Annotated in this window: 41 protein-coding genes and 1 tRNA gene; 24 read left to right on the top strand and 18 right to left on the bottom strand. The window is 35.2% G+C overall.

What is annotated here, in order from left to right; translation table 11 throughout:
• Positions 1-258: 258 nt before the first annotated feature.
• The 3 genes from D5R40_RS06605 (at position 259) to D5R40_RS06585 (ending at position 6,003) form a co-directional block, all read left to right on the top strand.
• The gene (locus D5R40_RS06605; RefSeq protein ID WP_124145094.1) at positions 259-1,056 is read left to right on the top strand and encodes a peptidoglycan-binding domain-containing protein; all 798 of its coding nucleotides are present in this window, start codon (positions 259-261) and stop codon (positions 1,054-1,056) included.
• A gap of 1,010 nt (positions 1,057-2,066) precedes the next feature.
• On the top strand, positions 2,067-5,717 hold the full coding sequence (gene amt, locus D5R40_RS37490; protein ID WP_205127614.1) for an ammonium transporter: 3,651 nt from the start codon (positions 2,067-2,069) through the stop codon (positions 5,715-5,717).
• Between the two features lie 204 nt (positions 5,718-5,921).
• Positions 5,922-6,003: transfer RNA gene (locus D5R40_RS06585), tRNA-Leu, on the top strand.
• Positions 6,004-6,556: 553 nt separating this feature from the next.
• On the opposite strand, the gene D5R40_RS06580 is transcribed toward D5R40_RS06585, so the two are convergent.
• Positions 6,557-7,246 (bottom strand): SDR family oxidoreductase, encoded by a 690-nt coding sequence (locus D5R40_RS06580; protein WP_124154400.1) that lies wholly within the window; start codon positions 7,244-7,246, stop codon positions 6,557-6,559.
• 196 nt (positions 7,247-7,442) lie between these two features.
• On the opposite strand from D5R40_RS06580, the gene D5R40_RS06575 reads away from it, so the two are divergent.
• Together D5R40_RS06575 and D5R40_RS34735 are read left to right on the top strand one after the other, a co-directional pair.
• Complete coding sequence (locus D5R40_RS06575; RefSeq protein ID WP_124154399.1) at positions 7,443-8,348, top strand: glutaminase; 906 nt, start codon at positions 7,443-7,445, stop codon at positions 8,346-8,348.
• A gap of 463 nt (positions 8,349-8,811) precedes the next feature.
• Complete coding sequence (locus D5R40_RS34735; RefSeq protein WP_161564534.1) at positions 8,812-8,976, top strand: hypothetical protein; 165 nt, start codon at positions 8,812-8,814, stop codon at positions 8,974-8,976.
• 517 nt (positions 8,977-9,493) lie between these two features.
• On the opposite strand, the gene D5R40_RS06570 is transcribed toward D5R40_RS34735, so the two are convergent.
• Positions 9,494-9,976 carry a response regulator gene (locus D5R40_RS06570; protein ID WP_124145090.1) on the bottom strand — a complete coding sequence of 161 codons (483 nt, stop codon included), beginning with the start codon at positions 9,974-9,976 and terminating at the stop codon, positions 9,494-9,496.
• An 813-nt stretch (positions 9,977-10,789) separates the two neighbouring features.
• Positions 10,790-12,547, bottom strand: coding sequence for an arginine--tRNA ligase (gene argS / locus D5R40_RS06565; RefSeq protein ID WP_124145101.1), 1,758 nt, complete (start codon positions 12,545-12,547; stop codon positions 10,790-10,792).
• A gap of 521 nt (positions 12,548-13,068) precedes the next feature.
• Between argS and D5R40_RS06560 the strand changes: the two genes are divergently transcribed.
• Positions 13,069-13,491 (top strand): hypothetical protein, encoded by a 423-nt coding sequence (locus tag D5R40_RS06560; RefSeq protein WP_124145089.1) that lies wholly within the window; start codon positions 13,069-13,071, stop codon positions 13,489-13,491.
• A 30-nt stretch (positions 13,492-13,521) separates the two neighbouring features.
• Here the strand turns inward: D5R40_RS06560 and D5R40_RS06555 are convergent, their stop codons facing one another.
• On the bottom strand, positions 13,522-14,739 hold the full coding sequence (locus tag D5R40_RS06555) for a DUF2330 domain-containing protein (protein WP_124145088.1): 1,218 nt from the start codon (positions 14,737-14,739) through the stop codon (positions 13,522-13,524).
• A gap of 943 nt (positions 14,740-15,682) precedes the next feature.
• Between D5R40_RS06555 and D5R40_RS06550 the strand changes: the two genes are divergently transcribed.
• From D5R40_RS06550 to D5R40_RS06520, 8 genes are all read left to right on the top strand, one after another.
• Positions 15,683-17,071, top strand: a complete 1,389-nt coding sequence (locus D5R40_RS06550; RefSeq protein WP_124145087.1) for a malic enzyme-like NAD(P)-binding protein — start codon at positions 15,683-15,685, stop codon at positions 17,069-17,071.
• 544 nt (positions 17,072-17,615) lie between these two features.
• On the top strand, positions 17,616-19,064 hold the full coding sequence (locus D5R40_RS06545) for a hypothetical protein (protein WP_192901125.1): 1,449 nt from the start codon (positions 17,616-17,618) through the stop codon (positions 19,062-19,064).
• Positions 19,065-19,545: 481 nt separating this feature from the next.
• Positions 19,546-20,007, top strand: a complete 462-nt coding sequence (gene rimP, locus D5R40_RS06540) for a ribosome maturation factor RimP (RefSeq protein ID WP_124145086.1) — start codon at positions 19,546-19,548, stop codon at positions 20,005-20,007.
• A gap of 7 nt (positions 20,008-20,014) precedes the next feature.
• Positions 20,015-20,173, top strand: a complete 159-nt coding sequence (locus D5R40_RS34730) for a hypothetical protein (protein WP_161564945.1) — start codon at positions 20,015-20,017, stop codon at positions 20,171-20,173.
• A 215-nt stretch (positions 20,174-20,388) separates the two neighbouring features.
• Positions 20,389-21,717, top strand: a complete 1,329-nt coding sequence (nusA, locus tag D5R40_RS06535) for a transcription termination factor NusA (protein WP_124145085.1) — start codon at positions 20,389-20,391, stop codon at positions 21,715-21,717.
• Positions 21,718-22,859: 1,142 nt separating this feature from the next.
• Entirely contained in the window at positions 22,860-23,123 is a 264-nt protein-coding gene (locus tag D5R40_RS06530) for a YlxR family protein (protein WP_124145084.1), read from the top strand.
• Positions 23,124-23,963: 840 nt separating this feature from the next.
• Positions 23,964-27,086, top strand: coding sequence for a translation initiation factor IF-2 (gene infB / locus D5R40_RS06525; RefSeq protein ID WP_124145083.1), 3,123 nt, complete (start codon positions 23,964-23,966; stop codon positions 27,084-27,086).
• Between the two features lie 816 nt (positions 27,087-27,902).
• Positions 27,903-28,133 carry a hypothetical protein gene (locus D5R40_RS06520; protein ID WP_192901126.1) on the top strand — a complete coding sequence of 77 codons (231 nt, stop codon included), beginning with the start codon at positions 27,903-27,905 and terminating at the stop codon, positions 28,131-28,133.
• A gap of 509 nt (positions 28,134-28,642) precedes the next feature.
• Here D5R40_RS06520 and D5R40_RS06515 read toward each other — a convergent pair.
• The 4 genes from D5R40_RS06515 to D5R40_RS06500 all read right to left on the bottom strand — a co-directional run bounded on the left by D5R40_RS06515 (position 28,643) and on the right by D5R40_RS06500 (position 32,340).
• Entirely contained in the window at positions 28,643-28,939 is a 297-nt protein-coding gene (locus tag D5R40_RS06515) for a DUF3493 domain-containing protein (RefSeq protein WP_124145082.1), read from the bottom strand.
• A gap of 260 nt (positions 28,940-29,199) precedes the next feature.
• Positions 29,200-30,426 (bottom strand): DUF445 domain-containing protein, encoded by a 1,227-nt coding sequence (locus tag D5R40_RS06510; protein ID WP_124145081.1) that lies wholly within the window; start codon positions 30,424-30,426, stop codon positions 29,200-29,202.
• A 68-nt stretch (positions 30,427-30,494) separates the two neighbouring features.
• Positions 30,495-31,211 carry a bifunctional demethylmenaquinone methyltransferase/2-methoxy-6-polyprenyl-1,4-benzoquinol methylase UbiE gene (gene ubiE / locus D5R40_RS06505; protein ID WP_124154398.1) on the bottom strand — a complete coding sequence of 239 codons (717 nt, stop codon included), beginning with the start codon at positions 31,209-31,211 and terminating at the stop codon, positions 30,495-30,497.
• Between the two features lie 190 nt (positions 31,212-31,401).
• Entirely contained in the window at positions 31,402-32,340 is a 939-nt protein-coding gene (locus tag D5R40_RS06500; RefSeq protein ID WP_124145079.1) for a response regulator, read from the bottom strand.
• 706 nt (positions 32,341-33,046) lie between these two features.
• On the opposite strand from D5R40_RS06500, the gene D5R40_RS06495 reads away from it, so the two are divergent.
• The 4 genes from D5R40_RS06495 to D5R40_RS06480 all read left to right on the top strand — a co-directional run bounded on the left by D5R40_RS06495 (position 33,047) and on the right by D5R40_RS06480 (position 37,667).
• Positions 33,047-34,165 carry a RuBisCO accumulation factor 1 gene (locus D5R40_RS06495; RefSeq protein WP_124145078.1) on the top strand — a complete coding sequence of 373 codons (1,119 nt, stop codon included), beginning with the start codon at positions 33,047-33,049 and terminating at the stop codon, positions 34,163-34,165.
• A gap of 724 nt (positions 34,166-34,889) precedes the next feature.
• A complete protein-coding gene (locus D5R40_RS06490; protein WP_124154397.1) occupies positions 34,890-35,084 on the top strand; it encodes a hypothetical protein in 195 nt (64 codons plus the stop codon).
• 98 nt (positions 35,085-35,182) lie between these two features.
• On the top strand, positions 35,183-36,142 hold the full coding sequence (locus D5R40_RS06485) for a transposase (protein ID WP_124154396.1): 960 nt from the start codon (positions 35,183-35,185) through the stop codon (positions 36,140-36,142).
• 349 nt (positions 36,143-36,491) lie between these two features.
• Positions 36,492-37,667 carry a phytanoyl-CoA dioxygenase family protein gene (locus tag D5R40_RS06480; protein ID WP_240041553.1) on the top strand — a complete coding sequence of 392 codons (1,176 nt, stop codon included), beginning with the start codon at positions 36,492-36,494 and terminating at the stop codon, positions 37,665-37,667.
• A 795-nt stretch (positions 37,668-38,462) separates the two neighbouring features.
• On the opposite strand, the gene cysC is transcribed toward D5R40_RS06480, so the two are convergent.
• A complete protein-coding gene (gene cysC, locus D5R40_RS06475; protein WP_192901270.1) occupies positions 38,463-39,044 on the bottom strand; it encodes an adenylyl-sulfate kinase in 582 nt (193 codons plus the stop codon).
• Between the two features lie 247 nt (positions 39,045-39,291).
• On the opposite strand from cysC, the gene D5R40_RS06470 reads away from it, so the two are divergent.
• The 4 genes from D5R40_RS06470 to D5R40_RS41885 all read left to right on the top strand — a co-directional run bounded on the left by D5R40_RS06470 (position 39,292) and on the right by D5R40_RS41885 (position 42,237).
• Complete coding sequence (locus D5R40_RS06470) at positions 39,292-40,719, top strand: SLC13 family permease (protein WP_124145076.1); 1,428 nt, start codon at positions 39,292-39,294, stop codon at positions 40,717-40,719.
• A gap of 3 nt (positions 40,720-40,722) precedes the next feature.
• Positions 40,723-41,157, top strand: a complete 435-nt coding sequence (locus D5R40_RS06465) for a hypothetical protein (RefSeq protein WP_124145075.1) — start codon at positions 40,723-40,725, stop codon at positions 41,155-41,157.
• 614 nt (positions 41,158-41,771) lie between these two features.
• Positions 41,772-41,999, top strand: a complete 228-nt coding sequence (locus D5R40_RS41890; RefSeq protein ID WP_338043186.1) for a hypothetical protein — start codon at positions 41,772-41,774, stop codon at positions 41,997-41,999.
• Positions 41,974-42,237 carry a Uma2 family endonuclease gene (locus tag D5R40_RS41885; protein WP_338043185.1) on the top strand — a complete coding sequence of 88 codons (264 nt, stop codon included), beginning with the start codon at positions 41,974-41,976 and terminating at the stop codon, positions 42,235-42,237. The genes D5R40_RS41890 and D5R40_RS41885 overlap by 26 nt, the downstream gene beginning before the upstream one ends.
• Before the next feature lie 541 nt (positions 42,238-42,778).
• Here the strand turns inward: D5R40_RS41885 and D5R40_RS34725 are convergent.
• From D5R40_RS34725 to D5R40_RS06440, 6 genes are all read right to left on the bottom strand, one after another.
• Complete coding sequence (locus D5R40_RS34725; RefSeq protein ID WP_124145074.1) at positions 42,779-42,967, bottom strand: hypothetical protein; 189 nt, start codon at positions 42,965-42,967, stop codon at positions 42,779-42,781.
• 30 nt (positions 42,968-42,997) lie between these two features.
• Positions 42,998-43,786, bottom strand: coding sequence for an ABC transporter permease (locus tag D5R40_RS06450; RefSeq protein WP_124145073.1), 789 nt, complete (start codon positions 43,784-43,786; stop codon positions 42,998-43,000).
• 41 nt (positions 43,787-43,827) lie between these two features.
• Entirely contained in the window at positions 43,828-44,196 is a 369-nt protein-coding gene (locus D5R40_RS37485; RefSeq protein ID WP_205127375.1) for a DUF1963 domain-containing protein, read from the bottom strand.
• Between the two features lie 6 nt (positions 44,197-44,202).
• Complete coding sequence (locus D5R40_RS37480) at positions 44,203-44,556, bottom strand: DUF1963 domain-containing protein (RefSeq protein WP_205127372.1); 354 nt, start codon at positions 44,554-44,556, stop codon at positions 44,203-44,205.
• Positions 44,525-44,650 (bottom strand): hypothetical protein, encoded by a 126-nt coding sequence (locus tag D5R40_RS40820; RefSeq protein ID WP_275670379.1) that lies wholly within the window; start codon positions 44,648-44,650, stop codon positions 44,525-44,527. The genes D5R40_RS37480 and D5R40_RS40820 overlap by 32 nt, the downstream gene beginning before the upstream one ends.
• Positions 44,651-45,267: 617 nt before the next feature.
• On the bottom strand, positions 45,268-46,266 hold the full coding sequence (locus D5R40_RS06440; protein ID WP_124145072.1) for an ABC transporter ATP-binding protein: 999 nt from the start codon (positions 46,264-46,266) through the stop codon (positions 45,268-45,270).
• Positions 46,267-46,356: 90 nt separating this feature from the next.
• Between D5R40_RS06440 and D5R40_RS06435 the strand changes: the two genes are divergently transcribed.
• On the top strand, positions 46,357-47,160 hold the full coding sequence (locus D5R40_RS06435) for a calcium-binding protein (RefSeq protein ID WP_124145071.1): 804 nt from the start codon (positions 46,357-46,359) through the stop codon (positions 47,158-47,160).
• 229 nt (positions 47,161-47,389) lie between these two features.
• Here the strand turns inward: D5R40_RS06435 and D5R40_RS06430 are convergent, their stop codons facing one another.
• From D5R40_RS06430 to D5R40_RS06420, 3 genes are all read right to left on the bottom strand, one after another.
• The gene (locus D5R40_RS06430) at positions 47,390-48,178 is read right to left on the bottom strand and encodes a nucleoside phosphorylase-I family protein (RefSeq protein ID WP_124145070.1); all 789 of its coding nucleotides are present in this window, start codon (positions 48,176-48,178) and stop codon (positions 47,390-47,392) included.
• A 372-nt stretch (positions 48,179-48,550) separates the two neighbouring features.
• Positions 48,551-52,243, bottom strand: coding sequence for a DUF4912 domain-containing protein (locus D5R40_RS06425; protein WP_124154395.1), 3,693 nt, complete (start codon positions 52,241-52,243; stop codon positions 48,551-48,553).
• A 313-nt stretch (positions 52,244-52,556) separates the two neighbouring features.
• Positions 52,557-52,952 carry a hypothetical protein gene (locus D5R40_RS06420; protein WP_124145067.1) on the bottom strand — a complete coding sequence of 132 codons (396 nt, stop codon included), beginning with the start codon at positions 52,950-52,952 and terminating at the stop codon, positions 52,557-52,559.
• Between the two features lie 1,146 nt (positions 52,953-54,098).
• Here D5R40_RS06420 and D5R40_RS43655 point away from each other — a divergent pair.
• Positions 54,099-54,222 (top strand): CAB/ELIP/HLIP family chlorophyll-binding protein (locus D5R40_RS43655; RefSeq protein WP_240041554.1); only part of this gene is annotated, 124 nt, incomplete at its 3' end.

Genomic DNA, 54,222 nt, shown 5'->3' with positions numbered 1-54,222 from the left:
TTTTAGGCGCATAGTTGGGCAGAAAAATCAAGGGACAAAACTTAGCTCCTACTTCTTCTAAATTCCCATTTCTCCTGTCTCCTGTCTCCTACCCCACCAAAAAGACTTTATTCAGCAAACCCTAATTATAGAGTTATGATTAAATTTTTAGTCCCGCTCAATTTCAGCTAAAACTAGAACCGCAAACATCAGCAAAGTTATTGAAGAGAGACCAGGATTTTCAAACCAAAACTAAGTAATCATCACAATAATATTATTATGCGTATCCCTACTATTACTGCTCTATTAAGTTTAGTAGCTCTGTTTACTTTTACTCAAGGCAAAGCTGTTGCTTCCAAGAAAACAGAATCTTTAGTAACAGAAAAAGAAGAAGATTTAACTAGCAAGTCTAATTTAGAGACTTCCACTTCTGGTGAAAAAAATACTAACAAAAATAAACTGTGGCAAAGACAGAAAAATCACAACTTTCGGATACCCTTTATTGGTGGAAATATCAGATTTTTAGGTAAACCTGCTCAACCTGAATTATTCTCTAAACCATTCTATTCAGGTGCACCTAAAAAACAGAATAATCAAAAGAATATATCACAGGGTTCTCGAGGCGCAGAAGTCTGGGCAGTACAAAGACGTTTGCAAGCTAGAGGTTTCGACCCTGGAGCTGTAGATAGTGTGTTTGGTACTCGCACCAAAGAAGCAGTAAAAGCTTTTCAAAAGTCTGTAGGCTTAAGTGTAACAGGTATAGTTAATGAAGCTACTTGGACAGCTCTGGCTAAACCTTCATTTGCCTCTCGTCCACAAACTCAAAGAGAAAAACCATCAATTTCAAGGCAAAACCCACCCATCCAAATAGAAAAGATATTAGCAAAAGGAGACAAGGGGTCTAAAGTTAAAACCTTACAAATTCGTTTAGAAACAATGGGTTTTAATCCGGGTCCAATTGATGGTTTTTTTGGAAGAAAAACCACAGGGGCAGTTAAAAAATTTCAAAAATATAAAGGAATTAAGGTTAGTGGTATAGTGGATCGAAAGACTTGGGAAGCTTTCAGCGAGAAGTAAAATACTCAAACTTTTACTGTCTTGCAATAGACTGCTTATCTAACCATAATTTTATCAAAAATATGCCCACTTTATATAAAGCAATCAGCGAAAAACTAAAAATTGCTGATTGCTTTGTTTTATGTATGAATTTATTAAGTAGGTAGGTAAAATGATTTTTCTATTTACAACTAATACCAAATCGTATTTACTAAAGCAACATTTTAAAAAATTAAGGTCTTTGCCTAGAGAGGATTTGAGTATTGAAATAATTAGTAGCTAATAACTGAATTTTACATCAAAAATACAATATATTGCAGGTTTATGATGTACAGATTATCCAATTATGATTTTAATAAATGAATATTATTATTCTACCGTTAGACATTACTTACTTGAAAAGTACTGTATTTGATTTTCTGTTCCCTACTTACAAATATTAAATGAATTTTGCACAGGTACTTACTTTTTCTGTTCTAAATTAGTGGTAAACAATTAATAATTCGCAATTAACAATTACCTTACATGAAAACTATAGAATTGAATAAAATGATTTTTTTCTGTTCTCTTAGTCGATTGGATATGGCGAGGAGACCCGAAGAGTGTAGAGCAGCTCCGCTTTTTCCTAGGTCATGCTAGCCAAATATGTCGGCGATCGCTTTAGCTACTGGGACTTTAGCAAAAAATCAATTAAAAATAGCCTTGAATCCTTACTGTGTAATTCTTTAACGTCAAAATAGCCTATTTATTGATATATCTAAGTTTTCCTGCGGAATGCTACGCAAAGAGCCATTTTGAACCTGTTGATGTATTTTCCTTGCTAATGTTGAATTTGAAGCCATTTTCACCGTCAAAAATATCAAAGTCCCGCTACTCTGTAAGAGCTGATTTGTAAACTTAGCTAAAACCCTTATTTCATCTAACTCTCAGGGATTTAGGTATGATTGGGCTATAACTCCAAAAACCTTTGTATTGCCATAAATTCAGCCTCTTAATATTTACTTGATAAATCAGCTCTAAGATCCGAAGCCATGCATGGAAAATCCATTTTAGGGATTATTTTATTCTTGCTGACCCTGGCATTAACTATTTTACATGGGTCACTAACAGATAAATATATACAAAATCATCAATTATCAAATCAGATAAAAAAAGGTACAATACAGCAAATTTCTAATTTAGACTTAGAAAATTCTTACTTTTATCAATCCCCAGAATTACAGTTTATAGAACCCCAAAATTTTCATAATACTCAAACTGTTATTCCTAGAAAAAATCAATCCAGACTGAAAAATATATCAACTTCCCCATCTCAACCTACCTACGAAGCAATTGATATTTTGTGGATATTACTTTGTTCTGGGTTAGTATTTATCATGCAACCTGGATTTATGTGTTTAGAGTCAGGACTCACCAGGTCAAAAAATAGCATTAATGTTGCTATTAAAAACTTCACTGATTTTGGTATTTCAGTTGCCTGCTTTTGGAGTTTTGGATTTGCCTTCATGTTTGGGTCTTCATCTTCTGGAATAATTGGCCATAGTAAATTTTTCCTGGCAACCGATCTACAAGCTTTTGATGCGGCCTTCTTTTTATTTCAATTAATGTTCTGTGGTACAGCTACGACGATCGTTTCTGGTGCAGTAGCTGAACGTATGAAATATTCCTCCTATCTATTTGTCGCCTCTCTAGTTTCAGGTTTGGTCTATCCCATATTTGGTCATTGGGTTTGGAATGGAGCTGATATTGGTATATTAACAGGTTGGCTTGGAGATAATGGTTTTGTTGACTTCGCAGGTTCAAGTGTTGTCCATAGTATTGGTGGGTGGGTATCTCTGGCAACTTTATTAGTTATTGGTCCTCGAACAGGTAGATTTCCTCCTGGTCGTCCACCAGAAAAAATTCATGGTTCTAATTTACCCCTATCAGTTTTGGGGGCAATGCTGATTTGGTTTGGTTGGTTTGGGTTTAATGGTGGAAGTACCTTGGAATTAAACGAACAAGTGGCAGGCATTATTGTTAATACTATTCTTGCTAGTGCAGCAGGAATGATTACTACTCTTGGTATTACTTGGTATATCAGAGGAATACCCAGTGTTGAGGGACTAATTAATGGTACTCTTTCTGGTTTAGTTGGCATTACAGCAGCTTGTCATGCTGTTACAGCTTTTTCTGCTATTTTGATTGGTATTATTGCTGCCATAGTCACTATGTTGGTAGAGCAAGCTTTAGAAAAAATTCGAGTCGATGATGCTGTTGGAGCTATTCCAGTTCACCTTGGTGGAGGTATTTGGGGAACATTAGCAGTAGCTTTTTTTGGGAAGGCGGAGGTTTTAGATACTGGTCTTAGTTTTAGCCAACAATTGACTGTTCAGTTATTAGGAATTTTTGCGGCTTTTCTATTAGGATTTTGTTTGGTATATCCAATTTTATTCATTACAAATAAACTTTATTTTTTCCGAGTTTCACAAGCAGATGAACATATCGGTTTAAATGTTTCGGAGCATCGGGCTAAAACAGAAATATTAGATTTATTTAGAGTAATGGATTCTCAAGCTCGTACACAAGATTTAAGTTTGCGAGTGCCTGTAGAACCTTTTACAGAAGTAGGTCAAATTGCAAATCGTTACAATCAGGTAATGGATATTTTGGAGGAAGTTACTGCGAGAAATGATGCCATTATCAAAGTAGCAACAGATGCAATTATTACTTTTACTAACCCAGAGCTTGAGATTATTAGTATAAATCCTAGTGCCTCGGAAATTTTTGGCTATGAAAATCAAGACTTAATAGGGAGGTCTATTTATCAAATATTTGACTTTACTATTAATCCATTGACTATGGAAAAAATGGATACCAAACATTTATTAACTGAAGTAGAAGAATTAACTGTAGAAACATTAAAACTATGGATTAATCCAGATTTGATATTTTATCAAAGTTTAGAAATTAAAAATTATTGTTATGTGTTTGATTTGCAAGATATTCAACCGGAAAATTGGCAATCTTTTTTCCCTAGCTTTTTGCATTTACTAGAGGAAAATTTAGTAGATATTCAAACAGAGTCGGAGCTACAAAAAAAAAGCGATCAACAACATTATTATATAGAACAACTGATATCTAAAATTGCTGACAGTGGAAACCTTTACGAATTAGTTGGTATCCGTGCAGATGGTTCCCTATTTCCCATGGAAATTGCACTCAGAGAAGTAAAATTTAATCAAAAAACTTTCTACACAGGAACTTTTAGAGATATTACAGATAGAAAGGAATCAGAAATAAAGCTCAAGGAAAATGAGCAAAGATTTCGGAGTTTATCTAGAGCTACCTTTGAAGGGATTATGATTCATGAACAAGGAAAAATTGTAGAAATAAATATCGCTGCTGCCCAAATGTTTAGATATGAATTATCAGAAATGATTGGAATGAATACCTTTGATTTAATAACCCCAGAATATCAGGATTTCGTATTAGAAAAAATTGCTTCTGGATATGAAAAACCTTATGAAGTAGTTGGAGTAAGAAAGGATGAGTCTACTTTTCCTTTAGAAATAGAGGCTAAAATATTTTTTTATCGTGGTAATAAAAATAGAGTAGCGGCCTTAAGAGATATTACTGAAAGGAAACTAGCAGAGGCAGCATTGCGGGAAAGTGAGGAAAGATTTAGATCTGTAATGGAACAAGCTGCAGATGCTTTTATTATCTATGAAATGAATGGCAAAATTGTTGATGTTAATCAAAGTACCTGTAAAAGTTTGGGATATAAACGTGAAGAATTATTGAATTTATATATAGAAGATATTGAGGTAAATTTTTTATCAGAAAAGATGTATGAAAAGTGGCAAAATTTAATTCCTGGTACACCAATGACTATAGAGGGAATTCATCGTCGCAAAAATGGTACAACTTTTCCAGTAGAGATACGTTTGGGTTTATTAAAAGCAGGGAATGGTAAATTAATATTGGCTCTTTGTCGTGATATAACTGAGCGTAAAAAAGCAGAAGCAGCTTTGCTCCTAGAACAGGAAAAGTCAGAAAAATTGTTGTTAAATATTCTGCCGAAACCTATTGCTGATAGATTGAAAGAAGGTGATAGTACAATTGCAGAAGGATTCGCAGAAGTTACAGTTTTATTTGCAGATTTAGTAGGGTTTACTGAATTAGCAGGTCGTGCCACTCCTCAAAGATTAGTTTATTGGTTGAATGAGATTTTTTCCAGGTTTGATTTATTGGCAGAAAAATATGGTTTGGAGAAAATTAAAACTATTGGAGATGCTTATATGGTCGTGGGTGGGTTGCCAAACCCAATGGAAAATCATGCTGAGGCGATCGCTCTGATGGCTATAGATATGCTTGAGGAAGTATCCTATTTTGCTGATGAACAGAAACAAGACTTTAATATTCGTATTGGTATAAATACTGGCCCAGTCGTTGCTGGTGTAATTGGACGTAAAAAATTTATATACGATTTATGGGGTGATACTGTGAATATTGCTAGTCGTATGGAGTCTCACGGTATACCAGGTGTTATCCAAGTGACAGAACAGACCTATGAGATTTTACAGCACAAATTTTTATTTGCAGAACGGGGTTTGATTGATATTAAGGGTAAGGGTTACATGAAGGCTTATATTTTGCAGGGGAAAAAAAGTTATATTGAGGAAGTCAAAAGTCAGAATTAAAGTCAAAAGTCAAAAGTCAGAATTAAAGTCAAAAGTCAAAAGTCAGAATTAAAGTCAAACCTCCTTATTGCAAGAGGTACTGATAACTGATAACTGATAACTGATAATTGAAATGACGGTGGGGTATTAAACTTGCAAAAGATAAAGATAAAAAATTGTCAGTCATTGTGAAAATTTCTGATTTGTGTGCTATATTGAAATTATGCGGATGTGGCGGAATTGGTAGACGCGCTAGATTTAGGTTCTAGTTTCTTCGGAAGTGGGGGTTCAAGTCCCTTCATCCGCATTTAATTTAAGAAGGAAGAGGAAAGAAGGAAGAAGGGAGAAGACTTCAAAGTCTGAAAAAAACTTAAATTTCCCCTAGATATTTTCGCTATAGTAAATAAGGGTCAGATTAAATAGTACTTTAGAGAAAGAATATTCAGATCCTGACCTGTTAAAAATGTTTAATCCAATTTAAAAAAAACTAAGCTGCTAAGTAAAGACAATTCTAGGTACACAAATAATTTGTAACTTTCTAGAAATATCAGACTCAAGACACACCTTCTAAAAATCTAGACAATCCTAGACACGCCCTTCATCAGTGACTAAGAGCGATTTTACGGCTCACCTGTCCACAAGTCTACTGGCAAAGAAGGTTAATGTTCCGCTCAAACAGATTACATTGAGTATAGGATTCCCTCTGGGGTTTTTGTCAGACGTGAAAAGTCGAGTGCAAAACACTCCATAATAGTTGCTAAAATCCTCTGGTCTTAGCAGACATAAGTAATAATAACACAAATTAATGGCGCAAAAATATAGACATTTCGTAGATATTTGTCTAGGGTAGTCTATGTTTTTCAGCTCTGGCAAGCAACAGTTAAAGGCATTCCATTATCACTAGGTTTCAACTTCAACAAAAAAGGAACAGCTTTCTTTACCCAAGACTGCACAGGAGTACAAGACTTTGCTGCCTCCCCAAAACAAATATCTAACATATCAGTATGAATAACTCCAGGGTTGAGAGGAATAGCGGCCATTCCTGATGGTAATTCTTGGGCTAAAGTACGAGTCAAACCCTCAATTGCCCATTTTGAAGCACAATAAGGTCCAACTTGTGGAGAAGTGGAACGTCCCCACCCAGAACTAAAATTAACAATTATTCCGCTCTTTCTAGAAATCATAGCGGGGAGAAAATGACGCATCACATTTGCCACACCCTTAATATTAATATCAATTAATTGGGAAAATTCCTCACTATCAACTTCCCAAACAGACCCTGGTTGATTAATTATAGCGGCATTATTTATTAATAAATCTGGCGGTGAATAATGACTTAATGTTTTAGTTACCCACTCTCGCACAGAATTTTCATCTGCTACATTCACAGAAGTAAACTGATGTGGATTACCATATTTAGTAGTTAATTTTTCAACAGCAGATGCAGAACGAGCACAACCGATAATAGTATGACCTAACCTAATAAATTCATCAGTCATAGCTTTACCTAAACCACGGCTGATACCTGTAATAACAATGACCTTTTTCATCAGTTATATATATTTTTTACTTAGCTATTATTATAATTAAAATCTGTTATAAATCACATTGAAGAAGGAAGAAGGAAGAAGGAAAAAGTGGATGGGGACTCAAACCTCAACCCTCAACTAATTGTAGACACCCTGTAGACGGTGGGGAATTAAACCCATAAATAAAAAGATAATAAAACCCGATCATAATTTAATAATGTTAGCCATTGACAAACAACAATTAGCAGCTTGGGTAGAAACAGGATTAACTAAAACCAAACTAGGTAATTTACCTACTTATATTCCTTCACTTGCTGAAGTTAACCCCAAGAATTTTGCCATAGTTTTACAAAGTATTGAAAATCAGATTATCTCATTAGGTCATGTAGACATAAAGTTGCCTCTAATGAGTGCAATTAAACCTTTTTTACTCTTGTACTTATTATGTGAATTTGGCAGTGATTTTGTATTTAAAAGAGTAGGAATAGAATCTTCAGAAAAGCCTTTCAATTCTTTAGAACAACTGGAAGTTGATGGTGGATGGCCAAGAAATCCAATGATTAATAGTGGAGCGATCACTTTATCATCTTTACTACCAGGAAATACTGCTCAAGAGCGCTGTGAAAATTTTTGTTCTTGGCTTAACAAGTATGGAAAATGTCAATTATTTTTAGATACAAATATATTAGCTTCTGTTGGGTCTTTACCTAATCATAATAATCAAGTTATAGCTGCAAAATTGGTAGAAGCTGGTTATATTCAAGACTCGAAAATTGCTCTAGATACTTATAATCAAATCTGTTGTTTATCTGGCACAATTTTTGATTTTGCTAATCTAGGAATGTTGTTAGTAAAATATCCTTACTCTAAGTGGAAAAAACACTGTTGTGCAGTTAAAGCGCTAATGACTACCTGTGGTTTGTATGAAGCATCAAGTTGTTATGCTGTAAAAATAGGAATTCCAATTAAGTCTGGTGTAAGTGGAATTGTTTTGGGAGTAGTTCCTAGTACAGGAATAATTGTTTGCTATAGTCCTCCTCTAGATAAACAAGGAAATTCTGTAGTAGGTTTATTTCTCTTAGAGCTAATTTCTCAAAATTTACATTTAAGTGTCTTTTACTAATAAAAGTGTAATTAACGTCAGTTCGGATTAAGAGCAGTTATTTAACCTGGAATAATCTGAAACTATATAATCATGTTGAGCGGATGGTAGAATTAGCAACTATAGAATCAGGCTTTTAATTTATCCTGAATTCAGGTTAATTAGTTTTTCGTAAATAAAAAAATGAATCTATTTATGACCGAGTACCTTATTAATCTAGTATAATTTGGCTGTTATCTAATTTCAATATATAGATAAAAGACCAAATTATATTCAATCTTAAAGCTTTATTCTATAAGCTTTTTTCGACTAAAATCTCAGTACATTTTTTGACAGTAAGTTTCATCGAAATATATCATGCAGGTAGAGGAGTAAATTTTTATTACCTAAAACTCTAAGTTTTGTCTCTCATTGAACTGAAAAAGACTATATATAGCAATCCTACAGCGGTTTTCATTTCGGTAGACCACAGTAGAGACGTTCCATGGAACATCCCTACAGGGGGCGTGATTATGACGATGTGGTTCATCAATATGAAAAGCGCTGTAAATCATTCTTGTTGAAGAGGCAAGAAGCAAGAAGGAAAAAGGAAAAAGTAGATGGGGACTCAAACTCCAAGCAATTAGAGTTGTTGGGAAATAAAAATTGAACAATGCTCAAAGGCTTATTCTATAAGGTTTTCAGTATCTTAGGACTGAAAAACGCTATAAACTTTGACTAATAAGGGTTTTAGCCATTTTTTTAGCTTAATTCCCAACAACTCTATTATAAACACTGTGTAGAAGGCAGGGTATTAAACCCAAAAGAAAAAAAATAATTTTATTGCTTCGGTGTTTCTCATTCCCTAAAGTCTACAATATCTCACAACTCAAATAAGATTGCTGTATATCAACCAACTCACTCCAACAAGCCCGGTCTAGAAAAGCGAAAAAGCTTATAGTTAAAGTGCTAATTGCTGTATATCAATTAATTTAGAGTTTGAATATTCATCTTGAGACGCTCCCTGTAATCAAATCATTTTTCAACAATAAAAACTCTCCAATTATCTTACTTTGTTTCTTATGTCCTCAAGGATTTAATTCACTGTTAATATTTTAAATCTAAATCCTGAATAAATCTTTGCTTAATTGATTAGCTGTCAATTTTTCGAGCAACTTATTGGCAAATTAAGTTGTACAAAATTCATAACAATTAGACTTAGATTCTATTTCTGGGGATAAAATTCTGATACAACCCTGTTTATAAAGAAACTGGTCACTATATTTAGGATTCACATTGGCAATGATATTAAACCTTGCCATTATTGCCATTAACTCAGATTTTTTTATAGGTTTGCTTATATAGCCATTAGCCCCTTGTTTCATCGCCCAATATACATCAACTTCTTTGTTTTTACTAGAGAAAAAAACTACAGGTATATTCATAATTTTAGGTTCTGATTTAATTTGACGACAAACTGAATAGCCATTCATTTTTGGCATAATAATGTCTAAAAGCACTAAATCAGGATGTTCTAGTTTGATTTTTTCTAGTGCTTCTAAACCATCACTTGCCAGTATAATATTTAATCCCATCTTAGTAAGAAAGTGTGAACCGAGTTTTCTGACAATTTCGCAGTCATCTACGATTAAGACTGTTTTTTTTACCATGATTATATAGTGAAGCTAATGTATAGTTACCAAACTTGATTGAGGTGTAGATTTAGCACCCATGAATTGGGTGATTTAATACTTGCACTCCTGACTGTTTTCCCAATTGCAGAATGTTAAATTAATCGATTCAGTTAATAATGAAATTTTTAACTAAGAGAATATTAATATTATTAACCTAGTTTCATGATTTTTTGGTAGAGCATACAATCGTATCTACCTGTAATTATAATACACCTTTTAGATAGAAAATCAGAAGTTTTAGAACTGATTTATAAAGTAAATATTAAGAGGCTGAATTTCTGATTGTAGGCCAGTAAAGTAGAAATTTATGAGACCTAGATAGCATAAGAGTTTTCCTGCGGAATGCTGCGCAAACAGCTCAGTTAATAAATCAGGTCTTACCGAAGTTTGTGAAGTACAGTAAGCATTCAGCATTCAGTTATTAGAAGTCAGCCATAAAAATGAAAGACGAATTTGGCACATTAGTCAATATAATTCTTGGTGAAAAAATATAGAGGTAGTCCTATAGGTAGTATTTATAGCAATAGCCAGAGCGGTTAAGACATAGACTGATGAATCTTAAACTAGGCAATGTTTTTCCCACTGTTCTCAGATCCGGTTTTCCCTGTTCCCTGTTATAGTTTGATGTATTTTTATCCAGACTTTCAATTATCATTCAGTCTCTGAATACTGATTTAAACTTAATTTCGCCAAAAGCTATCATCAGTTAAGAGTTAATAAATGATAGCTAAATACCGATAAATTACATTCTTTCTAAAACAGAAATAATGATAGCTGAATACTGATAAATCACATTCTTTCTAAAACAGAAATTCCCAGCAAAGATAATCCCAACTTTAGAGTTATAGCTGTCAAGTAACACAACAATAATCTAGAAGTACGCAAAGGTTCTTCTGAAGTTAACACTGGGCAATTCTCAAAAAATTGATTAAACTTTCCACTCAATTCATATAAATATTCACAAAGACGATTAGGCAACAGTTCAACAGCTACCATATTTAACACTTCATTCAACAACAATAGATGTTTTCCTAACACCAACTCTTGCTCATCTTTCAAGATGATTTTGCCATTCTCTCTCAAATTTTCAAACTCAATTTCTCCCTTCCGAGCAATTCCTTGAACCCGCACATAAGCATATAATAAATAAGGAGCAGTATTTCCATTCAAAGCCAACATTTTATCAAAACTAAACACATAATTACTATTCCGATTTTGACTCAAATCTGCATACTTAACCGCACTCAAACCAACAACTTTAGCTATATTTTCAATAAACTCATCACTCTCCGAACGATTCTCCTCTTCCAGCCTCTTTTTCAAATCATTCCGCGCCCGATTTATAGCCTCATCTAATAACTCTTTTAACCTGACAGTTTCCCCAGAACGAGTCTTTAACTTCTTCCCATCTTCTCCTAATACCAAACCAAAAGAAACATGAACAACTTCCACATTTTCTGGAATCCAACCAGCACGTTTTGCCACTTGCCAAACTTGAGCAAAATGATTAGCTTGACCAGCATCCGTAACGTAAATTAATCGCTTTGCACCCTCTTTTTCAATCCGATGACATAAAGCAGCTAAATCAGTAGTTGCATAATTATAACCACCATCAGATTTTTGTACAATTAATGGTAAACGCTCGCCTTCCTTATTAGTAAATCCCTCCAAAAATACACATTGAGCACCATTATTTTCCTCCAATAAACTTAACTTATTTAATTCTTCCACAACCCCAGGCAACATAGAATTATAAAAAGATTCTCCCCGCTCATTTAACTCAATATCAAGTAAGTCATAAATAACTTGAAATTCCCGGCGAGATTGATTACATAAAAGTTGCCAAGCATAACGACTATCCTCTGCACCAGCTTGCAAATTTACTACTTCTTCCCTCGATTTTTCCTTAAAAATTTCATCCTCATCAAACCTTTTTTTTGCCTTCCGATAAAAAGCAACTAAATCTCCTATATCTAAAACATCAGCAGTTTTTAAAGCTTCTGGAAAAGCTTCTCGTAAATAAGTAATTAACATTCCAAACTGAGTACCCCAGTCTCCCACATGATTTAACCTAAGTACATCATGTCCCTGAAATTCTAGAACCCTTGCCAAAGAATCTCCAATAATTGTTGAACGTAAATGTCCAACGTGCATTTCTTTCGCAATATTGGGACTAGAAAAATCAATGACAACTCGCTGTGGATTTTTTGTCGGGGGAATATTAAGTCGTTCATTTTTGATAATCTGTTGTAAATTAACTTCTATATATTCTGGTTTGAGGGTAATATTGATAAATCCTGGTCCAGCAATTTCTGGAGGCTTACATATATCCGTAATATCCAGCTTTTCAATAATTTGAGTAGCGATCGCCCTTGGTTTATCCTTTAATTTCTTAGCTAAAGACATTGCTACGTTACATTGATAATCTCCAAATTTGGGATTACTAGCTGGAACGACCATTGGATCTGTATTGGCTAAATCTTGACCAAAAGCAGCAACTATAGCTTTGTCGAATTTACTTTTGAGTTGTTCAAGAGTAGAGTTAATCATTATGTTTAATGTTGAAGATTTTAAACTTTTATAGATAATAACTTTCTGCTGTGGAAAAAAGTACTGATATCTGATAGACTAATTCTGAATATTTAAGTAGGTAGGTAAAATCATTTGTAGATTTACTACTCATACAAAATATGCCAGACTAGGGTGATTTTCAAAAAAATTGAAATTTAGGTAATTAGGGGATAATAAATAGATTTAGTATTCAGATATATTTTCTGTTCCCAGATTTAGTATTTTATACCTCGATTAAATGTTAAATTAATTTGGCACAGATACTTATCTAATCCAATTAATTTTTCTTGGCTGCTAGTATTTCAAGTGTAGTATAAGTGTAGTTTTTGAATTTATATGGATTCTGGATGTAGAATCTCCAATTTGACTTGAGATATTTAGATTAGCAATAATTATCTTATAGTTTTGTAATTTTAATAATGAATATAAAAAAAATATAAGCGTACCATTTTAAGAAATGTTAAGATGGTAGGTAATAATACTTGAGGACATTAATTATGTTATCTAAGCCGACTTTTGACGATCATTCCCTAAGTGAATCTTTTTATCAAACACTCATTAATCTTTTCTATGAATCTTTAAGTCTTTCCACTCAATCCTTATTAGGTGAATGTAGTTTTGGCTTTGCTCCCGACTCCCTTGGAGTCAAAACTTTTTTTATTATCGCTCCTTCTATATTAGATGCAGATCGACTAATTCAAGATATTGACAGTCTCAAAAATCGAGTAATGTCTTTAATGGGAGGAGTAGGCAAACTTGCTATTTGTGTCAATCCATTGAAAGAAACAGAGGAGATTAATTCTCAGAATCACGAAGAGGAAACATTTGGAGACTGTCTTGATCAAACCCAAGAATTTTTACCACAGTATATGATGTGTAAAATTTTTCCTATAGACTTATCCAATCAAAATCTAGATTAATTTTTCCATCCAGTTAGATACTTTTGATATCTAAAACTTTTCAAATATTTTTTTTAGTTCAACCTCCGAAATAACTTTGCCGGAAGGATTTTTAATTTTAACTTTGTCGTTAAAATCATCGCTACCTTCATTGTATTTAATTGGTAACAATACATATCTTCCTTGATAGAGAGTTTTATCGGAGGTAATCGTAAATTCTAAATCTTGATTATAAGTGTTCTTTGCATACTGTAAATGTAATCTAGTGATAAATGCTTGTTCGTGATTCATACCCAACTCATTCAACTCTTGAGAATCTAACGGTATTGTATTACACGGGTCACAAAAACCTGTATCCCAAGCATATTCTATAACTACAATTTCTTTTCTTGTAGCTTGAATAGTTGAAGTCAACAATTCTCGATAAAATTCGCCAAATTTTGACTCTATATTTAGTGGCACATCAAAGTTACTAGGAATCACCACATTTTCATAATTATTAACTTCAGCACGACCAGTTTTACTCAAAAAATAAACGACGATATTCAGAGTATCCTCTGAGTTAATTTTTCCCAATTGAAAAGGTAACATAATCTGAGGATAATTCTTAACAGTAAACTGAAGAGGTCTTAAATTTTGAAAACCTAGTTTTTCTTGTGCTTCTAAGTTAACCCTTACCACAAAAAAGAAAAGTTTCTTATTAATATAAGGTTTCAGATATTTAGCAGCACCTCTAGGAATTTTATACTGATTTTCCCTTAACCAACTTTCCAAAGAATTAGACTCTGTTGCACTTAAAATAACAATATCATATTCTCCCGCCGTGAAGCTTTCTATAACTCTTACATTTTGACGGGGATATCTACCTATATCTGCCTCATATCTACCTCTATAAGCACCGTCTTCGTCATAACCCTTATAAGAATGATATTCAACTAACCTAGGAGCAGTAAAATCATCTAAGCGTTGAAAAAGTTTTGGTGAAATAACTTTTACATCTTGCTTTTTGAGTACAACTGGTACTGGTAAAATCAGAGCAAACTCTTCAGGTTCCCCCTTATAATCAAAAGCTAAACTGTAAGTTGTTTGATTGTCTTGATGAGCGATCGCCACTTGTGAGCGGTTATTAAACATTTCAGCATCAACTTTTGCCACAAAAAAGCCACAAAAACTTCTAACTTTTTTGACATCTATAGACATAGAAACTAATATTAAGCTTCCTACTATAGATAATTTGATGATTTTTTTTAGCCTTAGTTTTAAAAACATAACATTCAATAATGGATAATGGATAATGGATAATTGATAATTACCTCTCCCTCAAAGAAAGAGGATTGAATCAAAGGAAAATTTTTTATTTTTTCTCCTTTAAAAGAGAGGCTTTAAACCTTAATTATTCGGTAAATAAATATAGGAATTTTCAAATTAAAGATACACGAGTTTCGGATATTAGAGAACAGGGAAAAACTACAAAGATAGAAACTAATATTAGTAAGCATTTAGCCATCAGCTATCAGCTATCAGCTATGAGTTATTAACTCATTATCTTGGAAGAAGGAATTAGTAGTCAAGGACTGAAATATGTTTGCGCAGTATTCCGCAGGAAATGAAATATTTATGTCAGCTAACCTTAGTCTTTGCTTGATTCAAATAAAAGCTGATAGCTGACTGCTAATAGCTGTTTGCGCAGCATTCCGCAGGAAATGCTTACTAATATTCAGCTTCCAACTCTAGAGAATTTAGTGATTTTTTTAAGTGTGACTTAGTAGAATATATCAGTCAGGAAATATTAATCTGACTCCCAGGCGATCAGATGAATTTATATTCATAACTAATAGAAAAAATCTTCTATATTCGTTTTTTTCTTCTTCCCTGTTCCCTGTTCCCTACTCTTGGAGAATAACTATATTTTAGTCAACTTTGTTAGACGATTTTTTTGTGGTTATATCATGTCTGGATAATTAGTGATAAAAACTTTCTCCTTCAACTCCAGTTCTTCTTCTTTCTTCCCTCCTGACTCCTGACTCCTGACTCCTGACTCCTCCATCGTTATTTATTTATCACTGTTCAACCGGACATGATATTAATAGAAAAAACCAGAAATGAAGAAATGAAGAAAATCCTGACTAAACCGAAGAAATGCTAAATCGCAACTTAATATTAACTACGATGACACTAAAATCTAGAACTCAAAACCTAGAACAAACCTAACATGGTAGAACTAACACCTAATCCTTCATTTAGTCTAACAATTCGCCTCGAAACTCCTAACCGCACCGGAATGTTGGCCAGCGTTACCCAAGCTATCGCATCAGAAGGAGGCAATATAGGCCACATTAACTTACTAGAGCAAAGTCGCCGAATTACACTTAGAGAAATTACAGTCGATGCCTATAGTACCGAACATTCGGAGAAAATCGTCCAAGCGGTTAAAGCATTAACAGAAATAAAAGTAGTTGATGTCTACGACCGCACCTTCAATTTACATCGTGGTGGTAAAATAACAGTCCAAGGTAAAATACCACTAAAGTCTCAATCTGACCTATCAATGGCCTATACCCCAGGAGTAGGCAGAATATCTAAAGCAATTGCAGAAGACCCCGAACAAATCTATCAACTTACCATTAAACAAAATACAGTTGCCATTGTTACAGATGGTAGTGCAGTTTTAGGATTAGGTAATTTAGGCCCAGGAGGAGCTTTACCAGTAATGGAAGGTAAGGCAATGCTATTTAAAGAATTTGCTGGAGTAGATGCCTTTCCGGTCTGTCTCGCTACTCAAGACACTGATGCTATTATCGAAACAGTTAAAAATATTGCTCCTGTATTTGGAGGAGTAAACTTAGAAGATATTGCTGCCCCCCGTTGTTTTGAAATAGAAGCCAAACTACGCCAAATATTAGACATTCCAGTATTTCATGATGACCAACACGGTACTGCAATAGTTAGTTTAGCTGCATTGATTAATGCTTTAAAGTTGGTCAAAAAATCTATAGAAGATATTCGTATTGTAATTAATGGAGCTGGTGCTGCAGGAATAGCGATCGCTCGTTTGTTACGCAAAGCAGGGGCCAATAAAATTTATTTATGTGACTCTAAAGGTATAGTATCAAAAGGTCGTACAGGTTTAAACCCAGAAAAACAAGAATTTGCTGTTGAATCTTCAGGTACTCTAGCAGATGCTTTGGTAGACGCTGATGTATTTTTAGGTGTCAGTGCTCCAGGGGTTGTTACCCCAGAAATGGTCCGTTCTATGGCTAAAGACCCTATAGTATTTGCTATGGCTAATCCTATTCCAGAAATACAACCAGAGTTAATTACAGGAGATGTGGCAGTCATGGCCACAGGTCGCAGTGATTACCCAAATCAAATTAATAATGTTTTGGCATTTCCCGGTATATTTCGCGGTGCCTTAGATTGTCGGGCCACTACCCTGACATCTACAATGTATTTAGAAGCTGCTAGAGCGATCGCCTCATTAGTCAAAGCTTCAGATCTAGACAAAGAACATATTATTCCTTCGGTCTTTGATACTAGGGTCGCTACTGCTGTGGCAGGAGCAGTGGCCCATGCTGCTCGCCAAGAAGGAGTAACCATTTAAAAGCTTTTAGATTTTTAAAATATAAATATCTTTAAGAAGTAAACATATCGCTATCTGTACCAAATAGTGAGTAGTGAGACCCCAGGGTCTCATTTTTTCTTGAATTTTTTTTGATTATTTCTTTTCAGAAAGTTACCAATAGTAACAATTTGATCAATATTTGCTGCAAATAACTAGGTTATTTTTTAGGAATCAGTGGTAGGGGAACCGTCGGATTGGCGACGTACAGAATGAATAGCTTTGATACCATTTACTAGGTCAGAATTTATCTTTGTATTCCAAAGGACATCTCCTGTCAAGTCTTTTAACTGCTCTGATTATTCATAACATTCTTTTTCCACCCTTGATATAAAGTGTGATTTATCAAAAAATTAAATATTGTAGAGCAGTTTCAAACCTATCCCAATCTGAAAAAATATAAAATATAACAGGGAACAGTGGGAAAAACATTTCCCCTTATTTCGATTCATCTCATCATCACTCTATGTCCTAACCTACCTGTTTATTGCTTGCTATATATCAAAATAAATAAATCAAATCATCAATGGTAACTACAAAAAAGATTCGTCGGAAAACTCGTAAAGTTCCAATATTTGAAAGAATGATGGCATTTTTAGCCCTAGTAAATTTTATTCTAGTGCTATTTAACATCAGCTATATTACCTTTCGTGATTTTTATTTTGAGCAAATCCCAATGCTCACAAAAAGATACGACCCAATAAAGGGAATTGAATCTAATAGAGATACAGAAAAATACTTAGATCATTTGGAACAACTGGAAACGAAAATACCTCAAGGTGCTGATTCTTTAATAGTACAAGAAGAGTTGGCAGAATTACGAGAACTTAGCATAGAAATGATCGTTCAAAATCCTTTCGCAGTTGCCAACAAAAGCGGCTCTTTAGAAAAAATAAAAAATAGAATAAGGGATAGAATTCCTAATTCAGAAGATTCTGCAAAAGAATCATTTAAAACCTTCTGGAGTCAAGAATACTTAACAAAAAATGGATGGATTGAAGAACTGGAATGGTTTGAAACAGAAATCAAACCATTAATTGCTAAAAACTATTATCGTGGCATCGGTGAAAGTGGAGGACTAGCTGATTATTTTGGCATAATCGACCTACCATTTATAATTATATTTGGTTTAGAATTTTTAGGCAGAACATTTTTAATTAGTCGTCGTTATCCTAGCGTAAATTGGCCAGAAGCGATGCTCTGGCGTTGGTACGATATTTTTCTACTATTACCATTTCTACAGTTTTTACGGATAATTCCTCTAACAATTCGCCTCAATGATGCTCAAATTATAGACCTAGAAACAATTAGGGCACAAGCTAGTCGAGGTTTTCTTGCTTCTATTGCTCAAGAACTAACAGAAGTAGTAATAATGCAAGTAATTAATCAAGTGCAAAAAGATGTCAAAACAGGAGAATTAGCAAAGCAAATATTTTCCTCTCAACAAAAAACTTATATCGATCTAAATAACATTAATGAAATCGAAGCGATCGCTACTAGATTAGTACAAGTAACTGTCTGCAAAGTAATACCTCAATTACAACCAGATATAGAAGCTCTAATCCGTTACAGTGTAGAGAAAATAGTAGAAGAATTACCAGTTTTTCAGAGATTTCAGCAAATACCAGGAGCAGAAAATTTAGCAAACCAACTATCAGAAAGATTAATTAAAGAATTATCCAATATTGCTACCGAAGGACCCCAAAATGCTTATGAAACAATTAAAATAGCAATGGCAGATCCAGTAGGAACAAAATTATCTAACCAGCTAGTTCAAAACTTCGGTAAAGCACTAAGTACAGAATTACAACAAGAACACACATTAGAAGAACTTCAATCCTTAGTATCAGCCTTTCTTGAAGAAGTAAAAATTAACTATGTGATGCGAATGAGCGAGGAAGATGTCGAAAAAATTCTAGAACAAACCAGACAACTACAGCTTAAAGCTAATCAACCCCAAAATAATATAAGCTAATACCGTTTCACGGAAGTCAAAAGTCAAAAGTCAAAAGTTAAAAGTTAAAAGTAAGATTTAATAGACAGAAAACTTTGACGTTTAAAGTATTGAAACGTATTATTTGACATGATAACTTTGAAACTATTTGTGACATCCTTAAAGTGAAATGGTATAAAAAGTTAATTGCAATCGGAGAAAAAATTAACTTGCTTCTCAACAAAAAATATGATATACTAATGAATTAATAGTTTAATAGAGCTAATTTAGTAGGGAAAACCTATCCCAATTCTCAACTTGTAAAATGAGTAATGAAAAAGTATCATAACTCTTACAGGAAGTAGAATTTAAAGTTAACAAAGCAGTTGTTGCTATTCGACAAGGCAAAATCAAGAAAGCCTCGTCTAAGCGAAATTTGTATAATCTGTAAAGGATTTAAGTTAATGTTAACAATTGTTAACGGGGAGTGGGTGAAGCCCACTTTTTTTGTTGCATTTGTCCTATGAGTCATCCATTAATACCACAAATCATCAATTTTGCTACCCCTATTGCCGAGTCCCTAGGATTGGAATTAGTAGGAGCAGTATTTCATACAAATCAGCATCCTCCAGTGCTGCGTTTGGACATTCGGAACTTTCATCAAGACACAGGTTTAGATGATTGTGAACGTATGAGCTATGCCATAGAAGAATCACTAGACGCAGCAAATATTATTTCTGAACCATATTTACTAGAAATATCCAGTCCTGGTATTTCTAAATTTTTGGATAATGACCGAGATTTCATTGCCTTTAAAGGGTTTAGCGTTACGGTAAATACTTCCGAACCCTATAAAGGTAAAAATCAGTGGATAGGGCAACTGGTTGGTCGCGATCAAACAGCAATTTACATTAACCAAAAAGGACGACAAGTAACTATTCCACGCTCTCTAATTATGACTGTTGAATTACAGGAAGGAAGGTAATTAGGGTTTGCGCTTCACTAGTCTTTTGTTAAGGGTAGGAGTCAGGAGTCAGTCCTCAGGAGTCAGAATAAATGGGAATTATAGAGGAGGTAGTCGGAATAATTTTCCCTTGATTTTTCTACCCTTGTCTGCCCAAAATCCTAACTTTTTGGTAGCTCAAGCTTAAAAAGTTGCACTTTTTTTCAGTATAAAAAGGCTGAAGCTTTTATCTGTACTTGTTCTTCTTTTCTTGTTTTTTCAATTCTCAAAGTTTAAGCTCTCGAAAAAACAAAAAATACTTCACTTGAATACCTAAATTATTAATATCCTAATCTCACAAGGATGAAAAAAAAACTCGCCTCATAGTACAAAAACTTAGAAAAATAATAGAGGATAAAAATTATGTCAATGGTTAATTTGCCTGGACTTAAAGATATGATCGAAGGTATTAGTAAAGAGCGCAATTTACCAAAACAAGCAGTTCAAGCTGCTTTACGTGAAGCTCTACTAAAAGGATATGAACGCTACCGACGCACTCAACGTCTAGATGGAATTCATTTCACAGATGATTACTTTGACAACTTTGAAGTAGAGTTGGATGTAGAAGAAGAAGGATTTCGAGTATTGGCCACTAAAACCATTGTTGAAGAAGTAACCAATCAAGACCACCACATAGCTCTGAAAGAAGTTATAGAAGTAGCTCCAGAAGCCCAGTTAAATGATACCGTATTCTTAGATGTCACACCAGAACAAAATGAATTTGGTCGTATGGCCGCTATCCAGACCAAACAAGTATTAGCTCAAAAACTACGGGATCAGCAGCGCAAGATGATTCAAGAAGAATTTCAAGATTTAGAAGGCGAAGTTCTTCAAGCAAAAGTCCTAAGATTTGAAAGACAATCAATTATCTTATCTGCAAGTAGTGGTTTTGGTAGACCAGAAGTAGAAGCTGAACTACCTAAGAGAGAACAATTACCCAACGATAACTACCGTGCTAATGCCACATTCAAAGTTTATCTCAAGCGAGTATGTGAAGGCTCAACTCGTGGGCCTCAGTTACTTGTATCCAGAGCTGATGCTGGTTTAGTAGTTTATTTATTTGCCAATGAAGTCCCAGAAATTGAAGATGAGATAGTGAGAATTGTAGCAGTAGCCAGGGAAGCAAATCCGCCATCCCGATATGTTGGCCCGAGGACTAAAATTGCAGTTGATACTCTAGAAAGAGATGTAGATCCTGTCGGAGCGTGCATTGGTGCGAGGGGATCGAGAATTCAGGTAGTTGTGAATGAACTGAGGGGAGAAAAAATAGATGTGATTCGCTGGTCTCCAGATCCTGCAACTTATATTTCCAATTCCCTTAGTCCAGCTAGAGTAGACGAAGTTCGTTTAATCGATCCAGAGGAAAGGAGAGCGCATATTTTGGTATCTGAGGATCAACTTAGTTTGGCTATAGGTAAGGAAGGACAAAATGTGCGTCTGGCCGCTCGCCTCACTGGCTGGAAAATTGATATTAAGGACACTGATAAATACGATCATGCTGAAGAAGATAGCAAAATTGCAGTTGAAGTTTCTCATCGGCAAGCATTAGCTGAACAAGAAGAAGCTGAACAAGAAGAAGCTGAACAAGAAGAAAACAATACTGAGGAATTAGAGTTAGAAAATACAGATTTTGACGATCCAGATAATTATTCAGAAGTTGATGAAACTGAATATCCTGTGGAATTAACTTAAATATTAAAGATTATAATTTCAGAGATAGAGTTAATTATTTACAATCAAAATCATATCGGTTTGCAACTTAAAAAAAGCAAGTATTCATAGAGTTGTATGGCATTAAAAAAATAAAACTGTAAACAAAATTAATATGAAGTTGCATAGAATAATATTTTAATCAGAGTTGACTATAGATTAAGACAGACGAATTAATAAATTTCATAATTCTGTGCAACATAACATAAAATTGGTATAAAACCTAAAACCTCATTTTGTGCAACATAACATAAAATTGGTGTAAGTTTTTAACTATTGCTAATTAAGAAGTTATCTGGATTTTGCTATACCAGGCGCGATCAATGTTTGTTTGTTACAAATACTTAGGGTGTTGATAGTAATCAGTAGTTACCGAGGTTAGGTCTTAAGCATTTCTTGGAATGAGGCTTGATTTTTAGCTCTTTAATACATTATGGGTAAAGTTCTTACTTCACTTTGATTGTTTGTATAGCAGAAGGAAGAAGAAAAGACCTAAAGGCCGAAAAATCTTCGTTATCTGAGTTTTAAACTTTTGATATGTCCGCCCCCTTTCCTTCGACTGCTATAGCATTCATAATGAAAATTGGTACAATACCAATTTTCATAATTAATTTATCCGCAAACCGCTATGATTACAATTCATTTAATCTACTATCATAGAATTAAATAATTAAAAGCTTTTATTCAGATAAACTGTTGACTTTAGATTGATAAAAGTAGCTACTCTTAGTATTAATTTGTGCAATAATTTATCATTTTCTTTGTGGGTTTAATACCCCACCGTCAACGGGGGTGTTCACGCATTACTTGGGGGGAGCGAATCCCCATGTAATTTTCCTCCTGTCTCCTGTCTCCTGTCTCCTGTCTCCTTCTTCAATGGCAGATATCAAAATTAGAGGTTTTCAGCACAATGTCATTATTTTTAATTAATCAATGGGATTTAATGAAGAGTAAAGTGAATGATTTTTATAACTTTAATTGGAATTTTGAAGTATGAGAAAATCAAAATTTTCAGTAAAAACATTAGGGAAAATATCTATAAATATATTGGTTAATATTTGCCAATTTATTTTGAAAAAAACAAAAAGTAATTGAGTAAAGTTTTAATCAACGAAAAAGTAAAAATGAAGCCAAATTACCGTCGGTGTGTTAGCTGTAAAAAACTTGCTCCTAAAGAAGATTTTTGGCGAGTTATTCGTATTAAAAAATCTTCTACCATTAGATTAGATGAAGGAGAAGGACGCTCAGCTTACATTTGTCCACAAACAGAATGTTTTCAAATTGCTCGTAAAAAGAATAAATTAAGCCGTTCACTTAAAACCCATGTATCACCAGAAATATATCAAGCATTATGGCAAAGATTGAAAAATTCTTCATCCAAAAAATGATCGCTGAAAATAGTTGTACAACAGAATAATATTTGCATTATCCACAAATTAACTCTGAATTACTAAATAAATCGAATACCACAACTAATTTTGTGTATCTTCTCTAGCAGTTAGATATTTCATTTCTAAATTAATATATACCTATAAGTTACTGAGCTATGGTGCATTTTAATTTTAGATAGCTGAACAGCTTAAGACAGCATTGAGACCACAGAAAAATTATAAATCCTGCTAAGATAGATATTCCGAGGGCAATAAATGTCTTAGGAAACTTAAACTATGATTGAAATCAATATATCTATAAAAGTCAAACCCTTGACTCAAGTACCACAAAGATTATATGTATAAAAAATCACAAACTGAAATTGTGAAATTGCAATTAATAAATAGTAAACTTCAACTATGATTGAAATCAATATATCTATATATCTATAAAAGTCAAACCCTTGACTCAAGTACCATAAAGATTATATGTATAAAAAATCACAAACTGAAATTGTGAAATTGCAATTAATAAAATTGCTTAAAAATTTAACTTATATGTATAATTTTTAACCTATCCCAAAAAATCAAGTCTAGTTAATAAATGGAGCAAGTAGACTTTCAGGGAACTACTCTGAAATACTCATTTCTCCAATCTAAATAGTGATGGGTTTTAAGTAAAATATAAACTTAATCGAGACAGTAGCTAAACAATTCATAAACTGAAAGCAGTGAAAATAAAAAAAAAGCTTTTAAGTAGCTAAACTGAGCCTAATGCTAGTATGATTGTAGTGTAGTCGTTAAATAAACATTATAACAATGTAAAATTATAGATTTGTAAAAGAGAGGGTAGAGTGGATGAACAACGGAAAAGTAAGAATTTACGAATTATCAAAGGAATTGAATTTGGATAACAAAGATATACTAGCAGTTTGTGAACAGCTCAACATATCTGTGAAGAGTCACAGCAGTACTATTACAGAACCAGAAGCAGAACTAATCCGCAAAACAGCAGAAAGCTTACCCCACTCTCCCAGTAGGTCTGCTGTTCCAGAAAAAAGTAACTCTCAAAATCAAGAGTCAACTTTCAATCATAACGAGGGTAAAAAACAGCAGATATTAGAAATACGCAAACCAAGACCAAAACCATTAGAAGAAAGAGCTAAACTCAAAAATCAAACCCAAACCCATAATAATAACGTTCAATTAGTGGCAACTCCTCCAAAACCTCCAGCACCGGAAGCATTAGATCGGCAAATTCAACCTCTCAGTAAACCAAGGCCAAACCTGTCCCTAAAGCTAGAGGGAGAAAAAGGTAAATCTGTATCAGCAGTAGATAAAAAGTCTACAGATATAGCTCCAGACAGATCATTAGAAAAAACTGTCACAGAAGTTCCCCAGTTAGTAAGACCACCTGTAAGACCAGCACCTCCTAGCATAAATCGAAATCTACAAAGTCCCTCCATAACAAAGCCTAATCAAAAAAATAAAAAAACAAAGCAGGAAGGTAAAAAAAGAAAAGATAGAGAAGAAAAACCTTCTCAAAAGCCTGCAATTGTTAATAAAAAGGAAAACAAAGATACTTCTCAAAAAGAAAGTGTAAGACCACCTATTCTCAGCCCTGAAACCTCAAGTCAGTCAAAGCAAAAACATCGAGATAGACCTACGGTTAAACCAAAGCAAGTTCAAGAATTACAAAAACCTCAACTTGCACCAAAACCGAGACTAAAAATATCAGTTGATTCTCCAAAAGATACAGATATTGATTTAGATATAACAGAAGAAAAAGAGCCAGAAGAAAAAGTAATAGAATTAGATTATAATAATGAGGTAGAAAAACCAAGAAGAAAAATAATATCTCCAAGTAAGCCTCCATCTGCAAAATTAAAGAAAGGTCCAACTTGGGAAGAAGAAGAAGAAGATTCAAGCGAAATTGCTCAGAAAAATGCTAAAGCTAGTGCAAAAGCTAAACGTCTTCGTCCAAAACCACTCCTAGAAGATGATGATGAAGATTTAGAAGAACTTTTAAATAAGCCAGAACCAGTAACAATGAGCTTATCTTTAGCTCGCCCACCAAAACCAAACAGTAGTCCTGGCAAAACTAAATCCAATTCTGGTAACAACGCTCCCAGCATCAAAAAGAAATCTAGTAAATCACAGCAACCTGTCAAGTCTGAAATTGCTGAACAAAATCAATCTGTTGAAGCTCAACCTTTAGAAAAGCTAGTAATTAATTCGAGCATGACAGTTCAAGAATTAGCAACAGCTTTGGCAGTATCAGAAACAGAGATTATTAAAAGACTGTTTATGAAAGGTATAGCAGTCAACATTACAGAAAGCTTAGATATTGCCACCATAGAAATGGTAGCAGAAGAAGAAGGAATTCCTGTAGAAGCCCTAGAAGAAGAATCAGCAGCGAAGAAAACCACTGAAATGCTAGAAGATGCCGATCTAGAAAAACTGGAACGTCGTCCACCAGTAGTAACAATTATGGGACACGTCGATCATGGAAAAACCAGTCTTCTAGACTCAATCCGTGCAACTAAAGTAGCAGCAGGAGAAGCAGGCGGTATTACTCAACATATTGGAGCTTATCATGTTGATGTCGAACATGAAGGTAAGATGCAACAAGTAGTATTCTTAGATACTCCTGGTCACGAAGCTTTCACTGCAATGCGAGCTAGAGGAACAAGAGTTACAGATGTCGCAGTGCTAGTTGTGGCAGCAGATGATGGGGTACAACCACAAACCATAGAAGCTATCAGCCATGCGAAAGCTGCAGGAGTACCACTTATAGTAGCAATTAACAAGGTTGATAAGGAAGAAGCTAACCCAGATCGTGTTAAGCAAGAATTGATGGAACATGGCTTAGTTCCTGAAGAATGGGGTGGTGACGCTATTATGGTTCCAGTTAGTGCGATCAAGAAACAGAATCTGGATAGCTTACTAGAAATGATTCTTTTAGTGTCCGAGGTAGAAGACTTGCAAGCCAACCCAGAACGTTTGGCCAAAGGCACCATAATTGAAGCTCACTTAGATAAAGCTAGAGGACCAGTAGCTAGTTTGTTAGTACAAAATGGGACTTTGAAAGTGGGAGATATTGTAGTTGCTGGCTCCGTCTACGGAAAAGTGCGGGCAATGATTGATGACCGAGGCGACCGGGTGGAAAAAGCAAGTCCATCTTTTGCAGTAGAAGTTCTTGGTCTCAGAGACGTGCCTCAAGCTGGTGATGAGTTTGATGTATTTGAAAATGAAAAAGATGCTTCATCAATTGCTACAGATAGAGCAGATGCTAAAAGAGAATCTCGGATTATGCGTAGGACAACTCTTGGTGCTGTTTCAGCTCGTGCCCAAGCAGGAGACCTCAAAGAACTAAACTTGATACTAAAAGCAGATGTTCAAGGTTCTGTTGAGGCTATTGTTGCAGCTCTGCGACAACTACCTCAAAAAGAAGTCCAACTAAGGCTATTATTCTCTGGAGCTGGAGAAGTGACAGAAACAGATATTGACTTAGCAGCTGCTAGTGAAGCTGTGATTATTGGCTTTAATACAACGATGGCATCAGGAGCACGTCAAGCAGCGGATGCGGCAGGAGTAGATGTGCGGGAGTACAACGTCATATACAAACTGTTGGATGATGTTCAAGGGGCAATGGAAGGTCTATTAGACCCTGAGCTAGTAGAGGAACCGTTAGGTGAAGTAGAAGTACGTGCTGTGTTTACGATTAATCGTGGTGCTGTTGCAGGTTGCTATGTGCTTTCTGGCAAAGTTATCCGTAATTGTAAGGTGCGAATACGTCGCAAAGGAGAAGTTATTCACCAAGGTGTACTGGACTCGCTAAGGCGTATCAAGGATGATGTAAAAGAAGTCAACGCAGGTTATGAATGTGGCATTAGCTTAGACAACTTTAGTGATTGGGCTGAAGGTGATATAGTTGAAGGCTACCAAATGGTAACTAAGCGCCGGAAACTGTCTATTTAAAATACTCATTATCAGGCAGAAGTAATATCCCTCTTTTGTTACTCTCCGGTTTTTTCTATGATTTGAACTTCCACCGAAAGGAGCTATAACAAGAAATACAAAGTTTGACGATCTAATTTTGGCAATTTAACAGCTATTTAACAGCTATCTGGAATTTCTAGGAAGAAAAAAGCTGGCGATCATCTGATATACAAAAGCTCTAGAGTTTAGAAATTACAATAGTTTTAGGAGAGTTACAAAAGAGAGTTATATCAAGTCACATTAATTAACTCACATATAGGGACTTTTTATGCAATATCTCTACGGGTTAGGAGAAGCAATGTTTATTACAGTTGTTTCATGAGACATGATATTACTAGCAAATAATTTGAGAAATAGGTAGGTTTAATACCTACCTATCTTAATGTTTGAATAAATTAAAGATGGGACGTTGCTGATGCGTGGGTATGATATCAAATCCGTTTAATTGGACATAAAAAAATTCTTCAATCGTCATAACTACGCTCATCAAAGTGATTCTCTCTCCTCCTGACTCCTGACTCCTGACTCCTCCTTACTTAACCAATCTATAACTGTTTAACCGGATTTGATATTTGTATTTTTTTGCGATTGCTAAACTATTGAATGATAAATATTTGAGATTCTTCAGTTTTTATTTTCATAACTTGATTCAGCAATGCCAAAGATGATATCTACAAGTCAAGATTTGATGACATATATAGTCATACTAATACCTGGTTTATGAATAGTGAGCTATCTTTAAAGAAGTAGAAGCTGTAAATCTCAGTAACTTTATCACTAACTCAGGTAAGTATTATGAATAAATTTAATGTTACCTCTTGGAATAATAATTCAGCCAAAGTAATTACAAAAAATGAATCAGAATCTAGAATGTGGGATAGTTTGAAGCAAGCGATCGCTGTAAGTTCAGGTTTTCAGAGATGGCAATTAGAGCGTAAGATTAATGAAGGTCAGCAGCAAAATATATCCTTAGATCGGCAAGTTAGTATATATTTACGGGAAACTTTAGAAACACTAGCTTATTAAAACAGTAGTCTATATTACAAATCTTCTTGTTCATTTTTTACAGTAGTTTTCTACTTGATAAGAGACAAGGTTTCATTACTCTTACAGACAGGAAACAGATAGTAAGATTTAACTTGATCTTATACCATCACAAAAAGTATTCTAGTTCTATAGCAGTCTAAGGAAAGGCTAGGAAAAATTAAAAGCTTAAAATTCAGACAACGTAAGATTTTTCCTTCTTCCTTCTGCTATACCATAATTCTGAAAACAACTCAAATTACAAAACGCCTAATCCTAATATATTTAGAAGTAGGCGTTTTGCTTTTAAAAAGGGTTTTTTATATTTAGGGTCTTTATCTTAGCTGACCCAACTTAAATATTTAAGGTCTTTATTTTTAGCTGACCTCAATTTATAGTCATTTACTATTTAACAACAACTTGACAGGGATCAAGGATTTCGTAATATTTTCTTTATTTTTTTGTATTTTTATGGCCAAATATATATCCACATTACAAAGTTTAAACTTTTGTTACTTAGACGAAGAGGATCGATTACTGGCCTTTTGCTCCAAACGAAATAGGAAAATCATCAGGATGACAATTCCGACTTGTAAAGCAAAATTAGGTAAAGTAGAAGCAATATTTTGGCCTGCAATAATTTTTGCTAAAAAAATAAAAGCTCCGGTGAAACCAGAAGCTCCGAAAGCTATATATATAAATTGCCGTAGTCCTCGATAAGGTGCATCCAGTTCACCTTTGAGGCGAGCATATTTTTCTGGGCTAAGTTTAGTTTGAGAGGAATTATTATTTGACTTTGGAGTTGACATAGTATTTTAGATACAAACTTGAAGAAGTAAGTAGGTCAGTATTAAAAATTATAGTGACGATCAGGCAGGGGGCGAAATATCAGAAGTTTTTGAGCAACTTTACTGTTCATTACATACTTTGGTTTTTTCGTGCCTAACTACTTATTAGTTAATAATTAGTAGTTAATATTTACAAAAACTAATCAATTCCAGCCAAATATTTACAACTTATTCAATGAATAAAAACCTATATATTAAAAACATTAACAATAATTTTGAACTTACCTTTGTAGCAACAACAATATTGTCTGAAATAAACCAACCACAACACCTAAAACACCCCCCAAATTAACAATAGCTTGCAACTCATTTTTGACAATTACATTAACAGCAACTTCCAATTCTTCAGGAGAAGTACCCTTAACGCGGTCAATAATTACTTGGTCAATGTTTAAAATTGGAATTGCTTGAGCCACAATATTTTCTAAATCCCGTTCTAAATAGCGTTCTAAAACCAAAGCTAATTCTTGACTCACCAACTCTAGAGAACTATTCATTATTGATGAAGCTTGTAAGCGATTAATAATTAAATCGGCAATATGCTCCCAATCTATAGATAAACTTAAACCTTGAATTAAATCAGCACCACGTTCTTGCAAGTATAGACGTACACTATCACCCATTGTATTTCTTAACTGGCGTACCGTAGAAACAGGTAAATTTTGCATGGAAAGATTTTGTAACCATTCCTGAATTCTTTCTCTAACACCTAATGCTCTGATTAATTCTTTTAAACGCTGATTAGTTAATTCTTTATCATCTAAACAGAAAGTTCTTAATCTAATCAAAGTATTACGCAACCCAAACAAATTAGCTACTACCCAATAAGTACCACTAGCTTTTTCGCGAAAATCTTCATCAATAATTGAAATATTTTGATCTGTGAGAAAATCAATTAAAGTCTGCCTTAATATATCTGGTGGTAGTACAATTTTAAGCAACCAATCTGATAGTTGAGTTGCCTGCATTTCTGTTAGTTGAAACTCTAGCAAGACTTGGTCAAAAATTTGGTTGAGTTGAGCTTCCAAAAAATCTTCTTTTTTTGCCCAAACTTTGAGAAGTCTTGGCAAAGATTGACCTAATAGATCCCGTAGAATATTTGCTAGAATTTTAGCAGTTTTCTTACTTGTATCGATTTTAAATTGTTCTAAGGACATTTGTAACAGCCAAAGAATAGCTGCCTCCATTCGCTCCGTTTGCAACAAACGACGTGCTAAATTCTGCAACTCTGAAGGAGTTAACAAAGAACCCATTATAGTATCAGCAACTCGCTTTGCTAAACGTTCTTGGTTCGCAGGAATTAATCCAGGAGTAAAGGGTAGCTTTTGCCCAAAAGCATAGTAAGGACGATAAGGGCGAAATAGCATTTTAATCGCTATATCATTAGTGAAATACCCAATAATTCCACCTGCGATTGGTGGTACAAAATAAAGCCAGATATTAGACAACTTTAATTATTTCAGACTATCTACTTTTGACAAGACTAATAACAATTATAAGATTATCAGTTGAAAAATTATTTTGTAATTACTAATATTCCCATCATACCCCCAGCAATAGGGTAATGTTTTGCATTGACAAATCCGGCTTGATGTGCTATTAGTACTTGCTCTACCCCAGTGGGAAATTTTGTCAGACTTGGACTAATATAGGCGTATTCCTGAGTTAGCTCCAAATTACCAGCCACAGGAACTACTACTTTATCCAGATACCACTGTTGAAAACTTCTGACTAAAGAAGCACTAGGACGGTGCATATCGAGAATGGCTGCCTTAGAATTGGGCTTGAGGACTCGATATAACTCTTGTAAACAATGAGGAATATCCAAGACATTACGCAAACCATATCCCATTGTAGCACAATCGAAATAATTATCTGCAAAGGGTAAATTCAAGGCATCTGCTTCTACCCAATTAATAGGACTAACCTGACCAAATAAAGTTGATTTGCGGTTACGAGCGATCGCCAATTGTTGTACAGAAAAGTCTACTCCATACACTATACCTTGACTACCCGCATATTTGGCCAGCATCCAAGCCAAATCTCCACTACCACAACATAAATCCAAGCAGGTATTGCCATCATTAGCTTCACTCCACATTACAGCCATTTGCTTCCAGATTTTATGTAGTCCCAGACTTAGTGCATCATTAAGTTGGTCATAAACTGGGGCAATTCTGTTAAATATGGCCTGAACTTCTGTGGAATTATAATCATAAGTAGTAGTTTTCATTTTTATAGTAAGTTTAAGTTATGGAGACTTTTGGTTAATGACAGCAGGCAGCTATGCTAAGTATAGAGATTATGTGTTCCACTTTAGTAGAGTCGTTAGAGAGAAGCGGAGCTAGGAACATAAATTTATTGGAATACAAATATTTGGCCTACCTAATTATTTATAAGTAAAGCTTATAGTATGCCTGAAGCTATGCAAAACTATTCAAAGCCAATGACAGTAGTTGAGTACAGATATTAATCGTATCAAGTTCTTCTGGACGTATTTTGCTTGGTTGTTGCCATTGTAAGGATATCAAGGCCACAAGTTTTTGCCGATAGGAAATTGGAATGACAATATGAGTCTTTATTCCTGAAATTTGATAATTTGCCACATTAGAAAGATCAATATCTTCTGATACATCCATCACAACTTGTAACTTTTGAGAAGCGATCGCTTCAATTGCCAGAGGGTCATTAACCAACCAATTGTCCACCTTACCCAAATTACTACTAACCCCTTGAATTGAAGTTAGACCATTATCCTCAATCAATTGCAAAATACATACATCACAAGAAAAAGCCTCTCTATAGACAGATGCAATTTCCTCTAAAGCTTGCTCTACTGTCTCAGAATTTTGAGATATATTAACCACATTGCTCAACAATTGCAATTGAGTTTGAGTTTTTAGCAATTCTTCAGTACGTTGATTCAACCTTTCATAAGTATTTGCCGCCTTTTGTACAACTCCTTTTAGTTCATTAGGGTCCCAAGGCTTAGTAATATACTTATGTACTTGTCCAGAATTAATCGCTTCCACCAAATCTTCAATATCAGTAAATCCTGTGAGAATAATTCTGATAGTATTAGGAAATTGGGGCAATGTTTTACTTAAAAATTCCGTACCCTTCATTTCTGGCATTCGTTGATCGGAGATAATGACAGCCACCTCTCCCTCTGATGCCAAAATTTCCAAAGCCTGAATACCACTTTCAGCTTTTAGTACGCTAAAATCTCGTCTGAAGGTGCGGTAGAGCAAGTCCAAGTTATCTGGTTCATCATCTACCACTAGCATTTTAGGCTTTTTTCTTCTAGTTAAGCTCATCAGTTGGCTTTTTATGCTATCTAACTGTTGAGGAATTGCTTCCATTAAAACAAACCTCCGCAATTGTAACCCGAAAATAACATAATACTAATTCAATTTTCGACATCTTCCCCAAACTGTTAATACTTATTGATGCCAAGGATAGGTTAAACGGAAAGCTGATGTGATTGGATGCTTAAGAGTTTCCTGTTAATTTTATTATCTTATCCAGTCTTAACTAGGCCAGGCATAAGAAAAGCCCAACTCTCATTAGAAGCAATTTGTTTAATGTCCACCAAGTGCCATAATATTAACAGATTGTGGTGTTGTTTTGGGAATAGGCATTATTTATGAAATACTACTTTATACCATTTCACGCAAGTAAAAAGCGAGTGCGTAATTCTGAGGCCCCCTCAGAATGTAAGACGCACTCAAGACAGTCAAAAGTCAAAAGTCAAAAGTAAGATTTTATCGGCTCAGAAGTTTGAGTTTACAGTAATTTCAGGAAATTATTTCACATTTAAAGTTTGAAACTATTTGTGACATCTTTAAAAGTGAATTGGTATCATCTAACAACCATCTATCTTAGAAGTTGTCAATATTCAACCGAAACCTTGTATCGCCAAAAATTATTCCACTTGATTTTTGGTGTTATATCTCAGAAATAAATTAACTTATGGCCTTATATCCGTAGCTGATATATTTTTAGGTAGGATGGTCAAAGGCTTATTCATTCATTTAAAATTAAAACAAAAAAAGTGCACCATCAATTATGATCGAAACACCAGAAAATTCCCCCAACTCTCAAGAAAAATCAACAAACCCAGTAGAGATAGAAAACTTAATTGGTTTGCTACGTCGCAAAGAAAGTAACTGGGTAGAGTGGGGACAAGCTTGTGCAAAACTACAAAAAGCTGGATATACTTCTCAGCAAATATTTGAAGCAACAGGATTTGAACCTGTACAGCAAAATCAGGTGATAGTAGGATCTCAAGTATATACAAGTATTGTCAATGCCAAAACCGCAAAAAATGTACAGTCGCAAAGTGGAACAGATTTTTTATCGCGCTTTGAGAGATCGGGAAGTGATATTCTTTACGAATTGAGAATTTTAACTCAAGAGCAAAGAATTATAGCAACTGAGTTTATAGTTGAGCATAATCTTGATGTTGATGATGCGAAAGAGTTAGCAAAGGCCATTAAGGATTTTGCTCGGATGAAAACAATACCAGAAGGATTTTCCGATCGCCCTGGAGATATAGTAGCTTATCAATGTTGGAAACTAGCTAGGCAACAAAACGACTTACAACAAAGATCTCGTCTCATTGCTAAAGGTCTTAAATTAGCTAATTCTCAAACAGCTAGAAAACAACTTGAAAAGTTACTAACTGATTTTACTATTGTTTCTCAGAGACCAGCACCCCGTCTGCCAATTTATCGAATGGAGTCAGAAGAAGAATTGCCCCGTATTTTACCAGTAGTGGGAAAATTCCCCCTGAACACGGAAGATTTAAAAGCTGTCCCTATAGTTGAGGAGGTGGGGTCTCATGGAATAGTAAAGTTTTCTGGTGGAACAGGTGCTTGGGTAGGGATACCTGGATGGCGAGTTGTCATGCAAGCAGAAGATCCTGTAGCAGTGATTGAAAATAGCGATCGCTTGCCTACTCCAATACCAGGAGCAACTGAGGAAGTTTTGTTAATTATTGATAGGTCTCAACGTGAATGGGATGAGGATGGTTATTTTATCGTAGACCAAGCTGGGAAAATAGAGATGCAGTGCTTTGATGAATTACCTAATATACCTCTACTTGGACGGGTTTTGCTAGTATTAAGACCCAAAAAGATTCTCGATCAAGAATTTGTGAAAGACCTTTTGCAATTTGAGGAATAATAATTCACTGAAAGGGAGCAGGGAGTGGGGGGTGGGGGAGTAGGGAGTATTTGTCTACCTGCTTGGTGCGCTACCAGATGCGACTAACGTCGTCGCGGGGTCTTATCCGCTTTTTCCCCTATTCTATTTCTGAATTTCCTGACTTCTGTAGGGGGCGAACGGCCATTCGCCCATACTTCAATGCTAAAAGCACATACCGCGTGCAAAGATACCATAAGAGTCCTATAGAAGATAAATATCGGGACTTTGATATTTTTGTCCCCAAAAATAACTGAAAATCATACAGAGCAAGGAAAATACATCAAAAGGGTAAAATAGCTAAAAACTACACCTATCAAAAACAAGCTGATTTGACGTGAAAATCTTCATAAGTAAGCTTTTGACAGTATTTTTCAGATGTTTTTGACTAAAGTCCCGATATTTAAAATATCTGCGCGCGAAAATTTTTTTTATTCTACTCTACTTAAGGCACTGGACAGTACAAAGTTCTGAGTGGAAAAAAAACATTCCCCACTAAAAGTCGGGGAATGGTGCATACTGGTTAATGATTCTTAAATTTGACCAGCTAATCTCTATTATCCACATAATCGGTACGATAGAGCAAATCTTGACCAACTTACGTCCAGTATTTAGTCGTCATGCCACTGATGAATGGTTTGTGAGCCTGATTTAGGGCATTCTTTTATGCAACCAACATCGGGCAGTTACCAGCGATCTCAACGCTGTGGGACTAACACAAAATTACTACACCCAAGCTTTACACTGGTTTCATTCCCAGGCAATTAGTGCTCAAAAATTATCCATGGGGTGGCATGAATGGTTAATCACTCACCCAAAAGTTCACTGTCTTAGAGGTCAACCAGTTTATGTAGGTGATGGTATAAAAGTCGGTAAGGAAGAAAAAAAATGCCTGCGGTGAAAAAACTAGATAATGAATCAGAAAATGTAACGAAGCCAGAATGGATATGAGGTCATTACTTTGGAGTCATTACCATACTTTTAAAAGCAGGTTGTTGTTTGAAAGTAGTTCCTGTGACTTTGGGATTGCCAGATGGTATCAAGGTAGCTGAGGATGATCAAACTACAATAGTAGAGCGAATGTCTGTTTTGTGCGTAGAACTGCTCCATGCTGGTAGCTATATCATTCTGGATGCTGAGTTTGCTTCTCAAAATTTGATTGAAGAGTTGAGAAAGCATAAGCTACATTTAATTACAAGAGTACGAATCAATGCAGTAGGTAAACATCCTTTACCACCACCACCGCTCAAATGCAGTCGTGGCAGACCTCGCATCTGGGGTGAATCAGTCAAACTACGCAGCTTGTTTGCTCACAAAAGCTCCTTGAGTACAGAAACTCTAGTACTTTACGGTAAGATGGTAACACTCAGATATCGGTGCATAGATTGGCATTGGGATTGTCCTGCTCAAAGGGTACGCTTTGTACTAGCTGTATGGCCGGAGGGCAAACAAATAATTCTGCTATCAACTGATCTGACTCTATCCGCAGCAGAAATTTTAACGGCTGATAGTTGGCGTTTTCAGATTGAAGTCACTTTCCGCAACTTGATTCAACTATTATCTGGTTTTAGCTATCGGTTTTGGATCAAAGCTCTGCTCCCAACTCAGGGGTGGCCGAAAGACTACTTAATTCTCAATCGATATCCGAACAAACAGCAGCAACAATTTCACAGAAAAGTCGAAGCTATGGAACGGTTTGTACTGAGCAACGCTATAGCTCTAGCTATTTTACAACTGCTTAGTTTAGAGATGCCCATGATGATCTCGAAGGACTTGCCTCGTTGGTTTCGTACCCTACCCTCCAATGGTTATCCAAGTGAACAGATAGTTCTACTGACACTCGCCGAGCAAAGAAAGCAGATTTTAGCCAAAAGTAGGTCAGGGCTACTTTTGACAAAATTCTTAAATACTCGAACGCTATTCACCAGACAATCAAATCTGGAGCATTTTTTCACATGAAACCAACTGTTTTATGAATACAAAAACTTTTTACTGTCCAGTAAGGCAGAAAATACAGATTAAAATGTAACGACCTTGGCGTGAATTTGGTACTATCTATTGCAATAGACAGGCATTTTAGGACTTATGTGGATGATGATCTGAATCAGGGGAAATGTTTTTCCCGCTATTCCCTATTCTCTGTTTCCTGCTATAAATAGACATCTCCAAGAATCAAAAATAAAATCAATTATCGCACAAAAATTATCAATTATTTTCCCCTACTCCCTACTCTCTCTTTTCTGGAGATATCTAATGAAAATTGCTATAATATTTTGCTCCTCCTTAGTTATTTCTTTATTCACAAATTATGAGCAAAACAACAGATAAAAAGTTTACTCCTCCTGTGATGAATTTACCTTTGGTAGATTCGCCATTTTTTGAACAAATTTTTAGCCAGTTAACTTTAGACAAAGATACAAAAAAACTTGTCAAACAATTTGCCGAACAAGGATATGTAATCATAGACGACTTAGGTATAGAAAATATTGCAGAAACTACAGACAGAATAGTTAAAGACTTAACTCCCATATATGGAGAAAAAGGCAAAGTAGAATCAGCTTGGATTCATCACGATCGAATTCAGGATGCTTGGACATTCAATCAAGATGTAAAAAAAATTGCCACTTCTTCCAAAATTATTAACCTATTAAAAATACTTTATCAGCGAGAACCAATCCCATTTCAAACCTTAAATTTTAAGTTTGGTACTCAACAATCTACTCATAGTGACAGTATACATTTTAGTTCAATGCCAGCTAGGTTTATGTGTGGAGTTTGGGTAGCTCTTGAAGATGTAGACGCAAATAACGGTCCGCTACATTATTATCCTGGCAGTCATAAATTACCAATATTTGATTTAAATGACTTAGGAATTACAGGTAGTTATCAAAATAAACCTTATGATGTTTATCCCATATATGAAGAGTTTTTACAGTCATTAATTGAACATAATGGTTTAAAAAAAGTAGAACTTTATGTCAAGAAAGGGCAAGCTTTAATTTGGGCTGCAAATTTACTACATGGGGGTAGTCCAGTTTTAGATAAAAACCGCACCAGATATAGTCAAGTAACACATTATTATTTCTCTGATTGTATGTATTATATTCCTTTACTTTCAGATCCATTTTTACATAGAATTCATCTTAAAGAAGTGAGAAATATTATGACAGGAAAAGTAGTCGATCATATTTATAATGGTGAGAAAATTGAAGTTAATCCCGAACAGTATGAAGTAGAAAGATTAAAATATCAACTGTTACAATTTCAGGAGGAATTAGAAAAATTAAGACCTATGGCAATGCAATTTCAGGATGAACTGACTATATTAAAACCTCAACTTCAAACAGTTGAGTCAGAACTAGAAAAGTTACGTATTCAGTTATATGATTATCAAACAAAATTTCAATTATCAGAAGCTCAAAATCAGTCAATTGAGACAGAATTAAAAAGACTAAGAACTCAGTTATATCAATCTGAATTATAGTAAATTCAGCTATAAGCTATAAGCTATCAGTTATCAGTTATCAATAGGACTTATACCGTTTCACGGAAGTCAAAAGTCAAAAGTTAAAAGTTAAAAGTTAAAAGTTAAAAGTTAAAAGTAATATTTTTAGGACTCAAAACTTTGACACTACAGTAATTTCAGGAAATTATTTCACATCTAAAGGAGCTAAACTTATTTGTAACATTCTTTTTTCACGCTTGGTATTACACATAACCACCAATTATGGTAGGGGTTAACGACCGTTAACCCCTACAAATGGTTTATAATATCATGTTCGGTAGCATCGGAGCGTGTATAAAATTAGGCATTGGTGAATGCGTAATGCTTTTGTCTCAAATATCTATGAAAAAACTATAATTGTACCGTTCATAAATATTTAATGGCATTACCTAATCACCAACCCCTAAAATTAAGGTAATAATAGGAGAAAACCTTCTGCCTCCAGCATAGCTGCCTTCTGCCTTCCTTCCATCAAAGTCTAATTATTCAACCGGACATGATATAACTTCATCTTTTGGGTAAGTCTTGGTATATAGCAGTTGAAGCAAAGGTTAGGATAGATCAAAAACTTAAAACTCAGACAACGTAATACTTTTCCTTCTTTCTTCTGCTATATATTATGTTCCCAATGCGGGACTTGCCCCCTATAGGTATACCTCACCCATGATGGAATATATCGAATCTGCTGTAAATAATATTGTCTGGTCAAAAAACTCAGTTTTATGATTCAAATAAATCAACTTTAGGATCATAAAACTGGGTTAAATAAATCTCCTAAATTCGCACAAAACTACCGTTAATATGGGAGCGATCGCTCGGTTCTAAATAACCTAAATTCTTCATCTTCAGTATAATTTTCTCCTTACTTTCAGTAACTGTTTCTAAGTCAGTTAGACATTCAACTTCAGGATGAGGAGGTGCTTCATAAGGTGAATCAATACCAGTAAATTCTTTAATTCCTCCAGCTCTGGCAAGTTGATAAAGTCCTTTTTTGTCTCGTGCTTCGCAAACTTCTAAAGGTGCATTAACATATACTTCCATAAAATTGCCAATTCTTTTTCTAACCTCAGCTCGAACTTGATTATAAGGAGAAATAGCAGACACTAAAACAATCACACCATTACGAGTTAAAAGATGAGCTAAAAAACCAATTCTGCGGATATTTTCATCTCGGTCAACTTTACTAAAACCCAAACTTTTACCAATATCTTGACGAACTATAGTACTATCAAGAACTTCTACCGTATAACCAAGCGATCGCAACTCTTCTGCCACAGCTAGACTCAGAGTAGTTTTACCAGCACAGCTTAAACCAGTAAACCACACTGTTACAGCAGTTTGATTAATTTTTTCCATTCACAACATCCTATAAAAAACAAAGTTTAAATCCCGAATAAAAATAGGAATTTTAGGAATTTAAAGTTTCATCATTTTCTTGACTTAAGATATCTACTATGATAACATAATTGTTTAACTTGCTATAAGTCAAATATAGCGTAAAGTATAACAGCCCAATCAGTTATAACTATAATTGAAACAGTAAAAACTATTTTAAATTCCTCATAGCATTGCCAATTAAATCTCCACAACTTAACTCATATAAATGGAAAATATTAGACATCTTCGTAGTTGGTTACGCATATCTCGTCAACCTCAGTATCGTTGGTTTTGGTTTGTAGCTGCAGCACTAATCTATGTAAGTATTCTCCTGTTTCCAATAGCAGGAATAGAAAAAGAAGCAAAAGGAGCTTTAGCAGTATTTGGGGTAACAGCTTTCCTGTGGGCAACAAATACCTTACCAGTAGCAGTCACAGGCTTAATGGTCTTATTTTTAATTCCCCTCAGTGGTAGTATGTCTGCCACAGAAACTTATGCCTATTTCGGCAACAAAGCAGTATTTTTTGTATTAGGAGCATTTATTTTAGCTAGTCCTATTCAACGCTCAGGACTGAGTACCCGTCTAGCATTAACAGTAGTTTCCCGTTTTGGCAATACCCAGAATACTTTAATTGCCTCTATTTTAATTCTTTCAGCCGTAATGTCTTTTGTGATTAGTTCCTACGCTGTTACGGCAATGTTATTTCCAGTAGTGATAGAAGTTATACAAGCAGCAGGAGCTAGACCCGGTGGACGTTTTGGACTAGCAGCATTCTTAGCTTTAGGGTGGGGTTGTGGTATTGGTGGTATCGCAACTTTACTTGGAGGTGCCAGAGCACCACTAGCATTAGGAGTTCTTCGCAGCACCACTAACGGAGAATACGATGTCAGTTTTGTGGAATGGTTTATTTGGTCTATTCCTTTAGTCGTATTACTGTTAACAGTAGCTTATTTTATCTTACTCCAAATAGGAAAAGGTACAGTTGTGTCTTTACCAAATGCCCTAAAATTTCTCAAAATTAGGTCAAAAAGTCTGGGAGGAATTTCACCAAGAGAAATTGGTACATTAGTATTAGTGGCAGGGATAGTTTTATTGTGGATTTTTCGAGGAACAGCTTGGGGACTAGATACAATAGCTTTCTTTGGGGTGATGTGTAGCTTCATTTTTGGGTTGGCAAGTTGGCAAGAAGTAGAAGAAGATGTTAACTGGGGTATTTTTTTAATGTATGGTAGTGCTATTGCTCTAAGTGCAGTGTTACGAGATACAGGGGCAGCACAAGCATTAGCAGAAATTTTATTGGGATCGTGGATTAATTCTGGTTTCATTTGTTTTGTGGCAATGGTTTTGATTATTACTATTTTGACAGAAGGAATGAGTAATGCTGCTGCTGTGGCAGTTTTGATGCCAGTTGGACTTGCTTTAGCAGCTAAATATGGCATAGACCCTAGAGCAATGACATTGGGTATTACTCTGCCATCAGGTCTGGCTTTTCTGTTGCCAGTAAGTACCCCGGTAATGGCCATTATCATTGGTAGTGGTTATGTGTCGCCTGCTGAAGCTTTTAAGCGTGGCTTATTGCTAAAATTAGTGGGGACTTTGATATTCTTGGCAATGGCGAAATTTTATTGGCCTTTATTTGGGCTAGGGGTGTAAGATATGAATATTTGGTTGGTGGTTGCAAATCCCTATGCTTACGATAAAGCAATGTGGAAAGGAATCTCAGAAGCTCAACAAAATCAAGCTAAATTGAGAGTTGTGTTTTTTATTAATAATAACTCTATTAATGATGTTATTGGTGAACTGGGTCAGACTGGTTGGTTAGGGTCTAATCCTTTGCATAAACTTCAAGACTCTATGTTAGAGGGTTATCGCGCTCTAGCTAGTGATGTTTTGAAGCGGGTAAAGCGTAAAGCTAAAGAAAAAGAAGTAGAATTAGATATTCAAGAAGTAATAGAAAGACCTAGTTTAGAAGAATATCTGTTTGAGCTTGTAGAGCAAGATGCAATAAAAATTATTGTTGCTGGTCCTCAGTTACTTACTACTAGAGTTGCAAATTTACCAAGTATAGCAGAGTATATTGAGGAAGATTAAAAATAATGTAATTAATTCCTATAGTATTTTATTTATTTGTTCAATGAAGCTCTAAAAATATGTATCTCATCAAGTTAAAAATTGGTGTAGGTCATTTCAGTTATCAGTTAGCCTCCTAACGGAGGAACTGCGTTAACAGTACCTCTGCAATAAGGAGGCTTGAAATATGGAATATTATCTTTTTTTATCCCCTTAAAAGGGGAGGCTTGGGACTAAAAATTTTCGGTCAATAATATTATATTTGCATAATCAGTTATATCAGAAGAAAGAAGGAAGAAGGAAAAATCTGGTGTTGTTTTAGTTTTAAGTTTTTGAGATGTCTGCGCCCTTTACTTCAACTGCTATATCAAAAAACATAGCTTCTTGCTGATAAAAAATCTCCCTCCGGATTTTCTATTACTTACTATTTTAGATAAACTTATTTATCTGAATCAAGCGACAAAATATATATTTTCCTATTTTTTTTCCTGATTCCTCGCATACACACAATCTTGACAACAGAAGTGAATCTGATGGTACAAGTTAAACATAAATTTCAAAGTTTTGAAGAATATTTATCATACAGTAAAAATTCAGAAAAACTCTGTGAATTATTTAATTGTGAATTAATTTAAATGCCTCCAGAATCACGTTTAAATGTTGAAATTGCTACTTTCTTGTTGCTGAGATTTGCCTTACTTTTAGGTCATCGTCGAGTACGGAGTCAAGGATTAGAATTAGAGGTTAGAGGAGAGCCGAAAAACCGCTATCCCGATTTGACTATCATCGGAGAAGAACATATTCAAAAATTATTAAAGCAGAATAATTCGCCTTTCTATGTATCCTCCTTTGTTAGTTGTTGAAGTCGTTAATCCTGGAGAGATACAAAGAGAAAGAAACTATATTGCGAAGAGAATTCAATATCAAGATTGTGGTATTCCTGAATATTGGATTGTTGACCCTGAAACTAAAACTATTTTAATATTAAAATTAATCGGCACAAGTTATACAGAAGTAGGTAGTTTTTCTGGTAATGATTTAGTATTATCTCCTGGATTTAGAAGGCTTAATTTGAAAGTTTCTACAGTTTTTGATGGTTGAAGAAGGAAGGATTCATTAATTGATAATGGATAATTACCTCTGGTTAAAACCAAGAGAAGAAAACATTTTCCTTATAGCGGTTTTCACTCATGTTGACTACAGTAAAAATTATAGATATACCTAAAGTTTAATAAGCTACAGAAATAGTTGTATTCTATGTTAATGAAAACCGCTATAAGCGTCAATCATCTTCTTTTCAAGGAGAGGTAATGATTAATTATTAATTATTAATTAGGGCTTGCTGATTAAATATAAAAGTCTTTACAGATAAAAGTTTTAGCCTTTTTAAGTATCAAAAAGTGCGAGGTTTTAGGTGGTAATGGTTCAATTAGGAGCGGATTTTGCTCAAGAGTTGGGCAGAAAAATTAAGGGACTATTCTTCCTACTATCTCCTCTATAATTCCCCGTTCCTCCTGTCTCCTGTCTCCTGTCTCCTGTCTCCTACCCCTACTAAAAGACTTTTTCAGCAAACCCTAATAATTAATAACTAATTATTAATTAGGGCTTGCTGATTAAATCTAAAAGCATTGACATATAAAGACTAAAGAATTTTTGGAGTCGAATTGCAGTGCAAATTTTTCACCTCTTTATGCTCATGCATGGAGCGTATTTTAGGCGCATAGTTGGGCAGAAAAATCATTCTTACAAAACGCCCGCTCCTACCTCCTATAAATTCCAATTTCTCCTGTCTCCTGTCTCCTGTCTCCTGTCTCCTACCCCTACCACTCATACTTTTTCAGCAAACCCTAATTATTAATTATTAAGCACCCATCCCCGAATATTGCTTTAACCCCTTTCGCCACAACCAACGATTTAATCCCAAAAATATCGCACCCCAAGCAAACATCATCAATAACCCGCGTCCAATATCCACAGGCAACCCTACTAAAATAGAAGCAGGAAAATAAATTATATAAGGAAACGGAGTCCATAATGCTATTTGATATACTGATTCTGGAAACACTTCTAATGGAGCAGTTATTCCCGATAAAAACATATTAGGTAAAAACCAAAGCTGCTCAAGCGCGCTAGCTCTTTCTATCCAAAAGGCAAACAAAGCCATTGTATATTGAATTAAAAATCGTAATGCAAATGCCATTACTGCTACAATTAAAAATAACAAAAAATCACCCAAACTTGGCAACCAAAATATCCGGGGATATAGAATCAACAATAATAATATTAAACCTAAAATAAAAGGTCCTCTAGCAAGCCTTTCTCCAATATGACCAAAGAAATGATGCCAAACAGGATCTATCGGTTGTAATAATTTAGGAGATAATTTCCCCTGAACTACTTCTTTTTCAAAATCCCAAATCACCCAAACAGGTGTGATTGCACGGGCAATAAATACAGCTAAGAAATAATGAGAAAACTGTGATTTATCTAATGCAAATTCTCCTGCTACTGAAGCTTTTATCCAGACTCCCATCATAATAAAAGGCAAAGAAGATGACAATACCCATAAGAATAGTTCAGCTCTATATTCTAACATATAGGCGTAGTAAGTAGATAGAAAAACTTTAGCAATTTTGATAATTTTTTTCATTGTTTTTAATTATTTACTATTAATTTAAACAGGAGCTTTGATTAAGTGTATTTCAAGAAAAATAATATTATCAAAAGGCGGTAGATGAGTAAGGTAAAATAATAACTTAAAAACCAAAAAAGTAACTGCTGAGTGCTATATAATAAACAAGTCCAAGCAAATGCTACTTGATTTTTATGATGTTGGCACTGAGTAATATGACCACAACCAGAATCCCCAAACATAAAAGATAAATTATCGTCAGAATCAACCTGAAAAACTAATCTCATTCTTTCACCACAAATCGGACAATTAGGATATTCTATTCCCTGAATCCAGAAAGGCCAGCCGGATAATTTATCTCCTTCAATTGGGAAACTATCCTCTTCAGTTAAGAAATTATCTTCATATAATTCATCATCTAATTCTATACCAAATTATGCTGCTTCAGCATAGTTAGGATAATCTTCTAGTTGTTGCCAATCGACGATTAATTTAGGAGGAAAAACTTTTTGATTTTCAGGAATTTTTACATCTTGTGCTTCTGTTTCTGGCTGAAAAATTCTAATTAAATGAATGTCGGAAAATGGTTCCCATCCTTCATTATCGCAATCACAAAGTAGTTCTTCATTAGTGCAATAAAACATCTGTAAAATACCACTGCCAAATTCATTTTTTAATGCTTCTGGTAAGGTATTAAGGTTTAGCTGAAGAAAGAATTGTAGAGGATTTTGGCAATGAGGACATTTCGGCCATTGTTCATCTTTTGGTAAACCTTGGTTTACCAGCAAATTTAGAAGCAGTTAAAGCACCATCTCCATCGATAGTTATTGGTTTCCAAGCTTCACGTTTATAGGGTTGAATTTCTAGCGGAATATTAGTCATAATATTTATTTGTAGAAAAAATTAAATAAACTATTTGGAGGATAGTAATTAGGGCTTGCTGATTAAATATCAAAGCACTGACAGATATGGGTTTCAGCTTTTTTTTGTCTAAAAAAGTGCGCCTGTTTCGGTCTAAACAGCTGCATAAAGCTAGTATTTTGGGATGATTATGGCAGAAAAATCTTGGGACAATTTTTACGACTACCTCCTCTATAATTTCCATTTCTCCTGTCTCCTGTCTCCTACCCCTACCAAAATACTTTCCATACGCAAACCCTAATTAATAAGTAACAGGACTTACGCAGAATCACCTTGAAAGCACCATACGTAAGAGTTGGGCAGAAAAATCCCAAATTGACAATTCTTACTTCTACCTCCTCTTAATTCCCATTTCTCCTGTCTCCTGTCTCCTGTCTCCTCCTACTAAAAGACTTTTTCAGAAAACCCTAATTAATTTAAAAAATGTAAGGATTCAGATTATTTATTACATTAGCTGATCAATTAGTAGTTTAGCGATCGCCTCACAAGCTAAACCAAGAAAATACTAATTGATATTTAGTAATTAATTTAAAAAATTGAAACCTTTCAAACTTTTGACTTTTGACTTTTGACTTAAATTAAACTTTTCCTGCACGAAAAACTCTACCAATGACCTCCTCAATAGGTGGGTCAGTCACCGTTAAATCTTGCACTTCTAATTCTGCCAAAATCTGAGCTACAGTTGCCGTTAAATTTTCCCGGCGTACCAATAAATGTACTGACTGACCTTCCAGCATTTCCACCTCCCCATAATTAGATAAATGTTGCTCAAAATTATCTACATCCGTAGGCACAGGATTAAGTAATTCTATTTGTACCTCTCGATAAGGAGCAAAACGATCAAGCAAACCATCTAAACTGCCATCATAAATTAACTGACCTTGATATATCAATAACACGCGCTTACATAAAGCCGTAATATCAGCCATATAATGACTCGTCAATAACACAGTTGCCTGATAACGTTGATTATATTCTTGCAAAAACTCCCGCACTGCCACTTGTGCATTTATATCTAAACCTAAAGTTGGTTCATCCAAAAACAAAACTTTCGGTTGATGTAATAACGCCGCCATCAACTCTGCCTTCATCCGCTCCCCCAAAGATAATTTTCTGACTGGTTGCTTCAACTTTCCCTCCAGGGACAACATCTCTGTTAATTCCATCAACCGTCTGTAATATTCTTTGTCAGAAAGACCATAAACAGCAGCATTAATTTTTAGAGAGTCTAACACTGGTAAATCCCAGATTAACTGTTGTTTTTGCCCCATGACTAAGGTAATTTGCTCTAAAAATTTTCTCTTGCGTTCAAAGGGGACATAATCTCCGACTTTAACTATACCGTTAGACGGATGAATTAAACCTGTGAGCATTTTCAGAGTAGTAGTTTTGCCAGCACCGTTGGGTCCGAGAAATCCCACTACTTCCCCCGGGTCTATTTCAAATGTAATATCTTCAACTGCCTTAACATATTGGTAGGTGCGACGTATAAAATGAATTAATGTTCCCTTAATTCCTGGTTCTTTGATGGCTACTGGGTAGATTTTGCTCAGATTTTTAGCGAGTATAATAGACATAACTTTTGAATATTAATTTGAGTTACAGGCAACATTGGCCATAAATAGAACAGCAAGAAATTTAGCATATTTTAGGAGGCATACTAAGTTATGGTACTTATTCCAGATTTTTCAGACTCTTCTCCTCGTTTATTGGGAACAAACGGTGATGATAATGAGATTCTCACAGTAGAGCAAGCTACTTCTTTTCCTGGGGGAGTATTAGCTCTCAGTGGTGATGATATCATTACTGGTTCATCTGCCAACGACTTAATTTTTGGTGGTGAAGGGAAAGATGAGTTATTTGGAGAGGGTGGTAATGATATTTTGTATGGCAACAAGGACACAGATTTTCTCAACGGTGGCCTTGGTGATGACATATTATATGGAGGTAAAGGTACCGATCTATTAAATGGTGGAGATGGTAATGATACTCTGATTGGTGATGCTGGTGTTGATATTTATAAAGGTGGTTTGGGAAGTGATGTATATGTTTTCAGAACAGAGTTAGCAGGAATAACACAAGATTTAAGTAATGTTATTTCTTTACTTCCAGGAATTCCCAGTAGTGTTGAATTGCCTAATGCAATTATTACTGATTTTAACTCTTCTGAAGATATTATTGGATTAACAGGAGGGATGACAAAATCTGATTTGATATTTGAAGATTTTAATAGTTTTGAGGAGTTTGGGATTAATACAAATTTGATTTTACCATTTGTCAGTGATGAACTTGAACTGTTAACCAAAGCAGATATTTCAGTACAGGATTTAGATCCAAATAATGATGGTGTTTTAGAGGGTACTGCGATTAAAATGAGTGGTACAAATCAGCTTTTAGGATATGTGTTGAACACAACTTCGACAGAAATAGCAGCGTTGCCAGAGTCACAGTTTATTAGTGTTAATTTTTAACAAAAAATAGCGAGAAGTCCCGCGTTCTAGTGCAAGGGAACGTCGTATAGGAAAGCGACCATGTTATAATATAAGAACACAGGGGGAGGACATCACCTCTGTATAAACTGCAACTCCTTTGCGGGTTGAAGAATCCCGCGTTGTCGCTCAAGCACGGGCGTCGGGAGCATGTCAAGGAAGACGCACATAGTTTTCTAGGTTGACAGCAGCATTAAAGTCTCTGTCAGCCTTAAACACCCACAGAAACGGCCACTAAGCTATCTAAAATTAACTGACCAAAAACTTGTTCCATTTCTGTTGCTATACGTCCATACTCTCCTTCATAGGGTGTCATTTCTCCCCGATGCTTAATTAAGGACTGTAGAACTGTTACTGCGTGTTTCTTAAACTGTGTCGCTCGCCAAAACAAAGCAGCAGTTTCCATATCCCAGGCACTATTTTTCTGGGTACTGCTTTCTAAGATATTAATCAGACTTTTAACATTATCAGTCCTTTCTCCGATTAGCTCAGGGTAATTATAAGCATGATAATCTTCAACATGATGGCAAATCATTAACTGTACTGGGTAAAACAGTGATTCTGCCTGATGCCGAAGACTGTCTACCAGTAAGGGAGAAGCAAAAAGACTCTGACCCAATTGTGAAGCAGAAAGACCCGAATCGCGCATCAACCCATAAAGGTTATTAGCTTCGTCAATGATATTAATGTCTCTAAGATTGTCTGGAGTTACATATCGATCGTTAGACCCGTAGCGAACAATATAATTAGCTTCAGCAGCATACATTTCCAGAAAAGCAAAGCCAGATCCACCAGCACCCATTGGTACACTGGCAACAAACATATAGTGCCCCTGGTAACTACCTGTGTAGATAACTATGCCCCAACTGTCGGTATGTAATTGAGCTGAAGGAAAATAACGGTTGACTAGACGTTGAGCGCGCTGAGGATTGGAGCAAACAATACCTGCTGCTGGGAGAGGTTTCTTGATAATTACGTTTTCGGATATGGTGAATTTCATGGGAGTACATTAACTTTTCAGGTCGCGGAGCAAAGCAAAGAGCTTCTACGTTAGCAAATGGTCCAGGACTTACGCACTGACATATAGATTTAGGGTTTTGTGCGTTACGCTATCGCTAACACACCCTACCAATAGCGTTCATGCGTAAGTCCTATGGTCATTCGCTCCTACTGTGGTCTACCAAAATGAAAACCGCTGTTAGCGATCATCCGGACATGATCTAATATAATCAGGACTTACGCAAAGGCACTATTTATAGGGTAAATTAACTATTGGACAATAGTTTTGAACAGTATATATAGCGTATCTGCGTAAGTCCTAATAAGATAATTGTAGATGGATAAATATTGCGAGATTTACCCACCCTATTACTTAGGAATATAACTTAGCTACAGAAACAGTAAGCTCTCCGTTATTGTCATCAGGATAAGTATCAACAAAAAAGACATACAAAGTAGTGGTCTCCAAAACCTCTAACGTTAGTGTTTCGTGATACCCATTCAAAGTAGACCAGGTTTGCCCAACCGGAATATTCGTCTTTTTATTCTTGACTTTTCCACCAAAAATCCAAAGTAAAACAAATGGTTCACCAGAGGGACAAATATTAGAACCGTAACCAAATGTACCACTTTTAATCCGTGCAACATAAATACCTGGTTCAAGGGTTTTAGAGACGGCCGTTTCTTGCAGTCCCTTGATTTGTGCATCATTTAGTGAATAGCAATTGTTATGACTATGGACAACAAGATGCTGAATCTCACAGTCACCAGGAGTAATATTGCTTGCTGCGATCGCTGTTTCTTCTTCACTTTCTGATACTTGAGATATTACATCTGTATCAATAGCTGTTTCGCCAGGAAGAACTGTTCCTACTGCCTCAATATCATCAGTTCGAGTCAAAACAGGTATTCGCAGTGGGTCAGAACAAACAATCCTTAGCCACTGCAAATTATCAGTGACATAACCAATCTCTGCTAAATAATCAACATAACTAAGAGAACCAACATTGATAGGTATTTTCTGTTTCTGGATAGACTCCTCACAATCGTATTGTTGTATCTTTTGAGCTTTTTGTGAGTCTATATCAACATCTGTAACATCATAAATCCGCAATTGGTATTGCTTTCCACCTTGTTGTTTTGCTGCATCTTTAGCAGCTTGAGAAACTACTAAATGAACACAAGCACTCTGATTATCATTAGGTACTATAGTAATCCAACTGGATTTCAATGCTTCCTCTGGAATAGTTACTGTGGTGGGAGTTGTGTCTAATTGTGTACTTTTTACTTCATCACTGTCTACAGTAAAGTTAGGTACAGGTATCCAGATACGATTAGAACGAGCCAATTTTAACCACTCACCATCATCAGTGACATAGCCTATTTCTGCTTGATATTCGCGTTCTTTTACAAAAACAGGTGCTTGCATTTGCTGAGTAGATTCCTCACAATCGTAGGCTTGTACATTGTATGCTGGCTGTGTATCCAAGTCAATACCTGTAACATCATAAATTCGCAACTGGTATTGTTCTCCCCCCTGTTCTTTGATTGCATTTTTCGCAGTTTGAGGAACTTCCCAAACCACCATCATATTCTCTTCATTCTCAGGAGTAATAGTAATTTTACAGGGAGGTAATACCCATTTTACTGGTGTTTTACCTAATAATTCTGGTTCTTTTGTTACATCTATATTTTCATCTACAGGATATTCTGATATCCGAACTCGGTTAGAACGAGCCAATGGTAGCCACTGACCATCATCAGTAGCATAACCTATTTCTGCTTGATATTCGCAATCATCTAGTAAATTTCCTACTTGCCACTGCTGATTTGACTCTTCGGAATCATAATACTTGGTACTGTGAGCTGGTTGTGAGTCCAGATCGATATTTGTGACATCATAAACCCGCAGTTGATATTGCTGACCTCCATATAATTTAGCTGCATCTTTGTCTGCTTGTGGAACTGACCAAGTTACTGATGCACTTTTATTATGATGAGATGTCAGGTTTATTTCACTATTTAGTTCCCGTTTTCGATTTGCCCATGCTGCTAATAATCCTGCGACTCCTAATCCTCCTAATATTTGACCTATTCCGATACCATCTGTTGGAGTTGTTTGATTTCCATCAGCGGGAGTTGTTGCTTTATCTGTAGTATCTACCCCTACTTCTGGTATTGATATTCCCGTACTGTCACCTCCATCCATTGGAGCAACAGTTTCTGGTGTTGATATCCTGATTTTCTCAGAACGAGCTAACTTTAACCACTGACCATCATCAGTTACATAACCTATTTCTGTCTGGTAGTCATGCTCTGGTACTAAAGAATCTATTTGCTTGTCTGTAGTTGATTCTGAGCAATCATACTGCTGCACAGTTGGAGCAGGTTGTGAATCTAGGTCTATATCTGTGACATCATAAACCCGCAGTTGATATTCTTGACCTCCATGGGATTTAGCTGCATCTTTGTCTGCTTGTGGAACTGACCAAGTTGCTAATCCACTTTGATTTGGCTGTGCTGTGAGATTAATTTCACTATTTTTGGAGTGATTTGCCCATGCTGCTAATAACCCTGCTAATCCTAATCCTCCTGCTATTGGTGCTATTGGTATGCCATCTGTTGGAGTTGTTTGATTTCCATCAGCGGGAGTTGTTGCTTTATCTGTAGTATCTACCCCTACTTTTGGTGTTGATATCTCTTTATTTTCATTTCCATCAACTGGAGTGGCAGTTTCTATATCTTTTTTTGCTGAATCACCTCCACGCCCTCTCTGTAGTCCCCAAATTAAGGCTCCTAGTAAAGGAATTCCTAACAGAAAAAGGAGCCACCAGGGGAATCCTTCTGTTTCTGTTTCCTGGCTGATATCATTTGGTAATAGTGCACTATCTGATTGAGCGGGACTAGATGAATCTACTGCCTCTGAAGAGTTTGCTTCATTGACTGTGGAAGTATTTGGACTGGGTGCTGTTACTACTGCCCCCGGAGCTGCTGAGTCTACCTCTGGTGAGTTTGCTGCTGTCTCAGTTTGAGTATCTGAATTGTTTGTCGTTACCACTCCAGGAGAAATAGCAGCATCTGTTTCCCCTGAGTCCACCTCTGGTGAGTTTGCTGCTGTCTCAGTTTGAGTATCTGAATTGTTTGTCGTTGCTGCTCCAGGAGAAATAGTAGATTCTGTTTCCCCTTCTTGAGCTAATGCTGCCACAACTTCTTGACCAATTTTAGAAGTAACTAAACCCATAAATGCTAGAACTTCTGGAGGAGCAGCATCTTTGTTATAAATATAGTTACGGGGTTGAGAATATGGGTAACGAGGATCGTCTGGTAGGGTTTTGTGCATCTGAATGACCCGAACATTTCCCTTATTCATGACTTGGTCGGCGATCGCATAACTAATTCCATCTTTACCAAGTTCTTTTATGACTGCTGCTGTATCATCCTGAGATATCTGAGTAGTGTTACTTCCTGTCTGAAATGGACTTTTTTTAAACACTTCATAACTTTTAAGAGCTTCTCTGGTATCACTAAACTCTGGGCGATCAAGAAAGCGAATTGGGATTTGAGACCCACCTATTTCTGACCAGTTTGTGATTTCTCCCCGGAGTATTTTGGCAAATTGCTCAAATGAGAGATTTTCTGAAAATGGATTTTCAGGACTAACTATCACAGCAATTTTGCCACGCTCAATAGGAACTTCAACTAATCCTTGCTCTTTTTCCTGAGCAGTTAATGGACGTCCTATTGCGGCTATATCTGTTTCTCCTTTTCGGAGTGCTTCTAATACTTCACTGGTATCACCTGCTGCTAGTTCAACTTGAGCGTCTGGAAATTTTTCTTCGTAACGCTGTTTGAGTGATCGATTAATGACTGTCATACTATTAGAGCCATGTAATCTGATTTTTGTACCACTTGGCAGGGATTCAGGTAATGAGTAGACAGTATTTGAGTTGACGGATTGAGCTAGGATAATATTAGATATATTAGTAGCTGCTAAGGGCTTGGGAGTAGCAGTTAAGGTTAGCAATACTACTGATATTTGAAATAATTTTTTGCTAGATGAAGACATTTTTATCTGGCTTTTAGGTTGACAAAATATGGTTAAATTAACCTTTAGTAATTAGCCTTCAACTTGAATATAATTTACCTATCAGCTATTAGTTTTTTACTAATAAGTTTACAGTTAATTTTTTTTCCAACTGAAGGCTAAGTTCCTTATGAATGATTTTTGTAATTACATCCTCAGTTAGCTTTTGACTGAGATTTTTTTCAATCTAAATACATATATTTTGATCAATATAGTATTGATTATTTATATGTAAAGTTAAAATAAAGCAATAGTGCTTTTTGAAATTTATGACTCTTGGTTCAGAAAAAATAATTCACATTTTAACTATAGAAATTGTCAATTCTCCTTGATTATCATCAATATAACTATCGAAGAAAAAAGCACAAAGGTTTGTTGTTTGCACTACTTCTAAAGTTAATGTATCGTCATCACCATTCAAAGTTGACCAAGTAGCTTCAACCTCCAAGTTAGTTTTTTTATTAATGAACTTGCCACCATAAATCCACAACATAACCATGGGTTCACCAACATTATTTTCATCGTTGCGGTATCCAAACAAACCACTACGGATTCTAATTACATATATCCCTGGTTCTAATTTTGTCGAAACTGCTGTTTCTTCCTGTATCTGTCGCATAGCTTCAGCGTCAAGGACATAACAGTTTTTTTTGCTGTCAATCTTCAGATCCGTAACTGTACAACCTTCCATATTTTTTTCTATTTCCTACTAAAATTTTTTCGTCTTCTCAACTAAGGCCACTGCTAGTATAAATTTTCTAAAATATGTATAAATACAAGTGTCCAAAAATTCATAACAGACAAAATGGCTACTTTAGTCGAAGAATTACTTTGCGATCGGACTCAATAGTTAGTTTACACCTATTTGTAGCTTTAATGGTGTTGTTGTCCTATCAATTTTTTTTGATCCAAATTTAGTTCTGATAGTATTAAGTTAATATTAATTGATACTTATTCAATACATTGAAAATACATTAAAAATTTTCAAAAAAACTGTTAGTATTTTTCTGATTTGACTATGATTTTACCTCAATAAATCCTGTCATATTTGCCAAAATTGATTAGCTATAAATATTTCATAATTCTAGTTTATATAGAATATCAAATACAGAATAATATATAAACCACTAACTACACACCTATAAATTATTGATTTTTTTTTACTAATTGATATGATTTTATATCTATTCAATAGACCTCTGGTGATAATTAATCTCAAACCCTTGTTATACCTGGGCAAACACTTAGTTTGCACCAAATGTCTAAGATCAAATATTTAGTTTAGGTATAAAGTAAACTAGAATTTTTTTACTTTGATCCCTTTCTCCGATCAATTTATTTATAATTGATGTTTAAAATTATGAATTTATAGATTGGCAAAAATATTTTGGCGTGGCACTGACCATGACAATAAGTAGAGATACTATGTGAGACTAGATTCGGCGATCGCTCATCAGTATACTTAATTATTTTATCGGAGTAATAGCAATTTGAGATAAGGCTGTGAAATTCATTAATTTATCCGTCTTTAATCTACATTAAGCTACAGTCAATTATTCTTGCAATCTTATTCTGTGCAGTTTCACATTAAATTGATATTACACATAGAAGTCCATCTACTTAATTGTCTAGACAATTGAAGAAGGAGACAGGAGACAGGAGACAGGAGACAGGAGGAAAATTACATGGGGATTCGCTCCCCCAAGTAATTTTGAACACCGTGTAGACGGTGGGGTATTAAACCCACAAAGAAAATGATCAAAATATTAAGTAATGTTGTCATCTTTGAATTTTTGCGTTAAGTTATATTACATAAGCTTGAAATAACACGAGGTTAATGGTCATGGAAAATCAAGATAAAAAAGTAGGCTTCACCGACTTTGCAGAAACTTGGAATGGTCGCCTAGCAATGTTAGGCTTTGTCATTGGTATTGCCACTGAATACTTCACAGGTCAAGGTA

It is taken from the genome of Okeania hirsuta (assembly GCF_003838195.1).
Classification (GTDB): domain Bacteria; phylum Cyanobacteriota; class Cyanobacteriia; order Cyanobacteriales; family Microcoleaceae; genus Okeania; species Okeania hirsuta.
The sequence above is the reverse complement of the archived record's forward strand: the minus strand, read 5'-3'. Positions and strand labels throughout refer to the sequence as shown.

Coding starts and splice junctions, on each gene's coding strand:
- D5R40_RS06605 (WP_124145094.1), top strand. CDS start 259: ATGCGTATCCCTACTATTACTGCTCTATTAAGTTTAGTAGCTCTGTTT.
- amt (WP_205127614.1), top strand. CDS start 2,067: ATGCATGGAAAATCCATTTTAGGGATTATTTTATTCTTGCTGACCCTG.
- D5R40_RS06580 (WP_124154400.1), bottom strand. CDS start 7,246: ATGAAAAAGGTCATTGTTATTACAGGTATCAGCCGTGGTTTAGGTAAA.
- D5R40_RS06575 (WP_124154399.1), top strand. CDS start 7,443: ATGTTAGCCATTGACAAACAACAATTAGCAGCTTGGGTAGAAACAGGA.
- D5R40_RS34735 (WP_161564534.1), top strand. CDS start 8,812: ATGGAACATCCCTACAGGGGGCGTGATTATGACGATGTGGTTCATCAA.
- D5R40_RS06570 (WP_124145090.1), bottom strand. CDS start 9,976: ATGGTAAAAAAAACAGTCTTAATCGTAGATGACTGCGAAATTGTCAGA.
- D5R40_RS06560 (WP_124145089.1), top strand. CDS start 13,069: ATGTTATCTAAGCCGACTTTTGACGATCATTCCCTAAGTGAATCTTTT.
- D5R40_RS06555 (WP_124145088.1), bottom strand. CDS start 14,739: ATGTTTTTAAAACTAAGGCTAAAAAAAATCATCAAATTATCTATAGTA.
- D5R40_RS06550 (WP_124145087.1), top strand. CDS start 15,683: ATGGTAGAACTAACACCTAATCCTTCATTTAGTCTAACAATTCGCCTC.
- D5R40_RS06545 (WP_192901125.1), top strand. CDS start 17,616: ATGGTAACTACAAAAAAGATTCGTCGGAAAACTCGTAAAGTTCCAATA.
- rimP (WP_124145086.1), top strand. CDS start 19,546: ATGAGTCATCCATTAATACCACAAATCATCAATTTTGCTACCCCTATT.
- nusA (WP_124145085.1), top strand. CDS start 20,389: ATGTCAATGGTTAATTTGCCTGGACTTAAAGATATGATCGAAGGTATT.
- D5R40_RS06530 (WP_124145084.1), top strand. CDS start 22,860: ATGAAGCCAAATTACCGTCGGTGTGTTAGCTGTAAAAAACTTGCTCCT.
- infB (WP_124145083.1), top strand. CDS start 23,964: ATGAACAACGGAAAAGTAAGAATTTACGAATTATCAAAGGAATTGAAT.
- D5R40_RS06520 (WP_192901126.1), top strand. CDS start 27,903: ATGAATAAATTTAATGTTACCTCTTGGAATAATAATTCAGCCAAAGTA.
- D5R40_RS06515 (WP_124145082.1), bottom strand. CDS start 28,939: ATGTCAACTCCAAAGTCAAATAATAATTCCTCTCAAACTAAACTTAGC.
- ubiE (WP_124154398.1), bottom strand. CDS start 31,211: ATGAAAACTACTACTTATGATTATAATTCCACAGAAGTTCAGGCCATA.
- D5R40_RS06500 (WP_124145079.1), bottom strand. CDS start 32,340: ATGGAAGCAATTCCTCAACAGTTAGATAGCATAAAAAGCCAACTGATG.
- D5R40_RS06495 (WP_124145078.1), top strand. CDS start 33,047: ATGATCGAAACACCAGAAAATTCCCCCAACTCTCAAGAAAAATCAACA.
- D5R40_RS06480 (WP_240041553.1), top strand. CDS start 36,492: ATGAGCAAAACAACAGATAAAAAGTTTACTCCTCCTGTGATGAATTTA.
- cysC (WP_192901270.1), bottom strand. CDS start 39,044: ATGGAAAAAATTAATCAAACTGCTGTAACAGTGTGGTTTACTGGTTTA.
- D5R40_RS06470 (WP_124145076.1), top strand. CDS start 39,292: ATGGAAAATATTAGACATCTTCGTAGTTGGTTACGCATATCTCGTCAA.
- D5R40_RS06465 (WP_124145075.1), top strand. CDS start 40,723: ATGAATATTTGGTTGGTGGTTGCAAATCCCTATGCTTACGATAAAGCA.
- D5R40_RS41890 (WP_338043186.1), top strand. CDS start 41,772: ATGCCTCCAGAATCACGTTTAAATGTTGAAATTGCTACTTTCTTGTTG.
- D5R40_RS41885 (WP_338043185.1), top strand. CDS start 41,974: ATGTATCCTCCTTTGTTAGTTGTTGAAGTCGTTAATCCTGGAGAGATA.
- D5R40_RS34725 (WP_124145074.1), bottom strand. CDS start 42,967: ATGAGTGGTAGGGGTAGGAGACAGGAGACAGGAGACAGGAGACAGGAG.
- D5R40_RS06450 (WP_124145073.1), bottom strand. CDS start 43,786: ATGAAAAAAATTATCAAAATTGCTAAAGTTTTTCTATCTACTTACTAC.
- D5R40_RS40820 (WP_275670379.1), bottom strand. CDS start 44,650: ATGACTAATATTCCGCTAGAAATTCAACCCTATAAACGTGAAGCTTGG.
- D5R40_RS06440 (WP_124145072.1), bottom strand. CDS start 46,266: ATGTCTATTATACTCGCTAAAAATCTGAGCAAAATCTACCCAGTAGCC.
- D5R40_RS06435 (WP_124145071.1), top strand. CDS start 46,357: ATGGTACTTATTCCAGATTTTTCAGACTCTTCTCCTCGTTTATTGGGA.
- D5R40_RS06430 (WP_124145070.1), bottom strand. CDS start 48,178: ATGAAATTCACCATATCCGAAAACGTAATTATCAAGAAACCTCTCCCA.
- D5R40_RS06425 (WP_124154395.1), bottom strand. CDS start 52,243: ATGTCTTCATCTAGCAAAAAATTATTTCAAATATCAGTAGTATTGCTA.
- D5R40_RS06420 (WP_124145067.1), bottom strand. CDS start 52,952: ATGGAAGGTTGTACAGTTACGGATCTGAAGATTGACAGCAAAAAAAAC.